The sequence below is a fragment of the Variovorax dokdonensis genome (assembly GCF_030316895.1).
GTDB lineage: Bacteria > Pseudomonadota > Gammaproteobacteria > Burkholderiales > Burkholderiaceae_C > Variovorax > Variovorax dokdonensis.
On record NZ_JASZYV010000003.1, the window covers coordinates 1 to 57,023 of the forward strand.

Annotated in this window: 55 protein-coding genes (1 of these 55 running past the window's edge); 26 read left to right on the plus strand and 29 right to left on the minus strand. The window is 64.1% G+C overall.

Annotated elements, in window-relative coordinates; all coding sequences use genetic code 11:
- From QTH91_RS13740 to QTH91_RS13770, 7 genes are all read left to right on the plus strand, one after another.
- Window positions 1-964, plus strand: a 964-nt coding sequence (locus tag QTH91_RS13740) for a type VI secretion system Vgr family protein (protein WP_286660678.1), incomplete at its 5' end; no start/stop codon positions are given.
- 47 nt (window positions 965-1,011) lie between these two features.
- The gene (locus QTH91_RS13745) at window positions 1,012-1,623 is read left to right on the plus strand and encodes a DUF3304 domain-containing protein (protein WP_286660679.1); all 612 of its coding nucleotides are present in this window, start codon (window positions 1,012-1,014) and stop codon (window positions 1,621-1,623) included.
- Between the two features lie 13 nt (window positions 1,624-1,636).
- Complete coding sequence (locus QTH91_RS13750) at window positions 1,637-3,367, plus strand: T6SS phospholipase effector Tle1-like catalytic domain-containing protein (RefSeq protein ID WP_286660680.1); 1,731 nt, start codon at window positions 1,637-1,639, stop codon at window positions 3,365-3,367.
- A 9-nt stretch (window positions 3,368-3,376) separates the two neighbouring features.
- On the plus strand, window positions 3,377-4,186 hold the full coding sequence (locus QTH91_RS13755) for a DUF4123 domain-containing protein (protein ID WP_286660681.1): 810 nt from the start codon (window positions 3,377-3,379) through the stop codon (window positions 4,184-4,186).
- A gap of 128 nt (window positions 4,187-4,314) precedes the next feature.
- On the plus strand, window positions 4,315-5,214 hold the full coding sequence (icmH, locus tag QTH91_RS13760; protein WP_286660682.1) for a type IVB secretion system protein IcmH/DotU: 900 nt from the start codon (window positions 4,315-4,317) through the stop codon (window positions 5,212-5,214).
- 112 nt (window positions 5,215-5,326) lie between these two features.
- On the plus strand, window positions 5,327-6,160 hold the full coding sequence (locus QTH91_RS13765) for a hypothetical protein (RefSeq protein ID WP_286660683.1): 834 nt from the start codon (window positions 5,327-5,329) through the stop codon (window positions 6,158-6,160).
- Between the two features lie 289 nt (window positions 6,161-6,449).
- Window positions 6,450-7,223 (plus strand): glycosyltransferase family 25 protein, encoded by a 774-nt coding sequence (locus QTH91_RS13770; RefSeq protein WP_286660684.1) that lies wholly within the window; start codon window positions 6,450-6,452, stop codon window positions 7,221-7,223.
- 257 nt (window positions 7,224-7,480) lie between these two features.
- On the opposite strand, the gene QTH91_RS13775 is transcribed toward QTH91_RS13770, so the two are convergent.
- The 4 genes from QTH91_RS13775 to QTH91_RS13790 all read right to left on the minus strand — a co-directional run bounded on the left by QTH91_RS13775 (window position 7,481) and on the right by QTH91_RS13790 (window position 11,300).
- Complete coding sequence (locus QTH91_RS13775; RefSeq protein ID WP_286660685.1) at window positions 7,481-8,686, minus strand: branched-chain amino acid ABC transporter substrate-binding protein; 1,206 nt, start codon at window positions 8,684-8,686, stop codon at window positions 7,481-7,483.
- A gap of 132 nt (window positions 8,687-8,818) precedes the next feature.
- Window positions 8,819-9,328 carry a hypothetical protein gene (locus QTH91_RS13780; protein WP_286660686.1) on the minus strand — a complete coding sequence of 170 codons (510 nt, stop codon included), beginning with the start codon at window positions 9,326-9,328 and terminating at the stop codon, window positions 8,819-8,821.
- A complete protein-coding gene (locus tag QTH91_RS13785; protein ID WP_286660687.1) occupies window positions 9,328-9,771 on the minus strand; it encodes a DNA polymerase III subunit chi in 444 nt (147 codons plus the stop codon). Before QTH91_RS13785 ends, QTH91_RS13780 begins: the two co-directional genes overlap by 1 nt.
- Entirely contained in the window at window positions 9,768-11,300 is a 1,533-nt protein-coding gene (locus QTH91_RS13790) for a leucyl aminopeptidase (RefSeq protein ID WP_286660688.1), read from the minus strand. Before QTH91_RS13790 ends, QTH91_RS13785 begins: the two co-directional genes overlap by 4 nt.
- Before the next feature lie 24 nt (window positions 11,301-11,324).
- On the opposite strand from QTH91_RS13790, the gene lptF reads away from it, so the two are divergent.
- The 6 genes from lptF (at window position 11,325) to QTH91_RS13820 (ending at window position 16,486) form a co-directional block, all read left to right on the plus strand.
- On the plus strand, window positions 11,325-12,440 hold the full coding sequence (lptF, locus tag QTH91_RS13795; protein WP_286660689.1) for an LPS export ABC transporter permease LptF: 1,116 nt from the start codon (window positions 11,325-11,327) through the stop codon (window positions 12,438-12,440).
- Window positions 12,437-13,549: an LPS export ABC transporter permease LptG gene (gene lptG, locus QTH91_RS13800; protein ID WP_286660690.1), complete on the plus strand. Its 1,113-nt coding sequence runs from the start codon at window positions 12,437-12,439 to the stop codon at window positions 13,547-13,549. The genes lptF and lptG overlap by 4 nt, the downstream gene beginning before the upstream one ends.
- Before the next feature lie 4 nt (window positions 13,550-13,553).
- Window positions 13,554-13,976 carry a sirohydrochlorin chelatase gene (locus QTH91_RS13805; RefSeq protein ID WP_286660691.1) on the plus strand — a complete coding sequence of 141 codons (423 nt, stop codon included), beginning with the start codon at window positions 13,554-13,556 and terminating at the stop codon, window positions 13,974-13,976.
- Window positions 13,977-14,018: 42 nt separating this feature from the next.
- Window positions 14,019-14,960 carry a CysB family HTH-type transcriptional regulator gene (locus QTH91_RS13810; RefSeq protein WP_286660692.1) on the plus strand — a complete coding sequence of 314 codons (942 nt, stop codon included), beginning with the start codon at window positions 14,019-14,021 and terminating at the stop codon, window positions 14,958-14,960.
- Window positions 14,961-14,986: 26 nt separating this feature from the next.
- Window positions 14,987-16,153 (plus strand): pyridoxal phosphate-dependent aminotransferase, encoded by a 1,167-nt coding sequence (locus tag QTH91_RS13815; protein ID WP_390368768.1) that lies wholly within the window; start codon window positions 14,987-14,989, stop codon window positions 16,151-16,153.
- Window positions 16,154-16,327: 174 nt separating this feature from the next.
- Window positions 16,328-16,486: a DUF3309 family protein gene (locus QTH91_RS13820; RefSeq protein ID WP_286660693.1), complete on the plus strand. Its 159-nt coding sequence runs from the start codon at window positions 16,328-16,330 to the stop codon at window positions 16,484-16,486.
- A gap of 15 nt (window positions 16,487-16,501) precedes the next feature.
- Here the strand turns inward: QTH91_RS13820 and fabG are convergent, their stop codons facing one another.
- The 10 genes from fabG to QTH91_RS13870 all read right to left on the minus strand — a co-directional run bounded on the left by fabG (window position 16,502) and on the right by QTH91_RS13870 (window position 26,134).
- Entirely contained in the window at window positions 16,502-17,233 is a 732-nt protein-coding gene (gene fabG / locus QTH91_RS13825; RefSeq protein WP_286660694.1) for a 3-oxoacyl-ACP reductase FabG, read from the minus strand.
- Entirely contained in the window at window positions 17,230-17,697 is a 468-nt protein-coding gene (locus QTH91_RS13830; RefSeq protein ID WP_286660695.1) for a hotdog family protein, read from the minus strand. Before QTH91_RS13830 ends, fabG begins: the two co-directional genes overlap by 4 nt.
- Entirely contained in the window at window positions 17,694-18,485 is a 792-nt protein-coding gene (locus QTH91_RS13835) for a class I SAM-dependent methyltransferase (protein WP_286660696.1), read from the minus strand. Before QTH91_RS13835 ends, QTH91_RS13830 begins: the two co-directional genes overlap by 4 nt.
- Window positions 18,486-18,536: 51 nt before the next feature.
- Window positions 18,537-19,334 (minus strand): polysaccharide deacetylase family protein, encoded by a 798-nt coding sequence (locus tag QTH91_RS13840; RefSeq protein WP_286660697.1) that lies wholly within the window; start codon window positions 19,332-19,334, stop codon window positions 18,537-18,539.
- Between the two features lie 67 nt (window positions 19,335-19,401).
- On the minus strand, window positions 19,402-21,816 hold the full coding sequence (locus QTH91_RS13845) for an MMPL family transporter (protein ID WP_286660698.1): 2,415 nt from the start codon (window positions 21,814-21,816) through the stop codon (window positions 19,402-19,404).
- Window positions 21,817-21,835: 19 nt separating this feature from the next.
- Window positions 21,836-22,453, minus strand: a complete 618-nt coding sequence (locus QTH91_RS13850; protein WP_286660699.1) for a LolA-related protein — start codon at window positions 22,451-22,453, stop codon at window positions 21,836-21,838.
- Entirely contained in the window at window positions 22,425-23,369 is a 945-nt protein-coding gene (locus tag QTH91_RS13855; RefSeq protein WP_286661568.1) for a lysophospholipid acyltransferase family protein, read from the minus strand. Before QTH91_RS13855 ends, QTH91_RS13850 begins: the two co-directional genes overlap by 29 nt.
- A 47-nt stretch (window positions 23,370-23,416) precedes the next feature.
- A complete protein-coding gene (locus tag QTH91_RS13860; RefSeq protein WP_286660700.1) occupies window positions 23,417-25,162 on the minus strand; it encodes an AMP-binding protein in 1,746 nt (581 codons plus the stop codon).
- A 10-nt stretch (window positions 25,163-25,172) separates the two neighbouring features.
- A complete protein-coding gene (locus QTH91_RS13865; RefSeq protein ID WP_286660701.1) occupies window positions 25,173-25,799 on the minus strand; it encodes a COG4648 family protein in 627 nt (208 codons plus the stop codon).
- 23 nt (window positions 25,800-25,822) lie between these two features.
- On the minus strand, window positions 25,823-26,134 hold the full coding sequence (locus QTH91_RS13870; RefSeq protein ID WP_390368777.1) for a phosphopantetheine-binding protein: 312 nt from the start codon (window positions 26,132-26,134) through the stop codon (window positions 25,823-25,825).
- A gap of 101 nt (window positions 26,135-26,235) precedes the next feature.
- Here QTH91_RS13870 and QTH91_RS13875 point away from each other — a divergent pair, with 101 nt between their 5' ends.
- From QTH91_RS13875 to QTH91_RS13890, 4 genes are read left to right on the plus strand one after another with little or no spacing between them, the layout of a single operon-like run.
- Complete coding sequence (locus QTH91_RS13875) at window positions 26,236-27,756, plus strand: helicase HerA-like domain-containing protein (protein WP_286660702.1); 1,521 nt, start codon at window positions 26,236-26,238, stop codon at window positions 27,754-27,756.
- Window positions 27,757-27,778: 22 nt separating this feature from the next.
- Entirely contained in the window at window positions 27,779-28,555 is a 777-nt protein-coding gene (gene aat, locus QTH91_RS13880) for a leucyl/phenylalanyl-tRNA--protein transferase (RefSeq protein WP_286660703.1), read from the plus strand.
- A complete protein-coding gene (locus tag QTH91_RS13885) occupies window positions 28,552-29,301 on the plus strand; it encodes an arginyltransferase (RefSeq protein ID WP_286661570.1) in 750 nt (249 codons plus the stop codon). The genes aat and QTH91_RS13885 overlap by 4 nt, the downstream gene beginning before the upstream one ends.
- 30 nt (window positions 29,302-29,331) lie before the next feature.
- Complete coding sequence (locus QTH91_RS13890) at window positions 29,332-30,147, plus strand: IclR family transcriptional regulator (RefSeq protein WP_286660704.1); 816 nt, start codon at window positions 29,332-29,334, stop codon at window positions 30,145-30,147.
- A gap of 105 nt (window positions 30,148-30,252) precedes the next feature.
- Here the strand turns inward: QTH91_RS13890 and pbpG are convergent, their stop codons facing one another.
- From pbpG to QTH91_RS13925, 7 genes are all read right to left on the minus strand, one after another.
- Window positions 30,253-31,482, minus strand: a complete 1,230-nt coding sequence (pbpG, locus tag QTH91_RS13895) for a D-alanyl-D-alanine endopeptidase (RefSeq protein WP_286660705.1) — start codon at window positions 31,480-31,482, stop codon at window positions 30,253-30,255.
- A 117-nt stretch (window positions 31,483-31,599) separates the two neighbouring features.
- Window positions 31,600-33,138, minus strand: coding sequence for a 2-isopropylmalate synthase (locus QTH91_RS13900; RefSeq protein ID WP_286660706.1), 1,539 nt, complete (start codon window positions 33,136-33,138; stop codon window positions 31,600-31,602).
- Window positions 33,139-33,178: 40 nt separating this feature from the next.
- A complete protein-coding gene (gene leuA, locus QTH91_RS13905; RefSeq protein ID WP_286660707.1) occupies window positions 33,179-34,882 on the minus strand; it encodes a 2-isopropylmalate synthase in 1,704 nt (567 codons plus the stop codon).
- Window positions 34,883-35,122: 240 nt separating this feature from the next.
- Window positions 35,123-35,956, minus strand: coding sequence for a CDP-diacylglycerol--serine O-phosphatidyltransferase (gene pssA / locus QTH91_RS13910; protein WP_286660708.1), 834 nt, complete (start codon window positions 35,954-35,956; stop codon window positions 35,123-35,125).
- Between the two features lie 109 nt (window positions 35,957-36,065).
- Window positions 36,066-37,082, minus strand: coding sequence for a ketol-acid reductoisomerase (gene ilvC / locus QTH91_RS13915; protein WP_286660709.1), 1,017 nt, complete (start codon window positions 37,080-37,082; stop codon window positions 36,066-36,068).
- A 39-nt stretch (window positions 37,083-37,121) separates the two neighbouring features.
- The gene (gene ilvN / locus QTH91_RS13920; protein WP_286660710.1) at window positions 37,122-37,613 is read right to left on the minus strand and encodes an acetolactate synthase small subunit; all 492 of its coding nucleotides are present in this window, start codon (window positions 37,611-37,613) and stop codon (window positions 37,122-37,124) included.
- Between the two features lie 133 nt (window positions 37,614-37,746).
- On the minus strand, window positions 37,747-39,522 hold the full coding sequence (locus QTH91_RS13925) for an acetolactate synthase 3 catalytic subunit (RefSeq protein ID WP_286660711.1): 1,776 nt from the start codon (window positions 39,520-39,522) through the stop codon (window positions 37,747-37,749).
- A gap of 258 nt (window positions 39,523-39,780) precedes the next feature.
- On the opposite strand from QTH91_RS13925, the gene QTH91_RS13930 reads away from it, so the two are divergent.
- From QTH91_RS13930 to QTH91_RS13955, 6 genes are all read left to right on the plus strand, one after another.
- Entirely contained in the window at window positions 39,781-40,359 is a 579-nt protein-coding gene (locus QTH91_RS13930) for an RNA polymerase sigma factor (protein WP_286660712.1), read from the plus strand.
- Entirely contained in the window at window positions 40,356-40,817 is a 462-nt protein-coding gene (locus tag QTH91_RS13935; protein ID WP_286660713.1) for a DUF3619 family protein, read from the plus strand. Before QTH91_RS13930 ends, QTH91_RS13935 begins: the two co-directional genes overlap by 4 nt.
- Window positions 40,817-41,476, plus strand: a complete 660-nt coding sequence (locus QTH91_RS13940; RefSeq protein ID WP_286660714.1) for a DUF3106 domain-containing protein — start codon at window positions 40,817-40,819, stop codon at window positions 41,474-41,476. The genes QTH91_RS13935 and QTH91_RS13940 overlap by 1 nt, the downstream gene beginning before the upstream one ends.
- A gap of 144 nt (window positions 41,477-41,620) precedes the next feature.
- Window positions 41,621-42,079 carry an RDD family protein gene (locus QTH91_RS13945; RefSeq protein WP_286661571.1) on the plus strand — a complete coding sequence of 153 codons (459 nt, stop codon included), beginning with the start codon at window positions 41,621-41,623 and terminating at the stop codon, window positions 42,077-42,079.
- Complete coding sequence (locus QTH91_RS13950) at window positions 42,030-42,464, plus strand: diacylglycerol kinase (protein WP_286660715.1); 435 nt, start codon at window positions 42,030-42,032, stop codon at window positions 42,462-42,464. The genes QTH91_RS13945 and QTH91_RS13950 overlap by 50 nt, the downstream gene beginning before the upstream one ends.
- Before the next feature lie 18 nt (window positions 42,465-42,482).
- A complete protein-coding gene (locus QTH91_RS13955) occupies window positions 42,483-43,082 on the plus strand; it encodes an LOG family protein (protein ID WP_286660716.1) in 600 nt (199 codons plus the stop codon).
- 81 nt (window positions 43,083-43,163) lie between these two features.
- Here QTH91_RS13955 and QTH91_RS13960 read toward each other — a convergent pair whose 3' ends face one another.
- The gene (locus QTH91_RS13960) at window positions 43,164-43,502 is read right to left on the minus strand and encodes a P-II family nitrogen regulator (RefSeq protein WP_286660717.1); all 339 of its coding nucleotides are present in this window, start codon (window positions 43,500-43,502) and stop codon (window positions 43,164-43,166) included.
- On the minus strand, window positions 43,499-45,187 hold the full coding sequence (locus QTH91_RS13965; protein WP_286660718.1) for an NAD+ synthase: 1,689 nt from the start codon (window positions 45,185-45,187) through the stop codon (window positions 43,499-43,501). Before QTH91_RS13965 ends, QTH91_RS13960 begins: the two co-directional genes overlap by 4 nt.
- A gap of 120 nt (window positions 45,188-45,307) precedes the next feature.
- Between QTH91_RS13965 and QTH91_RS13970 the strand changes: the two genes are divergently transcribed.
- Entirely contained in the window at window positions 45,308-46,249 is a 942-nt protein-coding gene (locus tag QTH91_RS13970) for a DMT family transporter (RefSeq protein WP_286660719.1), read from the plus strand.
- Window positions 46,250-46,251: 2 nt separating this feature from the next.
- On the plus strand, window positions 46,252-47,421 hold the full coding sequence (locus QTH91_RS13975) for a GNAT family N-acetyltransferase (RefSeq protein WP_286660720.1): 1,170 nt from the start codon (window positions 46,252-46,254) through the stop codon (window positions 47,419-47,421).
- Window positions 47,422-47,457: 36 nt separating this feature from the next.
- Here QTH91_RS13975 and ppa read toward each other — a convergent pair whose 3' ends face one another.
- Window positions 47,458-47,985, minus strand: coding sequence for an inorganic diphosphatase (ppa, locus tag QTH91_RS13980; protein WP_286660721.1), 528 nt, complete (start codon window positions 47,983-47,985; stop codon window positions 47,458-47,460).
- 256 nt (window positions 47,986-48,241) lie between these two features.
- Here ppa and QTH91_RS13985 point away from each other — a divergent pair, with 256 nt between their 5' ends.
- Window positions 48,242-50,308 (plus strand): sodium-translocating pyrophosphatase, encoded by a 2,067-nt coding sequence (locus tag QTH91_RS13985; protein WP_286660722.1) that lies wholly within the window; start codon window positions 48,242-48,244, stop codon window positions 50,306-50,308.
- A gap of 41 nt (window positions 50,309-50,349) precedes the next feature.
- On the opposite strand, the gene sbcB is transcribed toward QTH91_RS13985, so the two are convergent.
- From sbcB to icd, 5 genes are all read right to left on the minus strand, one after another.
- The gene (sbcB, locus tag QTH91_RS13990) at window positions 50,350-51,798 is read right to left on the minus strand and encodes an exodeoxyribonuclease I (RefSeq protein WP_286660723.1); all 1,449 of its coding nucleotides are present in this window, start codon (window positions 51,796-51,798) and stop codon (window positions 50,350-50,352) included.
- Between the two features lie 121 nt (window positions 51,799-51,919).
- Window positions 51,920-53,371: a cardiolipin synthase gene (cls, locus tag QTH91_RS13995; RefSeq protein WP_286661572.1), complete on the minus strand. Its 1,452-nt coding sequence runs from the start codon at window positions 53,369-53,371 to the stop codon at window positions 51,920-51,922.
- Between the two features lie 144 nt (window positions 53,372-53,515).
- The gene (gene clpA, locus QTH91_RS14000; protein ID WP_286660724.1) at window positions 53,516-55,834 is read right to left on the minus strand and encodes an ATP-dependent Clp protease ATP-binding subunit ClpA; all 2,319 of its coding nucleotides are present in this window, start codon (window positions 55,832-55,834) and stop codon (window positions 53,516-53,518) included.
- Window positions 55,835-55,891: 57 nt separating this feature from the next.
- Window positions 55,892-56,251, minus strand: a complete 360-nt coding sequence (clpS, locus tag QTH91_RS14005; protein WP_286660725.1) for an ATP-dependent Clp protease adapter ClpS — start codon at window positions 56,249-56,251, stop codon at window positions 55,892-55,894.
- 215 nt (window positions 56,252-56,466) lie between these two features.
- Window positions 56,467-57,023: the 3' portion of an NADP-dependent isocitrate dehydrogenase gene (gene icd / locus QTH91_RS14010; protein ID WP_286660726.1), read on the minus strand. The gene runs 703 nt beyond the window's last position; the window shows 557 of its 1,260 coding nt (coding positions 704-1,260); the start codon falls outside the window, past its right edge; its stop codon occupies window positions 56,467-56,469.

The following is a 57,023-nucleotide window of genomic DNA, read 5'->3' on the forward strand; positions in this document are numbered from 1 at the left end:
TGCCGGGCGCAGCAACCACCTGGTGATGGACGACACGGCCGGGCAGATTCAGGTGCAGCTCAAGAGCGATCACCAGCATTCGAGCCTGAGCCTGGGGCACATCACGCGCATTGAGGACCACCAGGGGCGCAAGGACCAACGGGGCGACGGCTTCGAGCTTCGCACCGATGGGCATGGTGTGGCGCGGGCGGCGGAGGGATTGCTCATCAGTACCGAGGCACGCGACCGAGCACAGGGCCACGTGAAGGACATGCGTGAGGCACTGGCGCGAATGACGCAAGCCCGCGATCACCACGAGACCCTGGCGCAATTGGCCGAGCATCACAACGCCCAGGACAAGGATGAAGACCAGAGCGCCGTCAGCAAAGACCTCAAGTCGCAAACCGATGCCATTCGGGGCGCCGGAGAGGCGGATGCCCAAGCGGGCCGGTTCCCGGAACTGAGCCAGCCACACCTGGTGATCTCCAGCGCCGCGGGCATCGGCGCGACTGCGAGTGGCAACGTCGCGCTCGATGCCCGCTCGCAGGTTGCCATAACCAGCGGCTCGCACACCAGCATTGCAAGCACCAAGAGCATCCTGGGCAGTGCATTCGAAGCGATCCGCATGTTTGCCTACGAGCGCGGCATTCGGATCTTTGCGGCAAAGGGGCCGGTGCAGGTCCAGGCGCAGGACGATCAGATCGAGTTGACGGCGCAGAAAGCCATCGAGCTGGTCAGCGCGAACGACTGGATTCACCTCAACGCCAAAGAAGGCATATCTCTGACCGCTCAGGGCAGCACCTTCCGTATCGACGGCTCCGGCTTCAGCTTTCGCACACCTGCGTCCCACCACGTCTGGGCGGCCACGCACCAGACCTTCGGCCCGGACTCCGTCCAGGCTTTGTTGCCGGAGCTTCCTCGCAGCGAATGCCTGACTTGCATGCTCAACGCCGCCGTACCCGGCAACCCGTTCACCAGACTTTGACCGAGCCATCGTCCGCCTGCCCTACGAAGGCAAAGGGAGATCACCCAATGAATCAGAACAATGACACCTCGGAGACCCGCGCAGATCCATCGCGGGCTCGCACCGGACTGCTTGCCAAGATCTTCCTTGTGGCAGCACTGGCCAGCACGGTACTGACAACAGGCTGTGCGTCGCGCTCCGAGTCGCTCTCGCCACGGGCGGACATGGTTGCAGTTCCAGTGATGGCCGTCGCTCACTACGGCGCGGGCATTGTTATTACTGAATACTCTCTAGGGAAGGGCGTGAGGGGGGGCTTCGAAGTTGGTTGGGGCGGTGGTGGCGGGGGCCTTTGCTGCGTGCTCTTGCCAAGAGCAATTCCCACCGAGCCGATGATGGTCACAGTCAAGTGGGAGACAAATCGCCAGAAGGTTAAAGAAAGACTTCAACACGAAGTCACTGTGCCTGTGCACTTCGACGTACCACCCGGAAAAAGCGGGGGCATCTATGTCCATTTCTTACCCGGTCATCGAGTCGAACTATGGATTCCTGATGCTGGCCTAGATGGCGTTCCCTACATGGGTCCGCCTGATCCGCGTGGTCCAGCTCCACTGTATGAGCCACTGCCCGACGAGAAGCCATGGCCGCCTGGAACCACGGCGGAACAAGTGAGGACCAAATGATGGGGGGCCATGCATGAGCAACACCAACACCATCCTGGAACCTGCGGCGGTGACATCGCCAGCTTCGCTTGCCAGCGTGAACGGGGGCGAGTGCGAGAGGCTGCTGAACATCGGCATTTTCTTCGACGGAACCAACAATAACCACCACGAGCTTGACGCCTCCGTAGATACGAACATCTCGAAGCTCTTCAAAGCGTACAGGGACATGCCTCATGAAGGTCATTTCCCTCAGTATGTTTCAGGCGTTGGAACGCCATTTGTCGAGCTTAGAAGGGAGCACGCAGAACCAGGCGGAGGACCGTTCGGTGCAGGTGGAGAAGCGCGAATCCTCTATGGGCTTTTACACATCATCAATGTCGCGTACCGGGTGATCAAGGAGAATAGATTTCGATACTTCGACAATGAAAAGCTCAACGCCCTCTGTTCTGATGCACAAGTATTTGAGCACCTCGGAGAATCCAGCGGACAGCCCACCAAAGACCAGCAGGTCCTGCGCGACCTCGGGCTGCCCGATGGGCTCGTCGGCGCAAGCGACGTCTTCAAGAAGAAGTTCTTCTCCCAGGAATGTGCCAGGCTGCACGAGTTGCTCGCCAACCGCAAGACCTGCCCGATCGTCAAGAGCATCTATTTCGATGTCTTCGGCTTCAGCCGGGGGGCTGCGCAAGCGCGCGTGTTCGTGACCTGGCTGCACCGCTACATGCTGATGGGCGGGCAGATCTTTGGTGTTCCAAGCTATGTCCGAATGCTGGGCCTGTTTGACACGGTGGCCTCCGTCGGTCCCTCTGACGCCGCCGCAAGCGATGGGCACCATACCTGGGCCAGCGCGGAAAACCTGCAGATCCATCCCGCAGTGAAAAACTGCGTGCACTACATCGCTCTTCATGAACTGCGCACCAACTTTCCCAGTGACAGCGTGCGTGTCGGCGACACCTTGCCACCCAACTGCCACGAACACATTACCCCCGGCGCCCACAGCGACGTGGGTGGCGGCTATGCGCCGCTTGATCAGGGCAAGGGCGTCCGGCTGCTCAAGGGCACCCTCGAGCCCGTGGCCGATGCGGACATGCGGCTGTCAAACATGCCGCTACAAGCCATGTATGCCGCGGCCCGCAGGTCTTGCCTGAATCATCCCTACGAGCCTTGGCTGGATATCAATGAAGACGAAGACTTGCGAGAGACCTTCGGAATCAGCCAGCAGGATCAACTCCTCGATCAGGTGACGAAGTACTTCGACCGCTGCGGCGTGCCCGCCGGTCTGCCCATTCATGTTGCGCTGCGCGAACATGGCATGCGCTACCTGGCCTGGCGCTACGTGATCAATGATGCAAAGCGCTTCAACAAACTCGACAGCGTGCAGCGTGCCGAGATGTACCCATCAACCTACAAGCACTACAAGATGGGGCAAGAGATTTTCAGCGATCAGGTCTCGGCACTGAAGGCGGACAGGCTGGACCCATCCTTCAATGTGAAGGCCCCTGAGATCTTCCAGGCCGTTAGGGCGCTTGCCAGATCCTTGCAGCCCAAGGCACTCCAAGAGATGGGTACTTTCTTCGATGACTGGGTGCACGACTCCTATGCGGGCTTCATCGGCCAGTTCTACAAGAACGGGAAAGACAGCACCTGGAATGCATTCACGCTCGACTTGGCCGAGCGTCAAGGCTACATGCGCTGGCGCAACATCTATCAGGGCGACAACTTTGGCCTGAACTTTCCACAAAGCGTGGCGCCACGAGCCCAGCAATAGCAACGAGCCATGATTGACCCGACTAGCAACGGCGATGCCGACCACGTGAAGAGCTACTGCCTCATGGATGGCAGCATGGCCTACAACGTGGTGAGCACGTCCAAGGTGCTGAGCGACCCGCAAACACCGTGGGTAGAGACCTTGCTGACCAATGATGCGCTGCGTATGGCCGGTCCGATCCTGATGGACATCACCGGTGTGGGCAAGCACAGCGAGCGCGGTCAAGAGGTCTTTCATGCATGGCGTGCGTATCCGCGCCAACTGCATGTCTCCTTGATCACGACCAAGTTGTCGCTCCAGGCTTTGACCGACCATCTGCGACCCTTTACGAGTTTTCGCCGCCGCAATGGCAACACCTACGGTCTGCGCATTAGCGACTGCCGGGTGCTGGCATATCTGCCAGCGGCTTTGTCCTCGGAGCAGTGGAGCACGCTGACGGCGCCGATGATCGAATGGAAGATCTCGTCCCGCGCCGGTGGGGATCGCCTGCCGTTGTCTTTGGAGGATGCGCGATTCGAGCATTTCGGCGCGCCTGCTCCCCTGCACTTGAGCGAAGAGCAGATCGAGAAGCTTTCTGCGAGCAATGAGCCCGACGCCCTTCTGGCGGAGATCGGCAAAGCGCCCTCGTTCGAGAATGAAAGCCTCACCCAAAGCAACTACGAGACGGCGCTTGAATGCGTCCGCGCATGGAAGGTGGTGAAGGGCTTGCACCGAGACAAGCTCGTCGTGCTTGGGAAAAAAGTCTTTGGCTATCCCCCGTCCCATCGCAAGGATCAGGCTTGGCTCCACGGAAAACTGCAGGAGCTGATACGGGCCTGAAGCCCGCCGCCTCTGCCTCAAAGAAGACTCAGGGCATTCGCCATTCGCATTCATCTAAACCTGCAGTGCACCGCATCCAAAAATCATTCAAAGCGGCGCAGCAATCTTGTCAATAGCTGTCACACATCATGAGCAACACCGACGAAGCATCGTCGAACGACCACGCGCGCCCTGAGTCTTCATCTGCCGAATTCGACGGCGCCTTCCTTGCTGGATCCCGCGTAGATTCAGACGAGCTGTACGCGCGTTCCGGCTCCAAGCCGGACACCGACAACGTAGACCATGGCGTAAGCGAACCTTCGCACGAAGTCCCCCGCGACGCACGCCTGGCCGCCATCCTGGCTGCCGCCAATCCTTTGCTCGAAGCCGCACAGCCCTTGCTGCGCGCGTTGGCCGATATGCCCGACGAGCTGCCCGAGCGCTTGATCACCACGCTCAACACGATGCTCAAGCGGGAGGTCTCCGGATTCCAGTCGCTGTGCCACACGGCAAACATACGTCACGAGCACACCATCGCGGCCAGCTATGCCCTTTGCACAGCGCTCGACGAGGCAGTCCTGAAGACGTCCTGGGGCTCGCCGGGAGCCAACGGCGATGCCAGCGTGTGGGCGAGCATCTCGCTGACGTCGGCCAACCACGGCGAGTCCACCGGTGGTGACAAGTTCTTTCTTCTATTGGGCCGCCTGGCCGCGACACCGCGCGAGCACACCGATCTGCTGGAACTGATGTACATGATCCTCGGCCTGGGCTTCGAGGGCAGGCGCCTGCATTGCATCCCCTGTTGCGGTTGCTGGAGCCCTTCGAACATCGGATTGCCGTCGCCGGGTCTGCAAGCACCACCGCCTTGCCGGCGGACGATTCGCAGAGAAGGCCCACTGAAGAGGCGTTCTTGCCAGCGTCAGGCCGCGCGGGCGGAATCCAAGGTCGCGCCGACGCGCAACGCAGCATCCGCGATGCACGGCACTGGTTCGAACTGCATGAACCGAGCAGCCCTGTCGCCGTCCTGCTCAAGCAGGCCGAGCGCCTGATCGGACGGCGCTTCGCCGAGGTGGCTGACGCCATTCCGATGGACCTGCTTCAGAAGTGGGATGCGCTCGGCATCGACGATGATCCAAAGCACTAAAAAAAGGGAGAACGAAAATGGAACTGCTCGTGGTCGCTCTGTTGGGCGCTCTGATGATCTCGGTACTCAGCGCCAGTCTCACGGCCCGCCTCATGCGGCGGGAGGTTCAGGTCGTGCATCCGCCTGGGGCAACTCAGATCGATGCCCAATCCCTGCAGCTTCTGGCATCGATCGATCAGGGCGCGCGAGCGCAAGAAGCGGCCATCGCGCGCATCCAATCGTCCCTGGCGATCCACGGCCGAACTCTCGAGCGCCTGCTCGGGTCGCTGGAATCACCCCGTTCACCATCCACGGACTTTGATGCCGCCACGATGCTGGCGGCCATCGATCACACCGCAAACCTGCAAAAGGCTGGGTTCGAACGCGTCAGCGCGGCGTTGCTGGCCCAGCGCATGGCCTTCGAACGGCTTGAAGTCAGCTTGACGGAGCAGGTCGAAGCTGCGGCCAGGCAATCGAACCAGAGCATGGCAATCCTGCTGGCCGCAGTGCGCGGCGAGATGTCGGAACTCGACCGCAAGCATCTGGCGCAATGGCAAGCCCTGCGCCAATCCTTGCAGGCGAGCCATGTCGGTGAAACCGTGGCCGCACCTGGAGCCCATTCGGATCCTGTGTCCACGACGAATTCGAGCACGGCGCTGCGCGACCTGAGCGACGAAGAGCTGGATGCGCTTGACCCCGAACTGCCAGCGCCATCCATCGGGTCATCTCCAATGGCGGCCGACACTCTCGAGCCCCAAACCGAATTGACCGACGAAGAGTTGGATGCCCTCCCCCCGGAGTTGCCCGCGCCGGACAAGCCCAGGAAGCGTGTTCTCCCACCCCCCAAGAAGCCCCCACTGAACCGCCTCTGAGCCCGACCCCGGATCGGCCCCAAAGCTCACGCACGACCAATCATTCTTGAATCCAGTGACTTCCGACACGTTCAAGGCCGTCTGGTGACACGCCGCAATTCGTCCGGGTATCGAGGCGGCGTGCCCTACGCCACAATCTACGCCCGTTGCCAGGCAACCCGCCCTTTAAGCCCCCTGTGCCAAAAGCGCGGCGCCAGCGACCGATCACGCCTCGCGCCACTTCAAAGCACAACATGCCAGGCATTCAGGAGTTGCACTCCATTGCAAGTTGTTCTCGTTAGAGCCATCCATGCGCGCTGATTTCCAGACTTTCCTCATCAACCTCGATCGCTCGGAAGACCGACTTCGCACCATGCGGCAACGCCTGGAACGCGCGGGCCTGCCCTGGCAACGCGTCGCTGCAGTCGATGGCAAGACGCTGGACCTTCGCAACTTGCGAGAGGTGGATGAACGCGGATTTCGCCGCCGCCACGGAAAGCGCCTGAATCCGGCCGAGGTGGGCTGCTACCTGTCCCACATCAAGGCTCTGAAGGCCTTTCTCGACGGCCCTTGGACCTGGGCGCTCATCCTGGAAGACGACGCAGACTTTCCGGATGACTTCGGAACGCTGATCGAGCAGCTCCTTGAGCGCAGCGACCAATGGGACGTGCTCAAGCTTTCGAGCTTTCACGGTGGCAGTCCGGTGCCGGTGGCTGAGCTTCCCGGCTCAAGAAGGCTGGCGGTCCCGCTGGCTCGACTCATGAACGCCAACTGCATCCTGTTCAATCGGCACGCGGCCAGGGTCTTGCTCAAGCGGTTGCTTCCCATGACGCTGCCTTACGACCATGCGCTCGAACAGGCCTTCGTGTTCGGCTTGCGCCTGCGTACGATCACACCGATCCCTTGCCCGGCTGAAACAGGACTGCCCAGCACCATCGGAGATCGCGCACAACTGCGCCCCTTCAAGTTGCGCTGGTACAAGCGGCTGCCCGCCATGGGGTTTCGCATGTCCATGGAAACGCGTCGAGTCGTTTTCGGGCTGAAGCAGGTGCTGTCCGCCGGCAAGTCCGCACGCCCCGACTGAACAGAAAAAAGAAGAGCCCGCACGAGGCGGGCTCAACAGCAGTTCTCAAGGTGAGGAGGGAGGAGGAGAAGAGACGAGAACTGCCGAGCCCTCACTTTGCTCGCAGCAGCTTAGGCCGGCCTTAAGACGTCATCTCCAAAGCCTGTAGGCGTCGTCCTTCGCCCCTGTGGGAGTGCGAGGCACCCAAGAAAAAAAAGGACCCTCGCGGGTCCTTTTTTTATGAGGAACCCCTGCAAGGGTCCCGTTTGGCAGGCAGATCAGCGCACGACGGCGATCTGCACGCGTTGGCCACCACGGTACGTGTACAGGGTCAGCGCGCCGTTCTTGATGTCACCCTTCTCGTCGAAGGCGATCGGGCCGGTCACGCCCTTGTAGTTGGTCTTGCCCACTTCAGGCAGGTACTTCTCGGGATCGGCCGAGCCAGCACGCTGCATCGAGTCAGCCAGCACCATCACAGCGTCGTACACGTACGGTGCATAGATCTGGACGTCAACGCCGTTCTTCTGCTTGAAACGGGTCTTGAAGTCTTCCAGCGGCTGCTTGTAGTCGCCTTCGACGCCACCGGCTTCGGCGCACACGACCTGGTCTTCACCGATCGCATCGCCAGCCAGCTTGGCCAACTCGCCCGTGCACAGGCCGTCGCCGCCCATGAACTTGACGTTCAGGCCCAGTTGCTTGACTTGCTTGAGCATCGGGCCGCCGACGGCGTCCATGCCGCCGAAGAACAGAACGTCAGGGTTAGCGCCCTTCAGCTTGGTCAGGATGGCGTTGAAGTCGGTCGATTTGTCGGTGGTGAACTCGTGGCCGACGATCGTCGCGCCGGCGGCCTTGGCAGCCTTCTCGAATTCCTCGGCAACGCCTTGGCCATAAGCCGTGCGGTCGTCGATCACGGCAATGTTCTTGCCCTTGAGGGTTTCGACAGCGTACTTGCCCAGCGTGCCGCCCAGTTGGGTGTCGTCAGCGACCACGCGGAAGGTGGTCTTGAAGCCTTGGCGGGTGTACTTGGGGTTGGTTGCCGACGGCGAGATCTGCGGAATGCCCGCATCGCTGTAGAGCTTGGAGGCCGGAATGGTGGTGCCGGAGTTCAGGTGACCCACGACGCCGTTGACCTTCTCGTCAACCAGCTTCTGAGCAACGGCGGTGCCTTGCTTCGGATCGGCAGCGTCGTCTTCTGCGACGAGCTCGAACTTGGCAACCTTGTCGCCGATCTTCACGCCCTTGGCGTTCAGGTCCTCGACGGCCATGCGCGCACCGAGTTCGTTGTCCTTGCCCAGGTGGGCGATCGCGCCGCTGGTGGGGCCGACGTGGCCGATCTTGACGACAACGCTGGCGGCCGCAGGTGCCGCTGCGGGAGCGGCGGCGGTCGGCGCGGGCGCGGGAGCAGGAGCGGCAGCCTCTTCCTTCTTGCCGCAAGCCACCAGCGTCAGTGCCGCCAGGGCAACTGCAGTCCATTTCAATTGCATGAGGATTCCTCCAGGATTTCGAAGTCGATCAGATCAAATAATCGGGACGGCAAGGGCGCCGCCCCTTCAATCAACGCAGCAATTTCCGCGCCGAATCAATTCGTTGACACATGTGCCAAAGAACGGCGCAGTTTAGCCCAAGCCCGCAGGGCCAGAAGGGCCCGCTGACCCTGGGGTTTCCGATAACTCCTGAGCCAGTGCCTCGATGACGACAGCACGCAACACGTCTTCGATCTGGCTGCGAAGCCGCGGCAGCATGGCGTCCAATTGCGTCTGCACTGCTGCGGAGACTGTGTCGGTCAAACGCGCCTCCAGAGACAGGTCGACGCGCTGGAGTACGCGGTGCAAGAGATGCTCTTCGAGCCGAAGTGCCTCCTCCTCCGTCACCGGAACGGCGACCATGCTGCCCGGTGCCGGAGTTCCGGGCGCGACTGCCGGCGCCACGCTGAAATCGAAATCGTCCAACAAAGGTGCGCCAGCTTGGGGCGTGGCGACCTGCGGAGGCTGAGCTGGCGTTTCAGCCGGTGCAGGGGGCGGCGCCACCGGCGGCCGAACTTCCGCAACCTCCGGCAGCTCGACCACTGTCGTGAGGGTCGGCACGAAACGCGGCGGCGTGCGCCCAGGATTGTTGGGCGCGGACATCAGGTGCGCTCCCCGAATGCGCTCTGATGGCGCAGCGCGTAGCCTCGGCTCTTGTAGTGGCGCCACCGCTCGCGGCCGTCTTCTCGGTCCCCATCTGCGGTGCCGACCAGTTCGATCAAACGTTCGAAGCGTTCGAAGCCCTTGGGCACAGCCGCCCCCAGATTCAGCAATACGCCGTGCGGCAAGGCGTCGTCAGCCCCTTGGGACGACTGCGCCAGCACCACTGGCGATCGCCTCAGCACTTCTTCTGGCGCGTCGGCCTTGCAATGCGGCAGGAATTCAGCGGCCGACCGATCCCAAAGGGCGGTGTCGATCGCGTCGATGGTGTCCGCATCGGCAGCAACCACCAGTTGCGCCTGGCCCTGCAACGCGTACTTGCGCGCGAGGCGCAGGGCGTAGTCGAACTTGTCGGGCAGGTCGACGCGAAACTCGATGTCGGTCACGCGCGAGCCCGTGCCTTGCGGGGCGCCTTGCCCGCCGCGCCGGCAGACTTGGAGGCAGCACCTTTGGCCGTCGCGACAGCCTTGACAGGTTGGGCCGCGCGTTCGAGAAGGAAATCCATCAGCAGACCCACAGGTCGACCGGTAGCGCCCTTGGCGGCCCCACTCTTCCAGGCCGTCCCCGCGATGTCCAAGTGCGCCCACTTGAAGTCGGCTGTGAACTTCTGCAGGAACTTGGCCGCGGTCACTGCCCCGGCGGCGCGACCGGCAATGTTGGCCATGTCGGCAAAGTTGCTCTTCAAACCTTCGCCATATTCATCATCCAGCGGCATCCGCCAGCAGCGGTCGAGCGACGACTCCCCTGCGCGCTGCAGCGCACTGGCCAGTTGGTCGTCGGGCGAGAACAGCCCGCTTCGCAAGCCGCCCAGGGCGATCACGCAAGCACCCGTCAGGGTCGCGATATCGATCACGGCAGCAGGCGAGAACCGCTTGGCGTAGGTCAGCGCATCGCACAGGATCAACCGGCCTTCGGCGTCGGTGTTGAGCACTTCCACGGTCTGGCCGCTCATGCTCTTGAGCACATCGCCGGGCTTGATGGCCTTGCCATCGTTCATGTTTTCGCAGGCGGGCACCAGGCCGACGACGTTGATCGCGGGGCGCAGTTCTCCAAGAGCCCGAAACACGCCCAGGACGCTGGCCGCGCCGCACATGTCGAACTTCATCTCATCCATTTCGGCAGCCGGCTTGAGCGAAACGCCGCCGGTGTCGAAGGTGATGCCCTTGCCCACCAGGACCACTGGCGCATCGCCCTTTGCCGCACCCTGGTATTGCAAGACGATGAAGCGCGCCGGCTCGCTGGAGCCCTGCGCGACACCGGCAAAGGCGCCCATGCCCAGCTTTGCAATTTCCTTCGGCCCCAGGACATCGCACTTGAACTTCGGTCCCTTGGCCAACCCGACGGCAGCGTCGGCAAGCATGGCCGGTGTGCAATGGTTGGCCGGCCGATTGCCCCATTCCTTGGCGAACTCGATGCCGGCGACCATACCGACCGCCTTGTCGAACTCCGACTTGACCGATTCAGCGTCGGGGACGCCGATGGTCAAATGGCGCACTGGATTGGCTTCAGCCTTCGAAGTCGTCGTGGTGTAGACATACAGGGCATCGGCCGCGGCCAGCACTGCCGCGCGCACCGCAGCCCCATCCGCCTGCTGCGCGAAAGCCAGCACGACCCGTGCGGGCTTGGCACCCCGGGCCGCTGCCAGCGCGGCCGTCACGGCACTTCGAATCGACCCGCTCTTGCCATCGGCGATCGAAGCCACCACCACGCAGCGCGGCGCTTGCGGCACGGGGTGATACAGGCTCAGGAGCTTGCCGGCCTTGTCGGGCAGGTCGCCCGCGGAGCGCGCTGCCGAGATCAGGTCACTCAAGGGGTCTTTGCCCACCAGGGGCTTTTCGCCCACCAGCACGATCAATGCATCGGCCTTTTCGGAAGCGGACTGGGCCAGGGGGAGCGTCTTGAGTTGGAAGTTCATAATCGCCGTAATCTTTCTCGAGCGATGTTATTCCAATCTTCTTTACGCAAGGAACTGTCGCGTAGCTTCGGCGCGACCTTCGTCGTCATCTTCACCATCGTGGTCACGATGATGCTGATTCGCACGTTGAGGCTGGCCGCCAAGGGCAGCGTCAATCCATCCGAAGTCTTTCTGGTGCTGGCCTATACGTCACTGGGCTACCTGCCGACCATCCTCAGCCTTTGCCTGTTCATCGCGGTCGTGGCCACGCTGTCGCGCATGTACAGGGACAGCGAGATGGTGATCTGGTTCTCTTCCGGGCAGGGCCTGACCAGTTTCGTGCGCCCGCTCTATCAGTTCTCCTGGCCGATCCTCGTCATCATCGGTGCGCTGGCGCTGGTGGGCTGGCCTTGGGCCAATTCGCAGACCGAGAGCTTGCGCCTTCGCTACCAGTCGCGCGGCGACATCGACCGAGTGGCGCCGGGCGAATTCCAGGAATCTCCTGGGCGCAACCGGGTGTTCTTCATCGACAAGGACACGGCCGATGGCACGACCGCCAACAACATCTTCGTCTCGCAGGTCGAGCACAACGAACAAAGCGTGACCTCGGCCCAGACCGGGCGAATCGAAACCATCAATGGCAAGCGATTCCTGGTGCTGCGAAACGGCCAGCGGCTGGAGCGCCCGCTCGACCAATCCGATCTGCAAATCAGCGAATTCAAGGCCTATGGGTCGCTGCTCGGTGGCAAGGCGGGCAGCGCCCTGCCCGGCGACCAGCGCCCGCGCGCCCGCTCCACACCCGACCTGCTCCGCCAGCCGACACCCCCCAATCTCGGTCAATTCAGCTGGCGCATCGGCATGCTGTTGGCTGCCGCGAACTTCGTGCTGCTGGCGCTGACCGTTTCCAGCGCAAATCCGCGCGTCGGCCGCAGCGGAAGCATGCTGTTTGCCACTTTTGCCTTCGTCATCTACTACAACCTGCTGAACCTTGGCGAAAGCTGGATCGGCAGTGGCCGCTTCGAGGCCGGGAGCTTTCTGCTGACCCTCCATGTCGGCGTCTTCGCGGCGACGCTGCTGTGGCTGCTCAAGCGCCACAACAATTGGGTCATCCGATTCCCGCGCAGAAGCGCCCCCCGCGCCGCGAAGGAGAGCGCCACATGAAGACGCTTCGTCGACTGATCTACGTGGAAGTGCTCAAGTCGGTGGGCTTCGTGGTCATCGGGTTTCTTTGCCTGTTCTTCTTCTTCGACCTGGTGGATGAATTGCAGTCGATCGGTCGGCCCGAGTCTCCTGGATACGGAACGCCGCAGGCCTTGCTCTACGTCGCGCTGCTGATCCCCGGGCACCTGTACGAACTGCTGCCCATCGCGGTGCTGATCGGCACCATCTTCGTGATGTCGCGCCTGGCGCAAAGCTCCGAGTACACCATCCTTCGCACCAGCGGCCTGGGTCCGTGGCGGGCGCTGCGCACGCTGCTGATACTGGGGCTCGGATTCGTCCTCCTGACCTTCGCGATCGGCGACTACGTCTCGCCCGTTTCCGAACGAATGGCTCAACTGGTGCAGACGCGCTTCAAGGGTTGGTCGGACGCGGTTCTTGGCAACACCGGCGCGTGGCTCAAAGAGCGCCAGGGCGACAAGTCCTTTGCCGTCAATGTCGCCTCGGTGGCCGCCGACGGCAGCATGAACGCCCCTCGCATCTACGAATTCGACGACCGCGGGTTCCTGGTCTCGCTGACCACGGCCAAGTCGGCCCGCATCGACAGCCAGGGCGTCTGGTCGATGACGGACGTCGAGCGACAGGACTACCTCACGCGATCTGCCGACAAGGCCCGCATCGAGACCGTACGCACGCCGACGGCCCAATGGCGCAGCAGCCTCACTTCCGAGATGGTCGCGGTCGCCCTCGTCAAGCCCGACCGCATGAGCACCGCCGCCCTCTTCAACTACGTCGGCCACCTCGACGCCAACGGACAGACGGCACAGCGCTACGAGATCGAGCTGTGGCGCAAGGTGTTCTATCCCCTGTCGTGCCTGGTGATGGTGGTGCTTGCGCTGCCGTTCGCCTATCTGCATTTCCGCCAGGGCGGTATCACCACCTATGTCTTCTTCGGGGTGATGATCGGCATCAGCTTCTTCCTGCTCAACAACGTGTTCGGCTATATCGGCAACCTGGGCAACTGGCCGCCCATCCTGACCTCGGCGGCGCCGGGGCTGATCTATTCGGTGCTGTCCCTGGGCGCGTTCGGCTGGCTCGTGCTCAGGCGTTGAACTCGTGAGCGATCAGCCTTCGCCCTTTGCGCCGCATCGCGGCATCGTGCTGTTCGCCCACGGTTCGCGCGACGATCGTTGGCGCCAGCCGGTAGAAGCGGTGGCGGCGCTCGTCAGCCAACTCGATGCCCAGGTCGCCGTTCGCTGCGCCTACCTGGAACTGGCCACGCCCGACCTTGCGGGTGCCGTGGCCGATCTTGTCGACCGGGGCGTCAGATCGGTGGAATTGCTGCCGCTCTTCCTGGGCGTTGGCAAGCATCTGCGCGAGGACTTGCCTCGCCTGGTCGACGAATTGCGCAATGTCCATCCCGGCACGGAAATCCGCCTGCGCCCCGCCATCGGCGAGACGCAGGAACTCATCGAAGTCATCGCGCGTATTGCCCTTCGCGGCCCGTCCGAATCCACGGCCGACAGCACAGATTCATAGATTGAGAATGCATAATGAAACCCGAATAAAGACGGGATCGTTATGAATTTGCACCAGTTCAAGTTTGTCCAGGAAGCCGTCCGGCGCAACCTCAACTTGACGGAAGCCGCCAAAGCCCTGCACACCTCCCAGCCGGGCGTGTCGAAGGCGATCATCGAGTTGGAAGAAGAACTTGGCGTCGAGATCTTCGCGCGTCACGGCAAGCGCCTGAAGCGGGTCACCGAACCCGGCCAGCATGTGATTGCCAGCATCGAGCTGATCATGCGCGAGGTGAACAACCTGCGCCGCATCGGCGAACAGTTCAGCGCCCAGGACAGCGGTACGCTGTCGATTGCCACGACCCACACCCAGGCGCGCTACGTGCTGCCCATACCGGTGGTGAAACTGCGCGAGGCCTATCCCAAGGTGAACGTCAGCCTGCACCAGGGTTCCCCCGACCAGGTCGCGCGGATGGTGCTGGACGAAGTGGCCGAGATCGGCATCGCCACGGAGTCGCTGGCGGACTATCCGGACCTCGTGACCCTGCCCTGCTACGAGTGGCAGCATGTGCTCGTGCTGCCGAAGGAGCATCCGCTGGCGACCAAGGAACGCGTCTCGCTCGAAGATCTGGCCGCCGAGCCGCTCATCACCTACCACCCCTCCTTCACGGGCCGGACCCGCATCGACCAGGCCTTTGCCCAGAAAAAGCTCAGCCCCCGCATTGCGCTGGAAGCGATCGACTCCGACGTCATCAAGACCTACGTGCGGTTGGGCCTGGGCGTGGGCATCGTGGCCGAGATGGCCGTGCGCAGCGACGCCGATGCCGATCTGGCGATCCGTCCCATGGGACATGCCTTCGGCCAGAACATCGCGCGAGTGGCCTTCAAGCGCAGCGCGTATTTGAGAAACTTCGTCTTCAAGTTTGCCGAGCTGCTTTCCGATCGGCTCGATCGCCAGCTCATTGCCAAGGCCTTGAGCGGCCACTACGAAGACTACGAACTTTGAGCCCCAGAACCGAGAGCGCATCCATCGTGAGTAACCTTTCCGCCCGCACCCCTGCCGTCCAGACCAAGCTGCCCGCTGTCGGCACGACCATCTTCACCGTGATGTCCGCCCTTGCCGCGGAGAGGAACGCGGTCAACCTCGGCCAGGGCTTTCCGGATTTCGATTGCGACCCGAAGCTGACTGGCGAGGTCACCCGCGCCATGACGGCAGGGCTGAATCAATACCCTCCGATGCCCGGCATTGCCGCCCTGCGCACGGCCATCTCGGCGAAGATCGGCGCGCTGTACGGTCACGACTACAGCGCATCCGACGAGATCACCATCACCGCGGGAGCGACGCAGGCCATCATCACCGCCGTCCTCGCGATCGTGAGGCCGGGTGACGAGGTCATCGTGCTCGAGCCCTGCTACGACAGCTACGTGCCCAACATCGAGCTCGCAGGCGGGCGCGTGGTGCGGGTGCCGCTCACGCCCGGTACCTTCCGCCCCGACTTCGACCGCATTGCCGCCGCGATGGGTCCGCGCACACGCGCCATCATCATCAACACGCCGCACAACCCGAGCGCCACGGTCTGGACCGAGGCCGAGATGCGCAAGCTCGAAGAACTGCTTGCGCCGACCGACGTCTTCCTGATCAGCGACGAGGTCTATGAGCACATGGTCTACGACGGCCAAGCGCACCAGAGCGCCGCGCGCTTTCCGGGGCTGGCGGCACGCAGCTTCATCGTCAGCAGCTTCGGCAAGACCTACCACGTGACCGGCTGGAAAGTGGGCTACGTCGCCGCACCGGCACCGCTGACCGCCGAATTCCGCAAGGTGCACCAATTCAACGTGTTCACCGTCAACACGCCGATGCAGCACGCGCTGGCCGCCTACATGGCAGACCCCGCGCCCTATCTGGAGCTGCCAGCCTTCTACCAGCGCAAGCGCGACTTGTTCGCCGAGGGGCTGGCGACCACCCGCTTCCGGCTGCTGCCCTCGGCCGGCACGTACTTCCAATGTGTCGACATCTCGGAGCTGAGTGATCTGAGCGAAGCCGAGTTCTGCCTGTGGCTGACGCGCGAGATCGGCGTGGCCGCCATTCCGCTGTCCGCTTTCTATGGCGACGGCTTCGACCAGCGCGTGGTGCGCTTCTGCTTCGCCAAGAAGGACGAGACGTTGCACAGCGCACTGGCGCGCCTCGCGAAGATCTGACGCGGGCTCCGGCGCCACGCGCCGCACCTGACACGCGCGGCCGGCATGGCGCAGGCGCCCGGCTGACATTGCCGGTCGGATTCGCCCGACGCCAGTTCGGCCTGCCGTCGGCCTCTGGCCGGGTCAGGGTCGAAGGACGATTCACACATTCCGCCACAACAAGGAGAAAGCTGAATGTCCCTGTCCTTCATCCTGCTGATCGTGCTGATCCTGCTGCTCATCGGCGCCCTGCCCAGCTGGGGCTACAGCCGCAGCTGGGGCTACATGCCCAGCGGCGGCGTGGGTCTCGTTGTCCTGGTGGTGGTGATCCTGCTGCTGATGGGATACATCTAGCCTTCGCCGCAGATCTCAGATCATTCCACCATTGATCGAGATCACCTGGCCAGTGATGTACGCCGCATCATCGCTGGCCAGGAAGGCCACCAGCGCGGCCACTTCATCAGGGGTGCCTGCCCTCTTGGCGGGCACCATCTGGTCGATGAGGGCCTTGTCGAACACGGCATCGGCCATCGGCGAGGCGATGATGCCTGGGGCCACCGCGTTCACCGTCACACCCCGCGGCGCAACTTCAAGCGAAAGCGCTTTGGTGGCACTGTTCAATCCACCTTTTGCTGCGGCGTAATTCACCTGTCCCCGATTGCCGGTCAGCGAAGCGACCGAGGAAATGTTGACGATGCGCCCCCACCGCGTGCGCAGCATCGGAAGCACGAGCGGCTGCGTCACGCGAAAGAACCCGTTGAGCGACACATCCACCACTTTGTGCCATTGCTGAGGCTGCATGCCAGGCAAGACGGCGTCGTCATGCACGCCAGCGTTGTTCACCAGGATCTGGACTGGCCCTTCGGCCAGGATGCGCTCGCAGGCTGCGGCACAAGCCCCGTCACTGCGAAGGTCGAACACGTGGCATTGCGCCTTCCCACCCGCTTTGATGATCTCGGCAGCAAGGGCTTCAATCGCATCCGGGCGCGAGTTGGCATGCAGCAGCACCGTCGCGCCGCCCGCCGCCAGGCGCTTCGCGATGGCTTCACCCAACGCACCACTGGCGCCAGTGACGAGGGCGCGCTTTCCGTTCCAGTTCATGCGAGGCCTTCCTTAGGCAATGGCGAGTTGAGCACGACGACCGCCCGGCCCTGTGCCAGCATGCGGCCGGAGTTGTCGTCGACCTTGAATTCGTAGAGCACCTGTCGCTCGTCTCCAGACAAGCGACTCGCGCGCACTTGCAGGTCACCCGTGACGGTATCCAGTCTTGGCTGACCGAACTGCACGTTGCGCACGCTGGCCAGATAGCCCGCGCTGGCAGCCTGTCCGGGCGCCGCGAGCAAGCCGCCGTGCAACGCCATGGCCTGCGCCGCATATTCGATGGCGCACGGCGCCATCAAGCCACCGCTGCTGCGAAGCGGGTTGTCCGCGCTGCGGTGCGTGCCCGTGCTGCAGCGAATCTCGTCCGCATTCCAGTGATCGAGGCGCTCAAGAAGGCACATGCTGCCGCTGTGAGGGATGCGTGCGGCAATGCCGGCACGGTCCAGCGTCGAGGGATTGGTCAAATCGTGTCCTTGATGGGCGTGGGCTTGAGGTCTGCAACGAGCAGGACATTCGCAAACGGCGTGCCCTGGCTCATGGGCTCGCTGCGCACGGCGAAGCCAAGTCTTTCGAGCTGGCCAATCCAGTCGGACAGCGGCCGCCCCCAGGTGGGCGGCACCCGATGGCCCCGAACGCGCGTCACCGTGTGATCGACCCATTGGCTGATCGAATAGCCGAGCGCCCTGGCCGAGTCGCCGACGCGCAGCAACAGCCGTGGCGGCGCAGCGCCTGGGCCTGCATCGGCGGCGCCTGCCGCCAGCGCTTCTCGGACGCGCACCAAGACCTGCTCCTGAGCCGCCGGATCGACGTAATGCAACACATCGAGGATCACCACCAGGTCGCTCGGCGGCAGCACAGTGCTGCACATGTCGGCGCAGACGAAGGCCGGGGCCGGCCGAAGGTGGCCGATCGATCGCTCGGCCCGCTCCACGTCGCGCGACATCAACTCGATCCCGGTGTAGCTGGGCGCCTGCGGCGTTGGCGACCAGTGGGACGGCCACTGAGCGCCAGCCTGCATCTGGCTCATCGACGACAGGAGGCTGGCGAGCAGGCCCTGGCCACAGCCGATGTCGAGCACGCGCCGATGTCCCGCGGCGATCTGCCCCTGCTCCACCAGCCAGCGGAAGACAGGGTCACGCCCCAGCTTGCCTCGCGCGAAATGCCAGGCAAAACGCCCAGCCCTGCGGTAAGGCTGGGTGGCATGGGCATGCAGGCGACGCCAATGCACGTCGGTGCTCGTTGGATGGCTCATGTCTGACGAAATCTCTGGTCTCATGCTTGTCGCGCGGCTACGGTCAAAGGCTCAGTCGCGCAGCCCCTCGTCCAGCGTGACCGATCGCAGGTCCTGCTGGCGCATGCGCTCGAACAGCAGGGGCAAGACTGCAAGCAACACGGGCCTGCCGTCCGCCATGCGTGCCGCATGCCCATCGTGCAGCAGCAGGATGTCGCCACCGCGAAGCTCGTTCGTGAGCCTTGCCAGAACGCGTTGCGGATCGGACTCGCGGGTGTCGAAGCCGCGGCGGGTCCAGCTGACGAGTCGAAGGTCGAGTCGCTGCAGCACCGGCGCCAGGAACATGTTGCGGAAACCGGCCGGCGCGCGAAAGCAGGTCGGGCGCCGGCCCGTGATCTGCTGGAAGACCACTTGCGCTCGTCCGATCTCATCGGCGTAGCCTCGCGGCCCCAACACCGAGAAGTTATGCCGGTGCCGAGCGGTGTGGTTCTGAATATCGTGGCCCCGAGACAGGATCTCGCGGGCCAATGCTGGATGCACCTGCACGCGCTCGGCAATGCAGAAGAACGTGGCGCGCTGCCCAGCTGCGTCAAGCAGGTCGAGCACGAGCGGCGTCACCTCGGGGTCGGGCCCGTCGTCGATGGTCAGTGCAATCTCGCCGCTCCGCGCTGCGCGCTCCGGCAAGCGGGTGATGTTTCGCCCGAGCAGGCTGCTGCGGGGCGTCAGGCCCGCCGCCGTGATCACCACGTGGTTCAGCACCAGTGCCGCGACCGCCCAGGCAAGCGCGCCCGGGACGAGAAGCGCCGCGCCGATCGCCACCACGTGCACGCCCAGGCTGACGCGCACGAAGGGCGCCAGCGGCCTGAACATTTCAAGTGGCGTGGCGAAAGACATTGGCGATCGGATCGGCGGGCTGATGGGAAGGCGCCATTGTCCCTCAGAGGGATCCGCCATCCACGGGGGCTTTGGCAGGCCGGGCACGCACGAAAGCGGCGGACAACAAGAGCGCGAGCAGCGCACCGGGCGCCACCACGCGCCCGATGGCCGACAGCGATGGAATCTCCGAAATCGCGATCAGGCTGAACGACACGACCGTCGTCAGGTTGGCCAGGAACAGCGATGCCAGCGTGTCTTCATCCGCATGGCCGGTTTCGCGCAGTTGATCGAAGAAGAGCGCGTAGTTCGACCCCACCGCCACGACGAGGAGCAGCCCCACCAGATGCAGGATGCCCAGCGGCACGTCGAGCGCCGCGAACGTGCCCAATGTCAGCAGCACAGCCCCCACCAGCGGGGTACACACGGTCAGGAGCCGACGGCCGGAACGCAGGTACAAGCCCAGCAGGACGACGACCGCCAACGCGCCCAGCAGAACCTGCACGAAGGCCTCGTTGAGGTAGTGGGCGTACAGCGCCCTCAGCTCGTCGCCGACATCGATCAACTGCGCGCTTGGAAGGCCCGACAACGCCGCCTTGAGGCGCGCGGCATCGAAGCCCTCGCCGGTATGCAGCGAGATCACGGCGCTGTACCCCTCGCCATTCGGGCGGGCCATCAACATGGTGCGCACCATCGGACCGAGCGGCCCATCCTGCAGGTCGGCCGGGAGGATGGGCGGCATCTGGCGGGCCGCCTGCGTCTCGGTGATGAACGGCTCCAGACGGGCTGCCGACAAGGGCAGGCCGTTCAGGGCCTGGCCGAGTCGTTGCCGCAGGGTGTCGGCATCGGGCAGGCTTTCGGTGCGCGCACGCTGCGCTGAGTTGCTGGGCAGCACGCGAGTCACGGCATCGAAGCCCGCCAGTTGCCCCGAATCGACGAGCGGCTGCAGGCGCGAACTCGCCCCCTCGACCGCCTCGAGCGTGGATTGCAGATCAGCGCCCTGCACCATCACGAGCGTGCTGGCATCGCTCGCGCCAAGATCGGCGCGCAATTGCGCATCGAGCTCCTGGGCGCGGGTCGGCACGGGGCTCATCGCGCCGAGCCCTGCACGCCAAAGGCTGGCGTGCTGCCAAGCCAGCAACGCAGCGGCGGCCAGGCACAGGCCCAGCAACGGCCACCGCAGCCTGGGCAGCCCGCGCACCACGGCGCCGGCCAGTTGCGCCATGTGACGGCGCAGGCCTCGACCCGAAGCACCATCGGGCGCGAACACCGGCAATACATAGCGGGTTGCAAGCGCTGCGGCGATGAGCCCGGCCACGGAGAACATGCCCAACTGGGCAAGCCCAGGAAAGCCGGAGAAGACCAGTGCGCTGAAACCGCACACCGAGGTCATGACGCCCAGGCGCACGGTTGGCCAATGCACATTGCGCCAGTGGCGCCAACCGCCGCCCGTCACGCCCTCGGCACGACCCTGGCGCGCCTGGATCAGGTAGTAAATGGCGTAGTCGATGGTCTCGCCGATCAGGGTGCTGCCAAAGCCCATGGTCAGTCCATGCACCTGCCCGAAGACCAGGGCGACGGCGGCCGTGCCGCCGACGACGCCTGTGGCCACCGGAAGGATCGACACGGCGAGCGCGCGTGGCGAGGCAAAGGCCAGCAACAGGAGGCAACCCACCACCAGTGCGCCGACAGTGGCCAGCTTCATGGCTTCGGCCTTGATCTGGTCGCGGCTTTGCACCGAGAACACCGGCGCGCCGGTCAATTGCAGTTCAGGCGTAGCGCCCTTCAGGTTGCGCGTGGCCTCGGCATAGGCCGATTGCACTTGGCTGATGGCCGCCGCCTGGGCGTCGAGATCGCTGCCTGCGGCGCGTGTCGTCGCCAGCAGTATGGCGCGCGGCGCAGAGCGCGAAACCCAGACACCGCTTTCCGTTCGGGGGGCCGTCGCCGGAATGAGACCTTCGGCGATGCGCTGCATCTCGCCGGTCGGATCGCGCTCCATCAGCGGCCTGATCGCATTGCCGGCGGGCGTACCGAGCATCGACAGGGTGTCGAGCACGGCATCGCGCAGCCCGTCAACGCTGAACCGCTGTGCGTCGACATCCGCGGCCAGTTGATAGCGATGCGCGAAAAGCCATTCGCCAGCAGCCGTCCAATCGCTGAATTCGCCGTTCTGAACCAGGTCGAACTGGCCACTGGCTCGCAGCTGCGCCGCCATCGCCCGTGAAACCTGTGCGCGCTGCGCCGCGTCGGCGCCACCTTCGATGCCCACCAGCAGACTGCGCGAAGCCACGCCGCCTTGCAGCTGTTCCATCAGCATCTGCTGGCGCGGGTTGGGGTGGTCCGGAAGAAAGGCCGAAAGGTCGGCGGTAAAGGGCGTGCGCGAGATCACCCACACGCACACCGCCAGCGCAGCCAGCCAGATCAGCAGGGGCAACGCACGGCGCGGCCTGAGGTCGTGGTTCGCCAATGCCGGGCCCATGCGCAGTTCGCCTCGAGGGTCAGGAAGGCTTCTTGGGCGCACCGCGCTGCGGCACGATGCGCATCACCGAACGGTCGCCGCCGATGAACTCCATCTCGACGCCGAGCACGTCGCCACCCCGCCCCGTCAGGCGCAAGGTGCGGACCTGAGCGGCAAGTCGCTCGTCGACCGGCGTGAGCTGAAGCGTCCACGCGGCCTCGGTGCCGCCAAGTTCGGTCTTGAACTGCTGGCGCAGCACCCGCGCGTCCCCACTGAGCGTGCCCCGAAGCGCATCCACCATGCCGCGCAGCTCGGGCATGCTGTCCAGGGCCAGCGATCTTGTACGACCGCCGCGAGACAAAGTCAGTGCATTGCCGTCGACCACCATCGATTCTTCGCGCGGCGACTCGGTGCGGCGTACGAGCTTGTCGGGCGCGGTGAAGCTGAGGCTGCCACTCGACTCGAGCGGCCCTTCGATGCCCCGCACGAAGCGTTGTTCGGTAAAGCGCGCCTCGCCCTTCGGCTGCGCCGCAAGCCGGGACATGAGCGTATCCAGATCGAAGGCCCAGGAGACCGAAACCGTGCACAACAAGCAGAGCGCCAAAAGGGCGCGAGCGCGTCGCACAACTTCACCGAGCATCTTCTTGCCAGAAGTCATGGAAATTGAACCAGTTGTAAGGATGCTCGCGGCACAGGGCCTCGAGGCGGGCGACGTAGGCTTGCAGCGCGTCTTGAATGGCCGCTTCGCGCTGCCCGGGCGCAACGGCGCTGAAGTCCGCCAGGGCTTCGAAGCGAACCTCGTAGCGATTGCCGCCCAGGTAGGCACCGGCCATGAAGAAGGCTTTGCGCCGCAGGAGCGCCGCCAGGCGGAACGGGCCATCGTTGAACTCTGCAGGGTGCCCCAGGAAATTGACCGTTCGCGAGCTCCCGCGCTGCCCTTGGTCTTCGGCGCGCGGCGGCAGGGTGCGATCGGCCAGCAGGCCGGCAAGGCCACCGGCGTCGAGCCAGTCGCGCAGCTGCAGCATGGAATCGGGTTGACCGAGCGGAATCACCTCGGGCCGGCAGCGCTTGTCGCTGATGGCCGTCAGCACCGCATGAATGCGCTGGGCGTTGTCCAGGTACATCAACATGGCCAGGGGCAGGCCTTCTGGCTGCTCGCTGGTCTGCCGGCTGGCGCCGACGGCCTCGAAGCTGCCGACGTGCGCGCCGAGCAGGAATGCCCCTCGCCCACGCGCCAGCTCCGCATCCAGGGCTTCGTGGCCCACGACCCGCAGGTCGAACAGGTCCATCCGTCCGCGCAGGAAATAGAGCCGGTCCAGCACCGTCGCGGCGAAAGCGTGGATGAGCCGATAGCCGTCGCGCCAGTTCGACCCACGGCCAATGGCGCGCGCCAGATAGCGCTTGACATGCCGCCGAGGCCCTGGCGAGAACATGAAGAAGTAGAGGGTCAGCGGATGCAGCACCAGCCGCGCCACGCGCCGCCCGCATGCCAGCGCCAGTGCGCAGAAAAAGCGCAGTGCCAGCAGATTGCTTCGCTCGGGCGTGCGCGCCCAGTGAGCGCTGGACTCGCCCATCGCGGCCGCGGCGGTGGTCACGGCCTTACCGGGTCCCGCTGGAACGCTCACTTGTCCGACTCCGAACCCGCCGTCCAGCGGCCGCTGGCGGCCAGCACGTCGCCGCGATGCACCTCGAAGCGGACGCCACGGCTAGGGCCGCTTTCTGGAACCATGGAGATCGTGAGCTGCGCCCCCGGCCCCACGGGCGCAAGAAACTTGGCCGCGGCGAGGCTCGGACGTTCGCCCAGGCGAGCGGCGAGCGCGGGCACTTGCGCGAGCGCCTCCATCACTTCGGCGAGGATGAACGCCCCCGGCAACAAAGGTTGGCCCGGAAAGTGGCCCGCAAAAGCAGGATGGTCTGCCGGCACCTCGCGCGTGAGGCGCACCGTCTCGCCCTCTCCCGCCAGTTGCGCCAGCGCGAACTCGCGCAGCGTGCGAACGGTCAGCTTGCCAGTGGCTTCGCGCGGCAGTGCCTGCACTCGTAGCACGCGCCGCGGCACGAACACCGTTTCCAGGCGCTCTCGCAGCGCGGAAATGATCGACTCGGATGAAAGCTCCGGCGCCACCACGAATGCCACCGGCCGGACCACGCCATCGGTCACCTCGTCGGGGATCCAGAAGGCGCCGTCCTGCACGCCTGGAATGCTGTTGAGGTGGTAGTTCAGGTGCCCGAGCGAACTGCGCCGGCCTGCCACATGGATCAGGTCGTTGGCGCGGCCAAGCAATCGAAAACGCTGGTCATCGATCAGCTCCAGCACGTCCGCCATCGGCGTGGGCGCGGGCACGAAGTCGCCCTCGACGATGTAGCGCTCGGCCGCCTCGCCATCGTCGCCCGGCGCGTCCTCGCGCCGCACGCGGATGTCGCCCAGCATCTCCCAGACCTCGCTGCCCGTGGTGTGGCGGGTGGCGATCTGGCCGGTTTCGGTGCTGCCGTAGATCTCGATCAATGGCCCGCCCAGCGCCTGCTCCGCCTGTGCGGCGAGCTGGGGCGACAGAGGCGCCGTGGCCGACAGCATGAAGTCGACCTGCGGCAACTCGATGCCCGAAAGCAGGAGTGTCTTGAGATGGAACGGGGTGGTCACCAACGCGCGCGGACGCGGAACGGCCTCCAGCGCGGCCACGATGTCGGCCGGGAAGAAGGGGCGGGACGAATCGAAGGCCGCGCCGGCGAGCATCGCCAGCAACGCGGAGGACTCGAGCCCGTAGCTGTGCTGGACCGGCACGGTGGCGACCAGGGTCAGACCTGCAAGTGATTCCCGACCGAACAGGGCAGAGAGCCGGGGCGCGGCGGCAGCAACGTCGCCCACCAGAGTCTCCCAGCGCTTGGCGTGGGCTTGGGGCACGCCGGTCGAACCGGAAGTCAGCAGGCTCACTGCATGGGCACCTGCCGCAATGCCCGGGACGGCGCCGACCACTTCCGAAGACGACTCGGAAGCATCTTCCTGATGCAGATCGACCAAGTGGCAGTGCAGGCCGGGCGCATTCAGCTGCGCGTCGTCCGTCAGGACATAGGTGCTGCCGCCAGGCGTTGCCAAGCGCGCGAGCGTGTCGGCGCGGGCATCGGGCGGCAGCAGGCTGGCATGCCCCCGAGAGAGCGCGGCGCCAAGCCCGACCGCAAAGGCGTAGCGATCGCTGCAGAGGTTGAGCACAGGCCCTTGCTGCGGCAGTTGCTGTGCCAGACGTTGCACGTCGAGCAAGTAGCGGTACCCGCTCACCGGGCGCCCTGCTCGCCATGCCAGGGGCGCGGACAGGTCGCGATCGGCCAGCAACGGCAACGGGGCAACGTCGGACATATCGGAGCGTGAAGTCATCGGTGAAGGGTCATTGCGCGCGGCCGCGCCCCATGGCGACGCGCACCACATCGACCAGGCGCGACCGCTCGAATTCCGGATGCAGGCGATAGCGCGCGAAGTGTTCCCCCAGGAACAACGCCACGATGAACAACGGCGTGAGCACGTTGGCCAGGAGGGACCAGGCTTGGAACGGCAGCGTCAGGTAGGTGAGGACAGATGCGGCAGCCATCGCGGCAAAGTAAAGCGCCCACATGCCCGTCACCTTGGCTGTGTAGGTGACGTGGTCGGACGTCAGCGGATGGATGCGTTGCGCGAATTCACCAATCAGCGAAAGGCGGCCAGCCCGCAGCGTGCTGGCAAACCACGCGCAAAGCACGATGTTGATGCCCACGTGTTGCATCACGTACAAGCGGTTGGGGTTGCCGGCCTCACCACGGGTGATCTCGTAGATGCAGAACGCGCCCAGCAGCAGCGTAGCGAGCGCACCCAGCCGGCCGAAGCGACTGGCCGCCAGGCCCACCAATGCCAGCCAAAGTGGCGCGAACAACGCGGCAAGCGCCCAGGGCGCAGCCGCGTGGTAGAGCATCATCCAATGAGACAGCCCGGCATAGGCCGCACCGCCCGCCAGCCACATTGCCAAGCGCCAATGCGACATCGGCCCGGGGCCTTCCGGCGCGCTCAGGGCGCGGTTCGGTTCTCGGCCACGTGCGCGGCCAGGTTGCGCAGCGAGGCGAAGATCACCTGATTGCGTTCGTCATCCGAGCGCAACTGGAAGCCATAGCGTCGCGAGACTTCGAGAGCGACTTCGAGAATGTCGATCGAGTCGAGGCCCAGGCCGTCACCGTACAGGGGTGCTTCTGGCGCGATGTCCTGAGGTGCCACTTCGAGATTGAGCGCTTCCACCAACAAGACGGCCAGCTCGCTTTCGAGGGGGGATTGTTGGGTGGCGTCGCCGGACGCGGTGTTGGAGGACTCGGCAGGCAAGGACAAAGAAAAACTCCTGTGGGGATGGGCCCGAAGGCACGTGCGGTCGATTATAGGGAGAGGCTTTGGATAGACTGCCGCTATCTACCCGCATCTCGGAGCATTCAATGGCTGCCCCCCTACTCCTCGCCCGGCACGAAACGATCGAATGCTCGCTGCTGCCCGCACTGGCCAACCGCCATGGCCTGATCACCGGGGCCACCGGAACCGGCAAGACGGTCACGCTGCAGACGCTCGCCGAAAAGCTGTCGGGCATCGGCGTTCCGGTGTTCATGGCAGACGTCAAGGGCGACCTGACAGGGATCAGCCAGGCCGGCACCATCGGCGAGAAGATGGCGGGTGTGCTCAAGGAGCGGGGCATCGAGCCGCCCTCGCCCATCGCCTGCCCGGTCACGCTTTGGGACGTATTCGGCGAGCAGGGCCACCCGGTTCGCGCCACCGTGTCGGACATGGGGCCGCTGCTGCTGGGCCGCATGCTCGACCTCAACGAAACCCAGGCCGGGGTTCTCAACATCGTCTTCAAGATCGCCGACGACAACGGCTTGCTGCTGCTGGACCTCAAGGACCTGCGGGCCATGCTGCAGTACGTGGGCGAGAACGCCAAGGAATTCACGACTGCTTACGGAAACATCAGCGCGGCCAGCGTCGGCGCCATCCAGCGCGGCCTGCTGGCGATCGAGGCGCAGGGCGGCGACAAGTTCTTCGGCGAGCCGATGCTCAACATCAGCGATTTCATGCAGACGGTTTCGGGCAAGGGGGTCATCAACATCCTTGCTGCCGACAAGCTGATGAATTCGCCGCGGCTTTACGCCACCTTCCTGCTGTGGATGCTGTCCGAGTTGTTCGAGCAGTTGCCGGAAATCGGCGACCCCGATCAGCCGAAGCTCGTCTTTTTCTTCGACGAGGCGCACCTCTTGTTCAATGAAGCGCCCAAGGCGCTCGTCGAGCGCATCGAACTGGTGGTGCGCCTGGTGCGTTCCAAGGGTGTCGGGGTCTTCTTCGTCACGCAGAACCCACTGGACATTCCCGACACGGTCCTGGCGCAACTGGGAAACCGCGTCCAGCATGCGCTTCGCGCATTCACGCCACGCGACCAGAAGGCCGTCAAGGCCACCGCCACGACGATGCGCCCCAAGCCCGGCCTGGACATCGAGGCGGCCATCACTGAACTCGCCGTCGGCGAGGCGCTCGTCAGCCTGCTTGACGCCAAGGGCCGTCCGAGCGTAACGGAGCGCGTCTATGTGCTGCCGCCGGGCAGCCAGATCGGCCCGATCAGCCCTGCGCAGCGTCAACAACTGATTTCGGGCTCGCTGGTGGCTGGGGTCTACGAAAAGGTGGTGGATCGCGAATCGGCTTACGAGAAGCTCAAGAGCCGGGCCGAGAGCGCGCCCGATGCGCCGGCCGCCGCAGGCAAGCCTGGAGCGGCGAAGGAAGAGGAAGGCTCAATGCTCGGCGGGCTCAACCTCAACGAGTTGCTGTTCGGATCCACAGGGCCGCGCGGCGGCAAGCGCGACGGATTGGTCCAGACCATGGCCAAGTCGGCCGTCCGCACGATGGGTACCACCGCGGGCCGGGAGATCCTGCGGGGCGTGCTGGGCGGTATCTTCGGCGGCAAACGGGGCCGCTGAGGAAGACGGCGTCACTCGCTCCGTGTCGTCGTCGCCGCGCCCCCGCCCCCTGCCCTGGCTCGCCCCGGGCGAGACCTTGCCTGCGCCTGAGCAGGCGTGGGGCGCCGGAGATCCGGTGCCTGGCCTGCTGGCTGCAGGGGGCTCGCTCGACGTGCACTCGCTGCTGCAAGCCTATGGTCGCGGCATCTTTCCCTGGTTCAGCGACGACCAACCGATCCTGTGGTGGAGTCCGGATCCGCGCATGGTGCTCCAGACTGCCAGGTTCCGATTGCACCGTTCGCTGGCCAGGACCCTGCGGCGCTTCTCCATTTCGCCCAGGTGTCAGATCCGTTTCGACCATGCCTTCGAATCGGTGATCCAGGCTTGTTCACAGGTGCCACGCGACGGCCAGGCCGGCACGTGGATCCTTCCGGACATGATCGAGGCCTACTTGAAACTGCACCGTGCCGGCCACGCACACAGCGTCGAGACATGGATCGACGGCGAATTGGTCGGTGGCCTCTACTGCGTCGGCATCGGGAGGGCGGTGTTCGGAGAATCGATGTTCGCGCTGCGGCCGGACGCCTCGAAGATCGCGCTGGCCGCCCTGGTTGCGTTCTGCCGCAGCCACGGCGTGGTCCAGATCGACTGTCAGCAGAACACCTCGCATCTGGCAAGCCTAGGAGCCGCCGAAATGCCGCGGGCCGCGTTCCTTTCGCAGGTGGGTCACGATGTTCAACAGCCCGGCCCCCAGTGGCTTTTCGAACCCGTATACTGGAAAACACTCCTGACCGCACGACCGACTTCGACGACGACGTGACGCACCTCAAGGACCTTCCGCTCCAGACCCTGCAGTTCTACGCCACGGCGCCGTATCCGTGCAGCTACCTGCCCGATCGGCTGGCCCGGTCTCAGGTGGCCACGCCCAGCCACCTGATCCACAACGACGCCTACTCGAACCTCGTCCTCGAAGGGTTTCGGCGCAGCGGGATGTTTACCTACCGCCCTTACTGCGACGGCTGCCAGGCCTGTGTGCCGCTTCGTGTGCTGGTTGACCGCTTCAAGCCCACGCGCAGCCAGCGTCGGGCGCGCAACCAGCATTGCGACTTGCAGGCGCGCGTGCTGCGCTTGTGCTTCGTGCCGGAGCACTACCAGCTCTACCTGCGCTATCAGAACGGACGCCACGCCGGCGGGGGCATGGATCACGACAGCATCGACCAGTACACGCAGTTCCTCCTGCAAAGCCGCGTCAATTCGCGCCTGGTCGAGTTCCGCGAAAGCCTGGCGGACGGCAGCCCGGGGCGGATCAAGATGGTCTCGATCCTCGATGTGCTCAACGACGGCATCTCGGCCGTCTACACCTTCTACGAGCCGGAAACCGGCGCCAACTACGGCACCTACAGCGTGCTGTGGCAGATCGAGCAGGCGCGCCAGTTGGGGCTTCCCCATGTTTACCTGGGCTACTGGATCCAAGGCAGCGCCAAGATGGCTTACAAGTCCAGGTTCGCGCCCAACGAAATCCTCCATAACGGGGTCTGGCAAGCAGGATGCGATTTCACAAGATAAAATGACCAGCAGCATCATTCCTGCTGAGTCATGAGAAAAGCACAGTCCGACATTCCCGCCACGCCAGTCATCCAGGTCATCGAGCGCATGTTTTCGCTCATCGACGTGCTGGCTTCCCGCGAAGACGCCATCTCGCTCAAGGAAATCAGCGAAAAGACCGGCCTGCATCCCTCCACCGCTCACCGCATCCTCAACGACCTTGCGGTGGGACGCTTCGTCGACCGGCCCGAGGCCGGCAGCTATCGCCTGGGCATGCGGCTGCTGGAACTCGGAAATCTGGTGAAGGGCCGCCTCAACGTGCGCGACGCCGCCATTTCTCCGATGCGCGAATTGCACAAGCTGACGCAGCAGCCGGTGAACCTCAGCATGCGTCAGGGCGACGAGATCGTCTACATCGAGCGGGCCTACAGCGAGCGCTCAGGCATGCAGGTGGTGCGTGCGATCGGCGGACGCGCACCGTTGCACCTGACCTCGACCGGCAAGCTTTTCCTGGCCCTGGAAGATCCCCAGCGTGTGCGCAGCTATGCCACCCGCACCGGCCTGGCCGGACATACGCGCAACAGCATCACTCAGTTGCCGCAATTGGAGCGGGAATTGTCGAAAGCCCGCCAATACGGAATCGCCCGCGACAACGAAGAGCTCGAACTCGGCGTGCGTTGCATGGCCGCCGGCATCTACGACGATCAAGGCAAGCTTGTCGCCGGCCTGTCGATTTCCGCGCCCGCCGACCGGCTGGACGAGGGCTGGCTGCCCAAGCTGCAGGCAACCGCCGGCGAGATCTCCGGAGCGCTCGGGTACAAGGCTGGGCCCGGCAACGCCGCCGCGGACAACGCCGCGCCCGCCTGACAGGGCCCATTCAGGCCCGGCGCGCCGATCGCTCGAAATGTCAAACGCCCGCTCCTTCCGAAGAAGGCAGCGGGCGTTTTTCAGTTTGCCCGAGGCGCGAACTGTTCAGCTGGCGAAATCGATCGTCCGGATCGAAGTCTGACGATTCGCATTGGAATCGACCGGGGTCAAGGCTGGCGAGGCAGCCGGAGACATGTACTGATTGGCCTCGACCCAGCGGCGCACACGCTCGGCGTCCGCGATGCGTGAATAGCGGCCGACGCCATCCAGGAACACCATGATCAGCTTGCGCCCGGCGATGCGCGCTTGCATCACCAGGCATTGCCCCGCCTCGGAGATGTAGCCGGTCTTCTGCAAGCCGATCTCCCATTCGGGACTCTTCACGAGGCGATTGGTCGTGTTGAACTGGAGCACGCGGCTGCCAACTTCGACTTGCCGCTCGGGCGAGGTGCTGTACTCGCGCAGCAGCGGGTCGCCGTACGCATAGTTCACCAGCACGGCCAGGTCGCGCGCGCTGGACTGGTTGCTGCTGGAAAGGCCGGTCGGCTCCACATAGCGGGTATCGTGCATGCCCAGCGAACGCGCCTTGGCATTCATCATCGCGACGAAGGTGCTCAAGCCACCCGGATAGGTGCGGCCCAAGGCATGTGCGGCGCGATTCTCGCTGGACATGAGCGCCAGATGTAGCATTTCGCTGCGCGGCAACGTCGAGCCGACGCGCAGACGCGAACTGCTGTGCTTCTCGGTATCGACGTCGTCCTGGGTGATCGTGATCAGTTCGTCGCCAGGCAGGTGCGCCTCGCTGATCAGCACGCCGGTCATCAGCTTGGTGATCGAAGCAATCGGCAGGACCGCCTGCTCATTCTTCGAGAACAGCACTTCATGCGTATCCTGGTCGACCACCAAGGCAACGCTGGAGCGCAGGTCGAGAGCGTCATCGGCGCCATGCAGGCCAGCCATTTGCCCGAACGATTGGCGCGAAGGCTCGTAAGTGCGCGCAATCACGCGCTGCTTCGTCACCGACCGGCTCCCGGCGGACTTCGAATAGGTCACCGAGACGCGAGAGCTCGACTTGGCGCTGGTCCGGTCGGCCTTGGCCGTTTGCTTGGATACGGCGCGCTTGCTGCTGGCCGTCTTGGTGGACTTGCTGGGTTTGGAAGAAGCGGAACTGCTCTTGGATGCACTGGCAGAGGTCTTGGCGCGAACGTCCTTCTTGGAGCTCGCGGCATGGACGCCAGACAACAAAAAGGCCGTTGCACAGAAGGCAACGGCCAGATTGCGCCAACCGGGCAGCAACCGCTGGGAGGAAACTCGGCCGGGTCGGGTTTCTGACATTGAAGGAACTCCAGCGGAAACAAAAAGTGACCGCAGTGTAGCCACTTAAAAAATGATATGCAATATCAGCAACTTAAATCCTTTAGTTCAATTGAACACAAAAGACCACAAGCCAAGCTAACCTTGCGCCGCAACTCTCTCAGCTTGGCTCTGTAACTTGTTGAGGGCACTCAGATAAGCCTTCGCCGAAGCGACGACGATATCGGGATCCGCCCCCACGCCGTTGACAACGCGACCGGCATTTTGCAACCGGACGGTCACCTCGCCCTGGCTCTCGGTCGATCCGCTGATGGCATTGACCGAGTAGAGAACCATCTCGGCGCCACTGACGACATGCGATTCGATCGCCTTCAGCGACGCGTCGACCGGGCCGTTTCCGTCCGACTCACCAGAGACCTCCTTGCCTTCCACGGTGAAAATGACGCGCGCGTGCGGGCGCTCGCCGGTTTCGCTGTGTTGAGACAAAGACACAAAGCCAAACCGCTCTCCAACGTGTGATGCCGCTTCGTCGCTGACAAGGGCGAGGATGTCCTCGTCGAAAATTTCGCTTTTGCGATCGGCCAACTCCTTGAAGCGCAGGAAGGCGGCGTTGATGTCCGCCTCGCTTTCCATGGAGACACCCAACTCCTGCAGGCGCTGCTTGAAGGCGTTTCGCCCGCTGAGCTTGCCGAGCACGATCTTGTTGTTCGACCAGCCGACATCCTCGGCTCGCATGATCTCGTAGGTGTCGCGTGCCTTGAGGACGCCGTCCTGATGGATTCCCGAAGCATGCGCGAACGCGTTGGCACCCACCACGGCCTTGTTGGGCTGCACCACGAACCCGGTGGTCTGACTGACCATCCGGCTGGCTGCGACGATGTGGCTGGTGTCGATGTTCAGATCGAGGCCGAAGTAGTCGCGACGCGTCTTGACAGCCATCACCACTTCTTCGAGCGAACAATTGCCGGCGCGTTCGCCCAGGCCGTTGATGGTGCACTCAACCTGACGTGCGCCACCGATCTTCACGCCGGCCAGCGAATTGGCGACCGCCATGCCCAGGTCATTGTGGCAATGCACCGACCAGATGGCTTTGTCGCTGTTGGGAATTCGCTCGCGCAGGTTGCGGATGAACTGGCCATAGAGTTCCGGCACCGCGTAGCCCACGGTGTCGGGCACGTTGATGGTAGTCGCCCCCTCCTGGATGACGGCCTCCAGCACGCGGCACAGGAAATCGACATCGCTGCGATAGCCGTCTTCCGGGCTGAACTCGACGTCGCCCATGAGGTTGCGCGCAAAGCGCACCGACAGCCGGGCCTGCTCCAAGACCTCCTCCGGCGTCATGCGCAGCTTTTTCTCCATGTGCAGCGGCGAGGTGGCAATGAAGGTGTGGATGCGCCCGCGTGCAGCGCCCTTCAGCGCTTCGGCGGCGCGGGAGATGTCCCGGTCGTTGGCACGCGACAAGCCGCACACCGTCGAATCCTTGATGGCATTCGCAATAGCCTGGACGGCCTCGAAATCCCCGTTGGAACTGGCGGGAAAGCCCGCCTCGATCACATCCACTTTCAGGCGTTCGAGCTGGCGCGCGATGCGCATCTTCTCGTCGCGGGTCATGGACGCGCCAGGGGATTGCTCGCCGTCGCGCAAGGTGGTGTCGAAAATGATCAGCTTGTCGGTCATCGTGGTTCTCCTTGAATGTGCCGCCCTCCGGGCTCGTGACTCAGGCGGGCGCAAGTTCGGATTGTGCCCCTTGCCCGGTCTGGGCGAGCCCCCGCCGCAATCCCGAGACGATCGCCTTGAAGGAAGCGGCCATGGTGTCCGCGTCGACGCCAACGCCGAACAAGGTGCGCTGCCCGTCGACTCTCAGCTCCATGTAGGCCACCGCGCGCGCGTCGGCGCCGGTGCCGATGGCGTGCTGGTGATAGTCGATCACGCGAATCTCGTGTCCCGTTGCCTCGGACAGGGCACGGATGAACGCGTCCACCGGCCCATTGCCCCGACCTTCGATGTGCCGCACCGCGCCGTCGAAGTCGAGGTCGCCGCTCAGAACGACACTGGCGCCCTCGCCCTCGCCGACTTCCTGCAGTTTGCGGTGCGAGAACGCGTGCTTGCCGTCCAACCCATATTCGCCGCGGAAGATGGCCCAAAGGTCTGGCGCGGTCAACTCCTTGCCCTGCACGTCCATCACGCGCTGCACCACCTGGCTGAACTCGATCTGCAGTCGGCGGGGCAGTTCAAGGCCGTACTCGCTTTCGAGAAGATAGGTGATGCCGCCCTTGCCGGACTGGCTGTTCACGCGGATGACCGCCTCGTAGCTGCGCCCGACGTCCTTGGGATCGATGGGGAGGTACGGGATGTCCCACGCCTCGCCCTCCTTGCGCGCCGAGAACGCCTTGCGAATGGCATCCTGGTGCGAACCCGAGAACGAGGTGTAGACCAGGTCGCCCACGTACGGATGGCGGGGGTGTACCGGCAACTGGTTGCAGTACTCGACGGTGGCACGGATCTCGTCGATGTTGGAAAAATCAAGCTGCGGGTCTACGCCCTGGGTATACAGATTGAGTGCGACGTTCACGAGGTCCAGATTGCCGGTGCGCTCACCATTGCCGAACAGGCAACCCTCGATGCGGTCGGCTCCGGCCATGAGTGCCAACTCGGCGGCCGCGGTCCCGGTGCCTCGGTCGTTGTGCGGATGCACCGACAGCACGATGCCGTCGCGCCGGGCCAAGTGGCGATGCATCCACTCGATCATGTCGGCAAAGATGTTCGGCGTGGAGTGCTCGACCGTGGAAGGCAAATTGACGATGCATCGGCGCTGCGGCGAAGCCTCCCAAACTTCGGTAACGGCGTCGACGACGCGTTTGGAAAATGCCAGTTCGGTACCGGAGAACATCTCGGGCGAATACTGGAAGGTCCATGCCGTATTCGGCTGGCGCGCAGCCTGCTCTACGAACATGCGGGCATGTCGAGTCGCCAGGTCGACGATGCCATCCTCATCCAAGCCCAGCACCACGCGGCGCATGACCGGAGCGCAGGCGTTGTACAGATGAACAATGGCGCGTTGGGCACCTTGCAGGGATTCGAAGGTCCGCTCGATCAGATGGTCGCGCGCCTGCGTCAGCACCTGGATCGTGACGTCGTCGGGGATGCGATCTTCCTCGATCAGGCGCCGTACGAAATCGAACTCCACCTGGGAGGCCGAGGGAAAGCCCACCTCGATCTCCTTGAAGCCGATGGCCACGAGCGTCTCGAACATCCGCATCTTTCGCTCGATGTCCATGGGCTCCACCAGCGCCTGGTTGCCGTCACGCAGGTCGGTCGACAGCCAGATGGGCGCACGGGTCAGGACGGCATCGGGCCAGGTCCGGTCCTTGAGGCCAACGGGCGCGAACGCGCGGTACTTGCTGCTGGGTTGCTTCAACATGGTCATCTTCAAGCTATGGTTGGATGAACCAGCAACCCCAAAAACAAACGGCCCGTTGCTGGTGCTAACGGGCCGTTGGTCGAGAAAATGCGCGTGCGCTACCGACTCCGCCCGGACGGGAGAATTAGTAGAGCCAGCGAGATCTTCTTCATGGTGTTGCGAAGTCTAACACCAAGTTTCGCAAGAAGGAACACTGGGCAAGCGCACCGAATGGTTCAGCGCTTTTTCCCAGGAGCACGCTCAGCGGTGCAGTCCACGCTCGTCAGGCTCGTCGGTGGACGTGCTGATCACGCTCGTCTGCTGGCCCTTCGCACGGCGCCAGAGGTAGACGGCATAGCCGCTCAAGCCGTAGATGACGAAAAGGCCAAACAGCACGGTGGGCGGATGGATGTTGATGACGGCGATTCCCAGGGCGATGAGCACGATCGCCGCAAAGGGCACGCTGCGCTTCATCTGGATGTCCTTGAAGCTGTAGAACGGCGCATTGGTCACCATGCTCAGGCCGGCATACAGCGTGAAGCCAAAGGTGATCCAGGTGATCTGCTGCCAGCTCAGGTAGAGCACATCCCCGCCCCGTCGTCCCCATTCGTTCATGAGCCAGATGAAGCCAGCAACCAGCGCTGCCGCTGCTGGCGACGGCAAGCCCTGGAACCAGCGCTTGTCGATCACGCCCGTGTTGACGTTGAAGCGCGCCAGCCTCAGGGCAGCGCAGGCGCAATAGACGAAGGCGGCGATCCAGCCCCACCGGCCCAGCCCCTTGAGTGACCATTCGTAGGCGATCAGCGCCGGCGCGGCGCCGAACGAAACCATGTCCGACAACGAATCCATCTGCTCGCCGAAAGCGCTCTGGGTGTTTGTCATGCGTGCGACGCGGCCGTCGAGGCTGTCGAGCACCATGGCTGCGAATACACCCAGCGCCGCCTGGTCGAACTGGGCATTCATCGCCATCACGATGGCGTAGAAGCCGCCGAACAGCGCCGCCAGCGTGAACAGGTTGGGCAGGATGTAGATGCCCTTTCGGCGCTTGCGCGGTTCGGGCGTCGGATTCGTCTCCAGGGATGTGTCGTCGTGCATTTAGGGGGCAAGTTTAGTTCAGGCCATGTTCGTCACCGCCCGTGAACACGGCAAGACGAAAAAGGCCGTCGCATGCGACGGCCTCTTGGCTATTGAAGCAGCCCGAGCATCAGTTGCGGGTCTGATCCACCAGCTTGTTTTTCTTGATCCAGGGCATCATGGCGCGCAGCTTTTCGCCCACGACCTCGATCTGGTGCTCAGCGTTCAGGCGACGGCGGCTGATCAGGGTGGGAGCGCCAGCGGCGTTTTCCAGCACGAAGCTCTTCGCGTATTCGCCGGTCTGGATGTCCTTGAGCACCTGCTTCATGACCTTCTTGGTCTCTTCCGTCACGACGCGGGGGCCGGTGACGTACTCGCCGTACTCGGCGTTGTTCGAGATCGAGTAGTTCATGTTGGCGATGCCGCCTTCATAGATCAGGTCGACGATGAGCTTGAGCTCGTGAAGGCACTCGAAGTAGGCCATCTCAGGCGCGTAGCCGGCCTCGACCAGCGTCTCGAAGCCCGCCTTGATCAGCTCGACGGTACCGCCGCACAGCACGGCTTGCTCGCCGAACAGGTCGGTCTCGGTTTCTTCGCGGAAGTTGGTCTCGATGATGCCGGCCTTGCCGCCGCCGTTGGCGATGGCATAGCTCAGGGCCAGATCGCGCGCCTTGCCGCTCTTGTCCTGGTAGACAGCCACCAGGTGAGGCACGCCGCCACCTTGTGCGTACGTGCTGCGAACGGTGTGGCCAGGCGCCTTGGGAGCGACCATCCAGACGTCCAGGTCAGCGCGCGGCTGCACGAAGCCGTAGTGCACGTTGAAGCCGTGCGCGAAGACGAGCGAAGCGCCTTCCTTGATGTTCGGGGCCACGTCATTCTTGTAGACGTTGGCGATCTGCTCGTCGGGCAGCAGGATCATGACGACGTCTGCCTGCTTGACTGCATCGGCCACTTCAGCAACGTTGAGGCCAGCCTTCTCGACCTTCGGCCACGAAGCGCCGCCCTTGCGCAGGCCGACGACGACCTTCACGCCGCTGTCGTTCAGGTTCTGCGCGTGCGCATGGCCCTGCGAGCCGTAGCCGATGATTGCGACCGTCTTGCCCTTGATCAGGCTGAGATCGGCGTCCTTGTCGTAATAGACCTTCATGATTGCTCCTTCTTGGATTCGTGTGATGGCACAGGTGCCTTAGACGCGCAGGATGCGCTCGCCGCGGCCGATGCCGCTCGGCCCGGTGCGCACGGTTTCGAGGATGGCGCTGCGATCGATCGCGTCGAGGAACGCGTCGTTCTTGCCCAGATCGCCAGTGAGTTCGATGGTGTAGCTCTTGTCGGTCACGTCGATGATGCGGCCGCGGAAGATGTCGGCCATGCGCTTGACTTCTTCGCGCTCCTTGCCGACGGCTCTCACCTTGACCATCATGAGTTCGCGCTCCGTGTAGGCACCTTCGGTCAGATCGACCACCTTCACCACTTCGATCAGGCGGTTCAGGTGCTTGGTGATCTGCTCGATGACGTCGTCCGAACCGGTGGTCTGGATCGTCATGCGAGAAAGGCTTGCATCCTCCGTCGGTGCGACGGTGAGCGATTCGATGTTGTAGCCGCGAGCCGAGAAAAGGCCCACCACGCGAGAGAGAGCACCCGGCTCGTTCTCCAGCAAGACAGCGATGATGTGTTTCATGATCAGTGGGCTCCTCTTTTCGCTGCCCTCCTCCACGCACGGTAATGCGTGGACTCGGCAAGCAATAGATTCGCCTCGAAAGTTTTGAACAGGCCGCCAGGATCGCCCCGGCGGCGGCGACGCCTTCGTCCGGTTAAAGGTCCTCGGAGCCCATCAGCATCTCGGTGATGCCCTTTCCCGCCTGGACCATCGGGAACACGTTCTCGGTGGGGTCGGTGCGGAAGTCCATGAACACCGTGCGGTCCTTGAGCTTGCGCGCTTCGCGCAGCGCCGGCTCGACATCCTGCGGGCGCTCGATCAGCATGCCGACGTGCCCATAGGCCTCGGCGAGCTTCACGAAATTGGGCAGCGCATCCATGTAGCTGTGGCTGTAGCGGCCGGAGTATTCGATCTCCTGCCACTGGCGCACCATGCCCAGGTACCGGTTGTTGAGCGAGACGATCTTGATGGGCGTGTTGTATTGCAGGCAGGTCGACAACTCCTGGATGCACATCTGCACCGAGCCTTCGCCAGTGACGCAAAAGACCTCGGAATCGGGCTTTGCGAGCTTGATGCCCATGGCGTAGGGAATGCCCACGCCCATGGTGCCCAGGCCTCCGGAGTTGATCCAACGGCGAGGTTCGTCGAACCGGTAGTACTGCGCCGCCCACATCTGATGCTGGCCGACGTCGGAGGTGATGTAGGTGTCGGCATCCTTGGTCATGTTCCACAGCGTCTCGATCACGCGCTGCGGTTTGATGACTTCGGTGTTCTCGCTGTCGTACTTCAGGCAGTTGCGCGAACGCCAGCCTTCGATGGACTTCCACCAACTGTCGAGCGCCGCACCGTCGGGACGGATGTCGCTTTCGCGAATCATGGCGATGAGTTCGGTGAGCACATCCTTCACGTCGCCGACGATCGGCACATCCACCTTCACCCGCTTCGAAATGCTGGATGGGTCGATGTCGACATGAATGATCTTGCGTTCGTTTTGCGCGAAATGCTTGGGATTGCCGATCACGCGATCGTCGAAACGCGCACCGACGGCCAACAGAACGTCGCAGTTCTGCATGGCATTGTTGGCCTCGAGCGTGCCGTGCATGCCCAGCATGCCCAGGAACTTGCGATCGGACGCCGGATAGGCACCCAAGCCCATCAGGGTGTTGGTGACTGGGTAGCCGAGCATGTCGACCAGGGTCCGCAGTTCCTGGCACGCATCGCCCAGAAGTACGCCGCCGCCGCTGTAGATGTAAGGCCGCTTGGCCGTGAGCAGCAGTTGAAGCGCCTTGCGGATCTGGCCGCCGTGGCCCTTGCGCACGGGGTTGTACGAGCGCATTTCCACCTTCTCGGGATAGCCGTTGTAGGCCACCTTCTTGAAGGAGACGTCCTTGGGGATGTCCACCACCACCGGGCCCGGACGGCCGGAACGGGCGATGTGGAAGGCCTTTTTCATGGTCAGCGCCAGATCCTTGGGATCCTTGACCAGGAAGTTGTGCTTGACGATGGGGCGGGTGATGCCGACGGTGTCGCACTCCTGGAAGGCATCGAGCCCGATCGCGGGCGTCGGCACCTGGCCGGAGATGATCACCATCGGGATGGAGTCCATGTAGGCCGTGGCGATGCCGGTGACCGCGTTGGTCAGGCCGGGGCCGGACGTGACCAGCGCCACGCCCACTTCGCCCGTGGCGCGCGCATAGCCGTCGGCAGCATGCACCGCCGCCTGTTCGTGGCGCACCAGCACGTGCTGGATGGTGTCTTGCTTGTAGAAGGCGTCGTAGATGTAGAGCACGGCGCCGCCCGGATAGCCCCAGACGTATTTGACGCCTTCGGCCTGGAGGGTGCGCACGAGCACTTCGGCGCCCATGAGATCGGGAGATTGACCGCCACTAGCCGCGGCCGCAGAAGTGATTTCTGCCTTGGAGATTTCCATGATGAACCTTCGTGTTGTTCGGGAACGAAAAACCTTGGGTGCCTCTTCGCCAACTCTTGTGGAGTCGCGTCGAGACTTGAGGCCTTGACCATGAGCGCTTCAGTTTGCGCCGGATCAGGACCCGTTTGCCTTTTGACTGCAGTCGGCGATTATGGCATTTTTCGAGTTGCCTTCGACGCCCGCCTCCCCCAAGAATGACGACTGCGCCTAGTCGCCCCGGGCATAATAACCAGCGCGCCCCGTCCCGCACTTCCTCGCTTGGCCTCCGACATCGAACTCTCCGACTTCCTCAAGAGCGTGGAGCGACGTGCCTTCAAGCGCTCGCTCTATCACGTGAGAGACGAAGAAGCAGCACTGGACATCGTCCAGGACAGCATGCTCAAGCTGGCCGAGCACTATGGCGACAAGCCAGTGCGCGAACTGCCGATGCTCTTCCAGCGCATCCTGTCAAACTGCACGCTGGACTGGTTCCGCCGCCAAAAGACGCGCCGCGCCCTTTTTTCCAACATGAGCGACTTCGAAGGCTCGGGCGAAGGCCGTGGCGGCGACGACGAGTTCGATCCGCTTGAGCACCTGATTTCGCCCATCGGCATTCACGAAACTGAAAGCGCCGAAGACACCACGCGCCGGGCCCAGATCTTGCGCGAGATCGAAGTAGAGATCGCCGCACTGCCAACGCGTCAACGCGAGGCGTTTTTGCTGCGTTACTGGGAAGAGATGGACGTCGCCGAAACCGCAGCCGCCATGGGTTGCTCGGAAGGCAGCGTCAAGACGCACTGTTCCCGCGCCATTCACGCCTTGAGCCGAGCGCTGCAGGGCAAGGGAGTTCAACTGTGACCACACTTCGTTCTCTGGCCCTACCCGTCGACTCGCTCGACGAATCACGCGCCGATGCCGAAGCGCGATTTGCATCCCACGTGACCGCACGACTCGACACCGGCACCCGCGAGTTGCCGCACGACATTGCCGAGCGCCTGCGAGCCAGCCGCGAACGCGCACTGGCAGCACGGCGCAGGACAGCCCTCCCCCATCCGAAGGAGGCCACCGGTGCGCGCGCCGAGCGCGATGCCGCGACACGCGGCACACCCTGGGGGACGCGGATCGCTTCCGCACTTCCGTTGGTGGCGCTGGTGGTGGGCCTGGTGGCCATCAAGGTGGTCCAGGACGACCGGCGCGCCGACGAACTGGCCGAGGTCGACTCCGCGCTTTTGTCGAGCGAACTCCCACCTGCCGCCTACACCGACCCAGGGTTCGCGCAGTTTCTCAAGACCAACGCAGACGCGCCGGTTCGCTGATGGCTCGTGCGAAATACCGGGATGGCGGACGCGCGCGTCGCGTGAAGGCGCTGCTCCTGGCGGCCAGTCTTCTCGCCGCGGCAGCAGGCTCACAGGCGCAAGTCGAGCCGGCCTCCGAGCATGTCGGCAAGAAGCCTGCAGCCACGACCCCGGGAAAGGCATCCGCTGGCCCGAGTTGGAAAGACCTGACGCCTGAGCAGAAGCAGGCCCTTGCGCCGCTTTCCGGCCATTGGAATCGGCTCCACCCTGCGCAAAAGCGCAAATGGCTTGCCCTATCGCGCAATTTCGACGACATGACGGAGCACGAAAAAGCCACTCTGCGCGGGCGCATGACCGATTGGGCAAGCCTGAGTCCCCAGGAGCGGACGCGCGCAAGGCTCAACTACGCCGAGATCGAAAGACTGGCACCCGCCGATGAGCGCAAGGCCAAGTGGGAGGCCTATCAGGCCCTGAGCCCGGAGGAGCGGCGCAAGCTGGCCGACCAGGCAACCACCAGGCTCCCAGGCGCGGCGGTTCCCGCCAAGCCGGTGCCTCAGCGCATGCTGGCCCCCGTGCCGCAGGCGGACGGCAACTCGCAGCGCCCTCCGAAGATCCAGGTCACGCCAGATCGGGCCAAGGCCGTTCCGGCACAATCCGAAGCCGTCGTCCATCAGAAATGAAGCGCCTCGGCGACGACGCCGGCCGCTCAGCTCCCACGCGTGAACCCACTTCCTTCGAGTCCGAAGGCGCAGCCCGGCTCAGCCCAACTCGCAGACTCCGGACCCGCCTCCAACCCCCTGCAAGCGCCCGGCCTGTGGCGCCGCATGGCCTGCTGGCTCTATGAAGGCGTTTTGCTGTTTGCCGTCGTTTTCTTTGCCGGCTGGTTGTTCAGCACACTGGCTCAGATGCGAGACGCGAGCGACGGTAGCCGCCATCCCATCTTTCAGGCTTTTCTGTTCGTCACCCTGGGCGTCTATTTCACCTGGTTCTGGTCCCGCGGCCAGACCCTGGCGATGAAGACCTGGAACATCCGGATCGTGGATGCGCTGGGCCGCCCCCTCACCCAGCGTCGGGCATTGCTGCGCTACGTTCTGGCATGGGTGTGGTTCCTGCCGCCGCTGGCGGCGCTGTCCTTCTTTGCGATCACCGGCGGCGAAGCCGTGGTGGTCGTGTTTGGCTGGGTCGCAGTCTGGAGCATTCTCAGCCGGTTCCAGCGCGAAGGCCAGTTCTGGCATGACGTCTGGGCGGGCACTCGTTTGGTGCAGGCAGAGCGTCGTGGCTGAGCAGGGACAGGCCAATACGCAAAAGGGGCGACGCGGGCTGGAGCGCATCTGGCATGCCGGCCTCATTTCGCTGCAGGGGCTGCAGAGCGCGTGGGGCGAGGCGGCATTCCGACAAGAGGCCATCCTTGCACTTGTTGCCATTCCGCTCGCCTTCTGGCTCGGCCAGGGCTGGGTCGAAGTGGCACTGCTGGCAGGCAGCGTCGTGCTGGTGCTGATCGTCGAGTTGCTCAATACGGCTGTGGAGTCGGCCATCGACCGGATCGGTCCGGAGTGGCACGACCTGTCCAAGCGCGCCAAGGACACCGGCAGCGCTGCCGTCCTGCTCGCATGCATCGTCGCCGGCGGCATCTGGCTGGCAGCCCTGTGGCACCGATTTGTCGTCTGAACACGGCATGATCGAGGGATGCAACAACCCCCCCAGCCATTTTCAGTTTGTGTTTATTGCGGCTCGCGCCCCGGCGCTCGCCCGGAGTTCGCCGATGCCGCGCAGGCCGTGGGCCAGTGGATCGGAGAGAACCGCGGCCAGTTGGTCTACGGTGGTGGGCGTACCGGCCTGATGGGCATGGTGGCCGAAGCCACCCGCACCGCCGGGGGCCGCGTCGTCGGCGTCATTCCCAAGGCCCTGGTCGACAAGGAACTGGCCAATCCACTGTGCGACGAACTGCATGTGGTCGACACGATGCATGAGCGCAAGGCCATGATGGCGGCCCGGTCGGACGCCTTTCTCGCCCTGCCGGGAGGCATCGGCACTTTCGAGGAACTCTTCGAGATCTGGACCTGGCGTCAGCTGGGCTATCACGACAAGCCCGTGGGGCTGCTCAATGTGGCCGGCTACTACGACACCTTGCTGCAGTTCCTGCAGCACAGCGTTCAGGAGGGCTTGATGGGCGAGTGGCAGATGGACCTGATCCGCACCGCAACGGTGCCGCAGGCATTGCTCAAGGCCTTGCGCGACGAGGTGCCGCTGCACCGGCGCGACGATCGGCTATCGGAAAACATCTGAGCGCCACTCACGCCGGCGGGGCGCTCCAGCCGTCGAAGACGGCCGCCTCCGCCCAGTGGGCGGCAACGGCCCCGGCGGCGATCAGACTGCGTTTTCGTCCGTCTCGCCCGTGCGGATGCGCACCACGCGCTCGACGTTGGTGACGAAGATCTTGCCGTCACCGATCTTGCCGGTGCGCGCAGCGCTGACGATGGCGTCCACGCAGCGCTCGACGTCGCCTTCGTTGACCACCACCTCGATTTTCATCTTGGGCAGGAAGTCGACCACGTACTCGGCGCCGCGGTACAACTCGGTGTGGCCCTTCTGGCGACCGAAGCCCTTGACCTCGGTGACCGTCAGCCCCGTGACGCCAACCTCGGCCAGCGATTCGCGAACGTCGTCGAGCTTGAAGGGTTTGACAATGGCGGTGATCTGCTTCATTTCGAGCTCCCGGCGGTTTCGTTGAACTTACTGGTAATAGGGTAGCGCCAATCCTTGCCGAAGCTGCGGTGCGTCACCCGAATCCCCACAGGCGCCTGCCGACGCTTGTACTCGTTGATCTTGATCAGCCGCACCACGCGCTCCACCACGGCCCGGTCGAAACCGGCAGCAATGATGTCGTCGACGCTCTCGTCGTCTTGCATATAGCGGGCCAAGATACCGTCGAGCACCTCGTAGGGGGGCAGGCTGTCCTGGTCGGTCTGGTCGGGGCGCAGTTCGGCGCTGGGTGGGCGGGTGATGATGCGTTCCGGAATGGGGCTTGCACCGGTGCCGTACGGGTCGTTGGCATTGCGCCAGCGCGCCAGCGCGAACACGGTCGTCTTGAGCAGGTCCTTGATCACCGCGAAGCCGCCGGCCATGTCACCATAAAGCGTGCAGTAGCCCGTGGCCATCTCGCTCTTGTTGCCGGTGGTCAGCACGATCGAGCCGAACTTGTTCGAAAGAGCCATCAGCAGCGTGCCGCGTATGCGTGCCTGGATGTTCTCTTCGGTGGCGTCTTCAGCCAGGCCCGCAAACTCGCCGGCCAGCGCGGCCTTGAAGGATTCGAACGTGCTCTTGATGGAAATCTCGTCGTAGCGAACGCCCAAGCGCTGCGACATCTCGCGTGCGTCGATCCAGCTGATGTCGGCCGTGTAGGGCGAAGGCATCATGACCGCGCGCACCCGGTCCTTGCCCAATGCGTCAACCGCCACCGCCAGCACCAGCGCGGAATCAATGCCGCCCGACAGGCCCAGGATCGCGCCGGGAAACCCGTTCTTGCCGATGTAGTCCCGCACGCCCATCACGAGCGAATCCCACAACTGGGCGAGCGCATCGCGCTGGGGCGCCAAGGCCTGGCCGGCTCCCACGCGCAAGCCACCTTCGGCGCGCACCAGGTCGACGAATGCCACCTGCTCCCGGAACGATGGCGCCTGCATGGCGGTCGTGCCGTCGGGCTGCAGCGCGAAGGAGGCACCGTCGAAAACCACCTCGTCCTGCCCGCCGACCAGGTGCGCGAACACCAGCGGCGCGCCCACTGCGCGAGCGCGCTCGGCCATGCGCTCAACACGCTCGCCTTCCTTGCCCACGTGATAGGGCGACGCGTTGATCACGGCCAGCACCTCGGCGCCGGCTTCGCGCGCCAGGCGTGCGGGTTCCTCGAACCAGGCGTCCTCACAGATCAACAAGCCGATGGAGACGCCGCCGGCCTCGAACACGCAGATGCCCTGCCCCGGCGTGAAGTAGCGGCGTTCGTCGAACACCTGGTAGTTGGGCAGCTCTCGCTTGGCGTAGGTTTCGAGCACTCGACCCTCGCGAAGCACGCTGGCAGCGTTGTGGCGCATCTGAACCGACACCGAACGCCCCCGCACGCTGTGGCCGCTGGGGTGGCCCACCACGATCGTCAGGTCCTTCAATCCAGCGGTTTCCCTGGCCACCGTGCGAACGGCCTCGTCACATCCGGTGATGAAGGCGGGACGCAGGAACAGGTCTTCGGCCGCGTACCCGCAAATGGAAAGCTCGGGCGTAAGGAGTACCTGCGCACCTTGCGCATGGGCCGTGCGGGCAGCGTCGATGATCCGGCGGGCATTGCCCGATAGATCACCCACCACGAAGTTGAGTTGCGCGATGGCAATCTTGAGAGTCATGAACAGGGCCGTCTGAAGCTTCGGCGATTATGTCATTCACCCTCTGAATCACCCCGGGCCGCATTGGCCATGCATCCCGTGTCCGGCACGTGATCACGGGGGCTGCTACGCTCGGGCGCGATGTCCTCCGGCTCCACGACTCCACACCCCGCGCTCGATTCGCAGTTGTCCAGGTCGGCGGGTCATGCCTATCTGCTGCTGGTGTTCACCACGCTCATCTGGGGGGCAAATGCGGTGGCTGCTCGCTTGGCGGTCGGACAGGTCTCGCCGATGCTCCTGACCTTCCTGCGATGGGGCATCAGCTGCGTGGCTTTGCTGATCTTTGCACGCAAGCCGATCTCCGCGCATTGGCAGGACCTGCGTGGCCACTGGCGCGCCATCGCACTCATGGGCGCGCTGGGCTTCACAGGCTTCAACGCGCTGTTCTACGCAGCCGCCTATCACACCACGGCCATCAACATCGCCATCCTGCAGGGCACCATTCCGGTGCTCGTGCTCATCGGCAGCGTGTTCTTCTTTCGCACGCGGGTGAATGCGGTTCAGATCTTCGGGGTGATGCTGACCCTCGCCGGTATTGCGGTCGTCGCATCCCGCGGCGACATCGCCATGCTTGCGGGCCTGCAATTCAATATCGGCGACGTGTGGATGATCGTCGCCTGTCTGCTGTACTCAGGCTACGCGCTTGGGCTGCGCAAGCGGCCCCAGGTACCAGCCATCGTGTTCTTCGCGGCCACCGCGTTGGTCGCCTGCCTGGTGTCGCTGCCGCTGGTGGGCATCGAGATCGCGACGGGTCAATTCCAGATGCCCACGGCCAGGGGCTGGGCACTGGTGGCATTCGTCGGCCTGCTTCCATCGTTCGTCTCGCAGATCACGTTCATCCAGGCGGTGGGCATGATCGGCCCGGCCCGCGCCGGCGTGTTCCTGAACCTGGTGCCGGTCTTCGGCCCGCTGCTGGCCTTGGTCGTGCTGAATGAACCGATCTCCGTTTATCACGGCGTGGCGCTGGCGATGGTGCTGGGTGGCATCTGGATTGCCGAACGCCTTGGAGCCCGTCGAACCTGAACATGGCCAAGTCGGAGCTTGTCGCGCGCGTGGTCGGCTCGATCGGCGAGATCGAGGCTTCGGCGTGGAACGCGTTGCTCGCTTGCCAGAGCACGCCCTCGCCCTTCATGCGGCATGCCTACCTGCTCGCCATGGAGGCCAGCGGCAGTGCGGTGCCCGAAAGCGGCTGGAACCCGCGCTTTGTGACGCTGTGGCGCGGCAAGACGCTGCTGGCCGCTTGCCCTCTGTACCTCAAGCCGCACTCCTACGGCGAATACGTGTTCGACTGGGCCTGGGCGAACGCCTATCGCGAGCATGGACTGGCCTACTACCCGAAAGCTGTCGTGGCGGTGCCCTTCACACCCGTTCCCGGGCCACGATTGCTCGCGCGCGACGCGGCCAGTCGCTCCGCATTGGCACAGGCTCTGGTTGCCTACTGCAGCCAGGAGGAACTCTCGTCGCTGCATCTCCTCTTTTGTGACGATGCCGATATCGCTGCCTGCGACGAGGCCGGCCTGATGCTCCGGCACACGGTGCAGTTTCATTGGCTCAACCAAGGCTGGAGCGACTTCGACGGCTTCCTTGCCAGCCTGTCCCAGGAAAAGCGCAAGAAGATTCGACAGGAACGGCGCAAGGTGCGCGAAGCCGGCGTCGAGTTCCGAAGCGCGCGCGGTACCGACATCCGGCCCGAAGACTGGGACTTCTTCTATCGTTGCTATGCGCGGACGTATCGCGAACACGGCAATCCGCCTTATCTGACCCGGGCGTTCTTCCAGGCGATGGCCGACGAGATGCCGCAGTCGTGGCTGCTGTTCGTGGCCGAACGCGGCGGCAAGCCGATTGCCAGCAGCCTGATTGCGCTGTCAGGCGACGGCAGCCCCGGCGCCGAACCCGAGGTGGCCTACGGCCGCTACTGGGGCGCGCTGGAGCGGGTGGATTGCCTGCACTTCGAGGCCTGCTACTACCAGCCGCTTCAATGGTGCATCGAGCACGGCGTTTCTCGATTCGAAGGGGGAGCGCAAGGCGAACACAAGATGGCCCGCGCACTCATGCCGACGAAGACCACCAGTTGCCACTGGCTGGCCCATCCCGCGTTCGCGGATGCCGTCGAGCGCTTCCTGGAGCGTGAAGGCGCCGGCATCGAGGGCTACATGGATCACCTGGCCGATCGCAGCCCGTTCCGGCACGCCTAGATCGACTGAGCACGCCCCGCAACGTGCTCTCTCGGCTTACTTCTTGTAGTTGGCCACGCCGTCAAGAATTTCCTTCTTGGCAGCGTCGATGCCTTCCCAGCCAAGCACCTTGACCCACTTGCCTTCTTCCAGGTCCTTGTAGTGCTCGAAGAAGTGCGAGATGGCCTTCAGCCGCATCTGGTTCACGTCTTCCACCGACTTCCAGTGGCTGTAGATCGGCAGGATCTTGTCGGTGGGCACGGCCAGGACCTTGCCGTCGACGCCCGCCTCGTCTTCCATCATGAGGATGCCCAGCGGACGGCAGGGCACGACCACGCCGGGGTGCAGCGGATAGGGGGTGATCACCAGCACATCGACCGGATCGCCATCGCCCGATAGCGTCTGCGGCACGTAGCCGTAGTTGGCCGGGTAGTACATGGCCGTCGTCATGAACCGATCGACGAAGATTGCGCCGGATTCCTTGTCGACCTCGTACTTGATCGGGTCGGAGTTCATCGGGATCTCGATGACGACGTTGAAGGAATCGGGCAGCGCCTTGCCAGGGGAGACTTTATCGAGGGACATGGATGTGGGCTGTATGAGGAAAGTCTTAGAAGGATTCGGACAAACCCGAAGTTTACTTTCCGCGTCACCACATATTCACACCAAGCGCCATTTTTGCCTGTAGATTGCTCTCGTTGGCCAATCGGCTGCCCGCCAAGGCGGTGCAGCTTCGAGGAAGCAACGCGACGAAGGCTCATCCCCGTGCGCGTTGATTCCCACGGTGAGCAGGCTTCGTCTCCAAGAGTCACATCGATTGATAAATTGGAGAAGCAAACGCATGACTGGCAACACTCCCCTCATCCTGGCCATCGTGTGCGGCCTCGTGGCCGTCGCCTATGGAGTCTGGGCTCGAAGTTGGATCCTTTCTCAGGACGCAGGCAATCCCCGCATGCAGGAAATTGCCGCGGCCATTCAAACCGGGGCAGCGGCATACCTGTCCAAGCAATACCGCACGATCGCCATCGTCGGCGTGGTGCTGGCGGTCCTGATCGGCATCTTTCTTCATGTCACCACGGCCGTCGGGTTCGTGGTCGGCGCGGTGCTTTCCGGTGCCTGCGGCTTCATCGGCATGAACGTGTCGGTGCGGGCCAATGTGCGCACGGCGCAGGCGGCCACGAAAGGCATTGGCCCCGCGCTCCAGGTCGCGTTCCGCGGCGGTGCGATCACCGGCATGCTGGTGGTGGGGCTGGGACTGCTGGGCGTTTCGGCCTTCTGCTGGTTCCTGTTGGGCAGCAACGCCCCGAACGACAAGACCTTGGCCGGTCTGCTCGATCCGCTGATCGGCTTCGCCTTCGGCTCCTCGCTCATTTCGATCTTCGCCCGGTTGGGCGGCGGCATCTTCACCAAGGGCGCGGACGTCGGGGCCGACCTGGTCGGCAAGGTCGAAGCCGGCATTCCTGAAGACGATCCGCGCAATCCGGCGGTGATTGCCGACAACGTGGGCGACAACGTCGGCGACTGCGCCGGCATGGCAGCCGACCTGTTCGAGACCTACGCCGTGACGCTGATCGCCACCATGGTGCTGGGTGCGCTGATGGTGACGGCTGCACCCGTCAATGCGGTGCTCTATCCGCTGGCGCTCGGGGGCGTGTCGATCATTGCGTCGATCATCGGCTGCTTCTTCGTCAAGGCATCGCCGGGCATGACCAACGTGATGCCGGCACTGTACAAAGGCCTGGCGGTGGCGGGCGTCCTGTCGCTGATCGCGTTCTGGTTCGTGACCGCCTGGCTCATGCCGGACAACGCCATCCTGGCGAGCGGCAGCCAGATGCGGCTGTTCGGCGCCTGCTTCGTGGGGCTGGCACTGACCGCCGCGCTCGTCTGGATCACCGAGTACTACACCGGCACGCAGTACAAGCCGGTCCAGCACGTGGCCAAGGCTTCGACCACCGGGCACGGCACCAACATCATTGCCGGCTTGGGCGTGTCGATGCGCTCCACGGCCTGGCCGGTGATCTTCGTGTGCGTGGCCATCATCGCCTCGTACTCACTGGCGGGGCTGTATGGCATCGCCGTCGCGGCCACCGCCATGCTGAGCATGGCTGGCATCGTCGTCGCGCTGGACGCCTACGGGCCGATCACCGACAACGCGGGCGGCATCGCCGAGATGAGCGAACTGCCTTCGTCGGTGCGAGACATCACCGATCCGCTCGACGCCGTGGGCAACACCACCAAGGCGGTGACCAAGGGCTACGCCATCGGCTCGGCTGGCCTGGCAGCGCTGGTGCTGTTCGCCGACTACACGCACAAGCTCGAGACCTATGGCCGGGCGCTGGACTTCAATCTGTCCGACCCGATGGTGATCGTCGGCCTGTTCATCGGCGGGCTGATCCCCTACCTCTTCGGTGCCATGGCCATGGAAGCCGTGGGGCGTGCGGCAGGCTCGGTGGTGGAAGAGGTGCGACGCCAGTTCCGCGAGATTCCCGGGATCATGGAGGGTACGAGCAAGCCGGAATACGGTCGCGCCGTCAGCATGCTCACGGGCGCAGCCATCAAGGAAATGATGATTCCTTCGCTGTTGCCGGTGCTGGTCCCGATCCTGGTGGGTCTTTTCCTCGGGCCGAAGGCGCTGGGCGGGCTGCTGATGGGAACCATCGTCACCGGCCTGTTCGTCGCCATCTCAATGTGTACCGGCGGCGGCGCCTGGGACAACGCCAAGAAGTACATCGAGGATGGTCATTTCGGCGGCAAGGGCAGCGAAGCGCACAAGGCCGCCGTGACCGGCGACACGGTGGGCGACCCCTACAAGGACACGGCCGGCCCCGCCGTGAATCCGCTGATCAAGATCATCAACATCGTGGCGCTGCTGATCGTGCCGCTGGTGGTCAAGTTCCACGGGGGCTGATTTGCCCTCGCCGGCCGCGGCCTGGCCGCGGTCCGGCGCCCTCAATCGGTGGGGGCGATCGCCTCGGCGTAGTCGTAGAGCCGCGAAAGAATCGCCTCGGCCCGATCGTCGCCTTCGGCCCGCTCGGCCAGTTGGTCGATCTCTGCAAAGAACGCATCGACATTGCGGGCGCCGCCCTCGCCTTCGAGCAGACGCGCGGCACGGTGTGCCTCCCAACGCTGCGCGTCGTCTTCGGAAAGGGTCTGGGGAAAGTTGCGGGCACGGTAGCGGAACAGCAACTCTTCGAGCCGCCCGTCGTCGAAGCCGATGCGCGCGTGCGCCAGTTGTTCGGGGGACTGCGCTCGCAACTGCTCGAGGCGGCGCCGATCCGCGTCGCCGACGAATCCGCCGTAAAGATCCTCGTCCACATCGGGCGTGGCTTCGCGCGGTCGCTCGAACACCGCTGGCCAGATGGCGCTCATGTCCGGCAGGCCCATGGCGATCTCGGCGTGGCGCATGGCCTGGGGCAAATCGAGTTGCCAGCGCTCGGCCATCGCGGGCGACAGCGTGCGCAGGTTGCCGACGACCATCGGCGACTTGTTCAGATGCACGCTCTTGATGGGCAGCCGAGTCACGCCTTCGGCAAGCTCCGCCGTTCGCGTGAACAGGCGCATGCGCATGGTGTCGGCATCGAGCGAGGCCAGTTCCGACGGGTCGTGCGCCAGATCCCACGCGAGCAGTTCGTTGCGATTCGTGGGATGGGTCGCCAGCGGCCACATCACGGCGAGGCATCCGCGATCGGCAGGGAACATGCCCGACACGTGCAGGAAGGGTCGCGCGTTGCCCGGCGAGGTCGGCAGACCCAGTTCGCTCGCGACTCGGTCCTTGCGGCGAAGTGCGAGCGCGAAGTCGAACAGCCTGGGCTGGCGCTCGCGGATGAGGCGGGCCAGCGCAATGGTGGCCCGCACATCGGACAGCGCGTCGTGCGCCGCCTCATGCACCAGGCCATTGGCGCGGGTCAGGTCTTCGAGCTTGAAGCTGGTCGTGCCATCTTCGCGCGTCGGCCATTCGATGCCCTCGGGGCGCAGCGCCCGCGTGAGACGGACCACGTCGAGCAAGTCCCAGCGACCGCAATCGTTGCGCCATTCGCGCGAGTAGGGATCGATCAGGTTGCGCCAGAACAGGAAACGCGTCACTTCGTCGTCGAAGCGGATGGTGTTGTAGCCAACGCCGATGGTGCCCGGCTGCGCCAGCTCGCGCTCGATGCGCGCGGCGAACTCGTGCTCCGGCAGGCCCCGCTCCAGGCAGATCTGCGGCGTGATGCCGGTCAGCATGCAGGAGCCCGGGTCGGGCAGATAGTCCGGCGCCGGCTTGCAATAGATCATCAGCGGCTCACCGATCTCGTTGAGTTCGGCGTCGGTGCGGATGCCGGCAAACTGCGCCGGACGATCACGCCGTGGCACCACGCCGAAGGTTTCGTAGTCGTGCCAGAAAAAAGTGGGGGTGGACATTCTTGCAAGAGGTGGGAATCGATCCGTGGCCGGCGATCCGCTTCGGCGGCCGCCACGCTTTCAGCAAGCATAGCGCCTCAAGGTCGGCCTCTCGACAGGTACACCGGCGCCGCGCTGACGATCAGAGCAACGGTGAGAACAAGCGCGCCAGGGAATCGCCAAGCCGCCGCAGGAACGGCTGCTTGCGCAGGTCGCGCACCAGGGTCGCACTGTGCAGATCGGTCTCGAATTGCGCGCCCAGCGGCTTGGCGAGCGCCGGCCCATAGACCACCGCCATCACCTCGAAGTTGAGCCTGAAGCTTCGGTTGTCGAAGTTTGCGGTGCCAATCATGGCGCAGTCGTCGTCGACGACCAGGGTCTTGGAATGCAGCATGCGTTCGCGGTATTCCCATACCTTCACGCCCGCCGCCATCAGTTCAGCAAAGTAGGAACGCGCCGCCGCGCTGACCACCAGCGAATCGCTGCGGCGCGGCACCAGCAGGCGCACGTCCACGCCGCGCAGTGCGGCGCTGGTCAATGCCATCAGCGCCGGCTCTCCGGGTACGAAATAGGGCGTGGTCAGCCAGGCGCGGCGCGAAGCGGCGTGAATGGCCGCGACATGCATGCGGTGGATGGCTTCCTGAAAGGTGTCGGGGCCGCTGGTCACGATCTGCACGGGGATCTCGCCGGCTTCCACATGCGGCATCAGGAGCGGCAGATCCTGGTCGATGTCGTTGGCGGGATCGCCGGTGGCGTAGGTCCAGTCTTCCAGGAAGGTGGTCTGCAGCCAGCGGACCACGCCGCCCTCCATCTTCAGGTGCACGTCGTGATAAGCGTCGTCGCGGGCGCGCCGATCCTCTTCGTCCGTGATGTTCACGCCGCCGGTGAAGCCCACCTTGCCATCGCAGACGACGATCTTGCGGTGGGTGCGGTAGTTGATGACCGGTCTCATGCGTCTGCCGATGCGCGTCTCGTGGAACAGCGCCACCTCGGCACCAGCCTCGCGCAGGGGCGCCAGAAAGCGGTTGCCAATGCGCTTGGAGCCTAGCGAATCGATCAACAGCCGGATCTGCACGCCCTCTCGGGCGCGCTCGACCAGCAAGTCGCGAAGCGCGGTGCCGATGGCATCCGGCTCGAAGATGTAGTACTCCAGATGCACATGATGGCGAGCCTGCCGGATGGCCTCGAAGATGGCATCGAAGGTCTCCGCACCGCCGACGAGAAACTGGATCTCCGTTGCGCTGGACACCGGCAGGCCGCAGGCTCCCGTTCCGAGCGCAGCCATCTGTTGCAGTGCCGCCGGCGCCTGCTTGCCCGATTCGCGCAGCAGCGCGACGTCGGCCGGCGCATGGGCGTTGGCGCGGCTGCGAAGCCGCTTGAGCCGCTGCTTCACCAGCCGTTGCGGCCCAAGAAAGTAATAGATGAAGAAGCCCGCGATGGGAAGGAGCGCCAGCGAAAGGATCCAGCTCAGCGTCGACACCGGGGCGCGCTTTTGCATCACGATCCACATCGCTAGCACGGCGATGTAGAGGCTCCAGCCCACGGATAAGGCCGTTTTCCAGTAGGTCAGGACCAGAGCGTGGAGGTCTTGCAGGTTCAAGGTTGCGGTCAATCCTTCGGCCTGCGCGGCTGCAATCCATTGCAGCATCCTGCGCCCAAAGAAAAAGGCCGGTCGCGCGATGCTACCGGCCTTTTGGGGCTTGGCCGCCGGCGTTTCCCGGCGGCATGAAGGGCTAGGTCAGCCTGCCGCGGTTTCCTCGGCTTCGGGCTTGGACTTGCCTTCCTTCTTGGGCACAGGCGAGATGTCCAGCAGGACTTCGTCGTTGTCGTCCAGGTCCACTTCGAGGCGGCCGCCTTCGGTCAGCCGGCCGAACAGGAGCTCGTCCGCCAGCGCGCGGCGGATGGTGTCCTGGATCAGCCGCTGCATCGGGCGTGCGCCCATCAGCGGATCGAAACCCTTCTTGGCAAGATGCTTGCGCAGCTTGTCGGTGAAGGTGACTTCGACCTTCTTCTCGGCCAGCTGCGTTTCGAGCTGCAGCAGGAACTTGTCCACCACGCGCAGGATGATCTGCTCATCCAGCGGCTTGAAGCTGACGATCGCATCCAGGCGGTTGCGGAATTCCGGCGTGAACAGGCGCTTGATGTCGCCCATCTCGTCGCCCGCCTGGCGCGGATTCGTGAAGCCGATGGTGGCCTTGTTCATGGTCTCGGCACCCGCGTTCGTCGTCATGATGATGATGACGTTGCGGAAGTCGGCCTTGCGTCCGTTGTTGTCCGTCAGCGTGCCGTGGTCCATCACCTGCAGCAGCACGTTGAAGATGTCCGGATGCGCCTTCTCGATCTCGTCGAGCAGCAGCACCGCATGCGGCTTCTTCGTGATCGCCTCGGTCAGCAAACCACCCTGGTCGAAGCCAACGTATCCCGGAGGCGCACCGATCAGCCGGCTGACGGCATGGCGCTCCATGTACTCGGACATGTCGAAGCGGATCAGCTCCACGCCCATGATGAACGCGAGTTGCTTGGCCGCCTCGGTCTTGCCCACGCCGGTGGGACCCGAGAACAGGTAGGAGCCGATCGGCTTGTCCGGCTTGCCCAGACCCGAGCGGGCCATCTTGACGGCCGACGACAGCACCTCGAGCGCCTTGTCCTGGCCGAACACCACGCTCTTGAGGTCGCGCTCGAGCGTCTGCAGCTTGCTGCGGTCGTCGTTGCTGACGTTGGCCGGCGGAATGCGGGCGATCTTGGCGACGATCTCCTCGACCTCGGTCTTGCCGATGGTCTTCTTGCGCTTGGACGCAATCTGGATGCGCTGAGCAGCGCCCGCCTCGTCGATCACGTCGATGGCCTTGTCGGGCAGATGGCGGTCGTTGATGTACTTGGCCGACAACTCGGCCGCGGCCTGGAGCGCAGCCGTTGCGTACTTGACGCTGTGGTGCTCCTCGAACCGGCTCTTGAGTCCCTTGAGGATCTCGATCGTCTCGGCCACGGTGGGCTCGACGACATCGACCTTCTGGAAGCGCCGCGACAGGGCCGCATCCTTCTCGAAGATGCCGCGATACTCAGTGAACGTGGTCGCGCCGATGCACTTGAGCTGGCCGCTGGAAAGCGCCGGCTTGAGCAGGTTGGATGCGTCCAGCGTGCCGCCGGAAGCAGCGCCCGCACCGATCAGGGTGTGGATCTCGTCGATGAACAGGACGGCGTTGGGCTTGTCCTTGAGCGACTTGAGCACGCCCTTGAGGCGCTGCTCGAAATCGCCGCGGTACTTGGTGCCGGCCAGCAGAGCGCCCATGTCCAGCGAATAGACGTTCGACTCGGCCAGGATCTCGGGCACTTCGCCCTGCGTGATGCGCCAGGCCAGGCCTTCGGCGATAGCCGTCTTGCCCACGCCAGCCTCGCCGACCAGCAGCGGGTTGTTCTTGCGCCGGCGGCACAGGATCTGGATCACGCGCTCGACTTCGTACTCGCGTCCGATCAGCGGATCGATCTTGCCCTCTTTGGCGAGCTGGTTCAGGTTCTGGGTGAACTGCTCGAGCGGCGACGCCTTCTCGTTCTTCTCGGCGGTGCCCTCTTCGCCCTCGCCTGGGCCGGACTCGTTGTTCTTGGCGGGCTCGGGCGGATCACTCTTCTTGATGCCGTGGGCAATGAAATTGACCACGTCAAGACGCGTCACCCCTTGCTGGTGCAGGTAGTAGACGGCGTGCGAGTCCTTCTCGCCGAAGATGGCGACCAGCACGTTGGCGCCGGTCACTTCCTTCTTGCCGTTGCCGGTGGACTGCACGTGCATGATCGCGCGCTGGATCACGCGCTGGAAACCCAGCGTGGGCTGGGTGTCCACATCATCCGTACCCGCCACTTGTGGCGTGTTGTCCTTGATGAAGTTGGTGAGCGATCCGCGCAGATCGTCGATGTTGGCCGAGCAGGCGCGCAACACCTCTGCGGCGCTGGGATTGTCCAACAGCGCCAACAGCAGGTGCTCCACGGTGATGAACTCGTGCCGCTGCTGCCTGGCCTCGACAAAGGCCATGTGCAAGCTGACTTCCAGTTCCTGGGCAATCATGTGATTTCCTTTTTGCCTTGCTGTGTGAATTAGGGCTAGATGGGATTGGAGTGGCGGTTATTCAACCGGTTCACTCACGCATTGAAGCGGATGGCCGGCCTGATGGGCGGCCTCCATCACTTGATTGACCTTGGTGGCCGCCATATCCCTCGAGTACACCCCGCAGACGCCGCGGCCGTCGAGGTGGATCTTGAGCATGATCTGGGTGGCTGTCTCGCGGTCCTTGTTGAAAAACTGCTGGATGACGACGACGACGAATTCCATGGGGGTGTAATCGTCGTTGAGCATGACCACCTGGTACATCTGAGGCGGCGCCGTTTTCTGTGGACGCCGCTCGAGGACCACGGAGTCGCCGTCGTCCCGCGCCGGCTTCGTGGCCGGCGCCTTGGGAGGTACGGAGGGAATTCGAGTAGCCATGAATTTCATTCTATCGAGCACGCACGGGACGTGCCTGACCGATAGGAATTGGTGGCGTCTTGCCGACAAATCAAGGCGGACCCGGGTCAAAAGCGTCAGGCGCCTGACTGTGCCGTCCTGAACCGAGGCGATCCCCGACATGAAAAAGCCCCTGGGGCATGCCGGCCAGGGGCTCCGATCGGCATGCCGCCACCCAGGTCAGGCACGCGGCAAGCTCACATGTTCTCAATCATCACCTGACCAAACCCAGAACAGCTCACCTGGGTCGCGCCCTCCATCAGGCGGGCGAAGTCATAGGTGACCTTCTTGCTCGCGATCGCTGCCTCCATCGCGCTGATGATGATGTCGGCGGCCTCCTTCCAGCCCATGTGGCGCAGCATCATCTCGGCAGACAGGATCTCTGAACCCGGGTTGACGTAGTCCTTGCCGGCGTACTTGGGGGCGGTACCGTGGGTCGCCTCGAACATGGCCACGGTGTCGCTCATGTTCGCGCCAGGCGCGATGCCGATGCCGCCCACCTGCGCGGCCACCGCGTCAGAGATGTAGTCGCCATTGAGGTTCAGCGTGGCGATCACCGAATACTCGGCCGGACGCATCAGGATCTGCTGCAGGAACGCGTCGGCGATGCTGTCCTTGATCGTGATGTCCTTGCCCGTATTGGGGTTGCGCACGCGCATCCAGGGGCCGCCGTCGATCAGTTCGCCTGCGAACTCCTTGGCTGCGAGACCATAGGCCCAGTCGCGGAAGGCGCCTTCGGTGAACTTCATGATGT

Bases quoted from the DNA above. Each gene is read 5' to 3' on its own strand.
- QTH91_RS13745 (WP_286660679.1), top strand. From the start codon at position 1,012: ATGAATCAGAACAATGACACCTCGGAGACCCGCGCAGATCCATCGCGG.
- QTH91_RS13750 (WP_286660680.1), top strand. From the start codon at position 1,637: ATGAGCAACACCAACACCATCCTGGAACCTGCGGCGGTGACATCGCCA.
- QTH91_RS13755 (WP_286660681.1), top strand. From the start codon at position 3,377: ATGATTGACCCGACTAGCAACGGCGATGCCGACCACGTGAAGAGCTAC.
- icmH (WP_286660682.1), top strand. From the start codon at position 4,315: ATGAGCAACACCGACGAAGCATCGTCGAACGACCACGCGCGCCCTGAG.
- QTH91_RS13765 (WP_286660683.1), top strand. From the start codon at position 5,327: ATGGAACTGCTCGTGGTCGCTCTGTTGGGCGCTCTGATGATCTCGGTA.
- QTH91_RS13770 (WP_286660684.1), top strand. From the start codon at position 6,450: ATGCGCGCTGATTTCCAGACTTTCCTCATCAACCTCGATCGCTCGGAA.
- QTH91_RS13775 (WP_286660685.1), bottom strand. From the start codon at position 8,686: ATGCAATTGAAATGGACTGCAGTTGCCCTGGCGGCACTGACGCTGGTG.
- QTH91_RS13780 (WP_286660686.1), bottom strand. From the start codon at position 9,328: ATGTCCGCGCCCAACAATCCTGGGCGCACGCCGCCGCGTTTCGTGCCG.
- QTH91_RS13790 (WP_286660688.1), bottom strand. From the start codon at position 11,300: ATGAACTTCCAACTCAAGACGCTCCCCCTGGCCCAGTCCGCTTCCGAA.
- lptF (WP_286660689.1), top strand. From the start codon at position 11,325: ATGTTATTCCAATCTTCTTTACGCAAGGAACTGTCGCGTAGCTTCGGC.
- lptG (WP_286660690.1), top strand. From the start codon at position 12,437: ATGAAGACGCTTCGTCGACTGATCTACGTGGAAGTGCTCAAGTCGGTG.
- QTH91_RS13810 (WP_286660692.1), top strand. From the start codon at position 14,019: ATGAATTTGCACCAGTTCAAGTTTGTCCAGGAAGCCGTCCGGCGCAAC.
- QTH91_RS13820 (WP_286660693.1), top strand. From the start codon at position 16,328: ATGTCCCTGTCCTTCATCCTGCTGATCGTGCTGATCCTGCTGCTCATC.
- fabG (WP_286660694.1), bottom strand. From the start codon at position 17,233: ATGAACTGGAACGGAAAGCGCGCCCTCGTCACTGGCGCCAGTGGTGCG.
- QTH91_RS13835 (WP_286660696.1), bottom strand. From the start codon at position 18,485: ATGAGCCATCCAACGAGCACCGACGTGCATTGGCGTCGCCTGCATGCC.
- QTH91_RS13840 (WP_286660697.1), bottom strand. From the start codon at position 19,334: ATGTTCAGGCCGCTGGCGCCCTTCGTGCGCGTCAGCCTGGGCGTGCAC.
- QTH91_RS13845 (WP_286660698.1), bottom strand. From the start codon at position 21,816: ATGGGCCCGGCATTGGCGAACCACGACCTCAGGCCGCGCCGTGCGTTG.
- QTH91_RS13850 (WP_286660699.1), bottom strand. From the start codon at position 22,453: ATGACTTCTGGCAAGAAGATGCTCGGTGAAGTTGTGCGACGCGCTCGC.
- QTH91_RS13855 (WP_286661568.1), bottom strand. From the start codon at position 23,369: ATGGGCGAGTCCAGCGCTCACTGGGCGCGCACGCCCGAGCGAAGCAAT.
- QTH91_RS13860 (WP_286660700.1), bottom strand. From the start codon at position 25,162: ATGACTTCACGCTCCGATATGTCCGACGTTGCCCCGTTGCCGTTGCTG.
- QTH91_RS13865 (WP_286660701.1), bottom strand. From the start codon at position 25,799: ATGTCGCATTGGCGCTTGGCAATGTGGCTGGCGGGCGGTGCGGCCTAT.
- QTH91_RS13875 (WP_286660702.1), top strand. From the start codon at position 26,236: ATGGCTGCCCCCCTACTCCTCGCCCGGCACGAAACGATCGAATGCTCG.
- QTH91_RS13890 (WP_286660704.1), top strand. From the start codon at position 29,332: ATGAGAAAAGCACAGTCCGACATTCCCGCCACGCCAGTCATCCAGGTC.
- pbpG (WP_286660705.1), bottom strand. From the start codon at position 31,482: ATGTCAGAAACCCGACCCGGCCGAGTTTCCTCCCAGCGGTTGCTGCCC.
- QTH91_RS13900 (WP_286660706.1), bottom strand. From the start codon at position 33,138: ATGACCGACAAGCTGATCATTTTCGACACCACCTTGCGCGACGGCGAG.
- leuA (WP_286660707.1), bottom strand. From the start codon at position 34,882: ATGTTGAAGCAACCCAGCAGCAAGTACCGCGCGTTCGCGCCCGTTGGC.
- pssA (WP_286660708.1), bottom strand. From the start codon at position 35,956: ATGCACGACGACACATCCCTGGAGACGAATCCGACGCCCGAACCGCGC.
- ilvC (WP_286660709.1), bottom strand. From the start codon at position 37,082: ATGAAGGTCTATTACGACAAGGACGCCGATCTCAGCCTGATCAAGGGC.
- ilvN (WP_286660710.1), bottom strand. From the start codon at position 37,613: ATGAAACACATCATCGCTGTCTTGCTGGAGAACGAGCCGGGTGCTCTC.
- QTH91_RS13925 (WP_286660711.1), bottom strand. From the start codon at position 39,522: ATGGAAATCTCCAAGGCAGAAATCACTTCTGCGGCCGCGGCTAGTGGC.
- QTH91_RS13940 (WP_286660714.1), top strand. From the start codon at position 40,817: ATGGCTCGTGCGAAATACCGGGATGGCGGACGCGCGCGTCGCGTGAAG.
- QTH91_RS13945 (WP_286661571.1), top strand. From the start codon at position 41,621: ATGGCCTGCTGGCTCTATGAAGGCGTTTTGCTGTTTGCCGTCGTTTTC.
- QTH91_RS13950 (WP_286660715.1), top strand. From the start codon at position 42,030: ATGACGTCTGGGCGGGCACTCGTTTGGTGCAGGCAGAGCGTCGTGGCT.
- QTH91_RS13955 (WP_286660716.1), top strand. From the start codon at position 42,483: ATGCAACAACCCCCCCAGCCATTTTCAGTTTGTGTTTATTGCGGCTCG.
- QTH91_RS13960 (WP_286660717.1), bottom strand. From the start codon at position 43,502: ATGAAGCAGATCACCGCCATTGTCAAACCCTTCAAGCTCGACGACGTT.
- QTH91_RS13965 (WP_286660718.1), bottom strand. From the start codon at position 45,187: ATGACTCTCAAGATTGCCATCGCGCAACTCAACTTCGTGGTGGGTGAT.
- QTH91_RS13970 (WP_286660719.1), top strand. From the start codon at position 45,308: ATGTCCTCCGGCTCCACGACTCCACACCCCGCGCTCGATTCGCAGTTG.
- QTH91_RS13975 (WP_286660720.1), top strand. From the start codon at position 46,252: ATGGCCAAGTCGGAGCTTGTCGCGCGCGTGGTCGGCTCGATCGGCGAG.
- ppa (WP_286660721.1), bottom strand. From the start codon at position 47,985: ATGTCCCTCGATAAAGTCTCCCCTGGCAAGGCGCTGCCCGATTCCTTC.
- QTH91_RS13985 (WP_286660722.1), top strand. From the start codon at position 48,242: ATGACTGGCAACACTCCCCTCATCCTGGCCATCGTGTGCGGCCTCGTG.
- sbcB (WP_286660723.1), bottom strand. From the start codon at position 51,798: ATGTCCACCCCCACTTTTTTCTGGCACGACTACGAAACCTTCGGCGTG.
- clpA (WP_286660724.1), bottom strand. From the start codon at position 55,834: ATGATTGCCCAGGAACTGGAAGTCAGCTTGCACATGGCCTTTGTCGAG.
- clpS (WP_286660725.1), bottom strand. From the start codon at position 56,251: ATGGCTACTCGAATTCCCTCCGTACCTCCCAAGGCGCCGGCCACGAAG.